This is a genomic window from Bartonella sp. AP280QHHD, from assembly GCF_042196125.1.
In the GTDB taxonomy this organism is placed as follows: Bacteria; Pseudomonadota; Alphaproteobacteria; order Rhizobiales; family Rhizobiaceae; genus Bartonella.
On the sequence record NZ_JBHIPQ010000034.1, the window covers coordinates 1 to 57,671 of the forward strand.

At 37.8% G+C, this 57,671-nt stretch carries 46 protein-coding genes and 1 tRNA gene (1 of these 47 running past the window's edge); 35 read left to right on the plus strand and 12 right to left on the minus strand.

Going from position 1 to position 57,671, the window contains the following annotated elements; translation table 11 throughout:
* The 13 genes from ACFIMK_RS04335 to ACFIMK_RS04395 form a co-directional block, all read left to right on the plus strand.
* The coding region (locus ACFIMK_RS04335) for an EF-Tu/IF-2/RF-3 family GTPase (RefSeq protein WP_375693521.1) at window positions 1-562 on the plus strand (562 nt) is incomplete at its 5' end.
* Window positions 563-609: 47 nt separating this feature from the next.
* A tRNA-Trp gene (locus ACFIMK_RS04340) sits at window positions 610-685 on the plus strand.
* Window positions 686-884: 199 nt separating this feature from the next.
* Window positions 885-1,097 carry a preprotein translocase subunit SecE gene (gene secE / locus ACFIMK_RS04345; RefSeq protein WP_273790652.1) on the plus strand — a complete coding sequence of 71 codons (213 nt, stop codon included), beginning with the start codon at window positions 885-887 and terminating at the stop codon, window positions 1,095-1,097.
* 20 nt (window positions 1,098-1,117) lie between these two features.
* Window positions 1,118-1,648, plus strand: coding sequence for a transcription termination/antitermination protein NusG (gene nusG / locus ACFIMK_RS04350; protein WP_273790740.1), 531 nt, complete (start codon window positions 1,118-1,120; stop codon window positions 1,646-1,648).
* A gap of 150 nt (window positions 1,649-1,798) precedes the next feature.
* Window positions 1,799-2,227, plus strand: coding sequence for a 50S ribosomal protein L11 (gene rplK, locus ACFIMK_RS04355; RefSeq protein WP_273723157.1), 429 nt, complete (start codon window positions 1,799-1,801; stop codon window positions 2,225-2,227).
* A 4-nt stretch (window positions 2,228-2,231) separates the two neighbouring features.
* On the plus strand, window positions 2,232-2,936 hold the full coding sequence (gene rplA, locus ACFIMK_RS04360; protein ID WP_375638421.1) for a 50S ribosomal protein L1: 705 nt from the start codon (window positions 2,232-2,234) through the stop codon (window positions 2,934-2,936).
* A 354-nt stretch (window positions 2,937-3,290) separates the two neighbouring features.
* Window positions 3,291-3,809, plus strand: coding sequence for a 50S ribosomal protein L10 (gene rplJ, locus ACFIMK_RS04365; RefSeq protein ID WP_012755027.1), 519 nt, complete (start codon window positions 3,291-3,293; stop codon window positions 3,807-3,809).
* Between the two features lie 101 nt (window positions 3,810-3,910).
* Window positions 3,911-4,282, plus strand: coding sequence for a 50S ribosomal protein L7/L12 (rplL, locus tag ACFIMK_RS04370; RefSeq protein WP_273790654.1), 372 nt, complete (start codon window positions 3,911-3,913; stop codon window positions 4,280-4,282).
* Between the two features lie 289 nt (window positions 4,283-4,571).
* Window positions 4,572-8,720: a DNA-directed RNA polymerase subunit beta gene (rpoB, locus tag ACFIMK_RS04375; RefSeq protein ID WP_375612113.1), complete on the plus strand. Its 4,149-nt coding sequence runs from the start codon at window positions 4,572-4,574 to the stop codon at window positions 8,718-8,720.
* Window positions 8,721-8,892: 172 nt separating this feature from the next.
* Window positions 8,893-13,104 carry a DNA-directed RNA polymerase subunit beta' gene (rpoC, locus tag ACFIMK_RS04380; RefSeq protein ID WP_375638422.1) on the plus strand — a complete coding sequence of 1,404 codons (4,212 nt, stop codon included), beginning with the start codon at window positions 8,893-8,895 and terminating at the stop codon, window positions 13,102-13,104.
* Between the two features lie 714 nt (window positions 13,105-13,818).
* Window positions 13,819-14,022 (plus strand): hypothetical protein, encoded by a 204-nt coding sequence (locus tag ACFIMK_RS04385; protein WP_375638423.1) that lies wholly within the window; start codon window positions 13,819-13,821, stop codon window positions 14,020-14,022.
* Between the two features lie 205 nt (window positions 14,023-14,227).
* A complete protein-coding gene (locus tag ACFIMK_RS04390) occupies window positions 14,228-14,917 on the plus strand; it encodes a nitroreductase (RefSeq protein WP_375612167.1) in 690 nt (229 codons plus the stop codon).
* Between the two features lie 340 nt (window positions 14,918-15,257).
* Window positions 15,258-16,649: an L-serine ammonia-lyase gene (locus ACFIMK_RS04395; RefSeq protein ID WP_375620780.1), complete on the plus strand. Its 1,392-nt coding sequence runs from the start codon at window positions 15,258-15,260 to the stop codon at window positions 16,647-16,649.
* Window positions 16,650-18,480: 1,831 nt separating this feature from the next.
* Here the strand turns inward: ACFIMK_RS04395 and ACFIMK_RS04400 are convergent.
* Both ACFIMK_RS04400 and ACFIMK_RS04405 read right to left on the minus strand, forming a co-directional pair.
* Entirely contained in the window at window positions 18,481-18,759 is a 279-nt protein-coding gene (locus ACFIMK_RS04400) for a hypothetical protein (protein ID WP_375629616.1), read from the minus strand.
* 32 nt (window positions 18,760-18,791) lie between these two features.
* Window positions 18,792-20,141 (minus strand): D-alanyl-D-alanine carboxypeptidase, encoded by a 1,350-nt coding sequence (locus tag ACFIMK_RS04405; RefSeq protein WP_375629618.1) that lies wholly within the window; start codon window positions 20,139-20,141, stop codon window positions 18,792-18,794.
* A gap of 234 nt (window positions 20,142-20,375) precedes the next feature.
* Between ACFIMK_RS04405 and clpS the strand changes: the two genes are divergently transcribed.
* Together clpS and clpA are read left to right on the plus strand one after the other, a co-directional pair.
* Window positions 20,376-20,747, plus strand: coding sequence for an ATP-dependent Clp protease adapter ClpS (gene clpS, locus ACFIMK_RS04410; protein WP_375612119.1), 372 nt, complete (start codon window positions 20,376-20,378; stop codon window positions 20,745-20,747).
* 6 nt (window positions 20,748-20,753) lie between these two features.
* Window positions 20,754-23,105, plus strand: a complete 2,352-nt coding sequence (gene clpA / locus ACFIMK_RS04415; protein WP_375613468.1) for an ATP-dependent Clp protease ATP-binding subunit ClpA — start codon at window positions 20,754-20,756, stop codon at window positions 23,103-23,105.
* A 7-nt stretch (window positions 23,106-23,112) separates the two neighbouring features.
* Here clpA and ACFIMK_RS04420 read toward each other — a convergent pair whose 3' ends face one another.
* The gene (locus ACFIMK_RS04420; RefSeq protein WP_375607220.1) at window positions 23,113-23,535 is read right to left on the minus strand and encodes an HIT family protein; all 423 of its coding nucleotides are present in this window, start codon (window positions 23,533-23,535) and stop codon (window positions 23,113-23,115) included.
* Window positions 23,536-23,669: 134 nt separating this feature from the next.
* Window positions 23,670-24,131 carry a RidA family protein gene (locus tag ACFIMK_RS04425; protein WP_375607219.1) on the minus strand — a complete coding sequence of 154 codons (462 nt, stop codon included), beginning with the start codon at window positions 24,129-24,131 and terminating at the stop codon, window positions 23,670-23,672.
* Between the two features lie 145 nt (window positions 24,132-24,276).
* Between ACFIMK_RS04425 and ACFIMK_RS04430 the strand changes: the two genes are divergently transcribed.
* From ACFIMK_RS04430 to lpxB, 13 genes are all read left to right on the plus strand, one after another.
* Complete coding sequence (locus ACFIMK_RS04430; RefSeq protein ID WP_375612121.1) at window positions 24,277-25,113, plus strand: cell envelope integrity EipB family protein; 837 nt, start codon at window positions 24,277-24,279, stop codon at window positions 25,111-25,113.
* 167 nt (window positions 25,114-25,280) lie between these two features.
* Window positions 25,281-26,060, plus strand: a complete 780-nt coding sequence (gene rpsB / locus ACFIMK_RS04435) for a 30S ribosomal protein S2 (RefSeq protein ID WP_273788135.1) — start codon at window positions 25,281-25,283, stop codon at window positions 26,058-26,060.
* Window positions 26,061-26,162: 102 nt separating this feature from the next.
* On the plus strand, window positions 26,163-27,086 hold the full coding sequence (gene tsf / locus ACFIMK_RS04440) for a translation elongation factor Ts (protein WP_375612122.1): 924 nt from the start codon (window positions 26,163-26,165) through the stop codon (window positions 27,084-27,086).
* Window positions 27,087-27,242: 156 nt separating this feature from the next.
* Window positions 27,243-27,962: a UMP kinase gene (pyrH, locus tag ACFIMK_RS04445; RefSeq protein ID WP_273790666.1), complete on the plus strand. Its 720-nt coding sequence runs from the start codon at window positions 27,243-27,245 to the stop codon at window positions 27,960-27,962.
* 37 nt (window positions 27,963-27,999) lie between these two features.
* On the plus strand, window positions 28,000-28,560 hold the full coding sequence (gene frr, locus ACFIMK_RS04450) for a ribosome recycling factor (RefSeq protein ID WP_273790667.1): 561 nt from the start codon (window positions 28,000-28,002) through the stop codon (window positions 28,558-28,560).
* Window positions 28,561-29,291: 731 nt separating this feature from the next.
* Window positions 29,292-30,107 (plus strand): phosphatidate cytidylyltransferase, encoded by an 816-nt coding sequence (locus ACFIMK_RS04455; protein WP_375613469.1) that lies wholly within the window; start codon window positions 29,292-29,294, stop codon window positions 30,105-30,107.
* Between the two features lie 15 nt (window positions 30,108-30,122).
* Window positions 30,123-31,271, plus strand: coding sequence for an RIP metalloprotease (locus ACFIMK_RS04460; RefSeq protein ID WP_375613470.1), 1,149 nt, complete (start codon window positions 30,123-30,125; stop codon window positions 31,269-31,271).
* Window positions 31,272-31,473: 202 nt separating this feature from the next.
* Window positions 31,474-33,870 (plus strand): outer membrane protein assembly factor BamA, encoded by a 2,397-nt coding sequence (gene bamA, locus ACFIMK_RS04465; protein ID WP_375613471.1) that lies wholly within the window; start codon window positions 31,474-31,476, stop codon window positions 33,868-33,870.
* 65 nt (window positions 33,871-33,935) lie between these two features.
* Window positions 33,936-34,982 carry a UDP-3-O-(3-hydroxymyristoyl)glucosamine N-acyltransferase gene (lpxD, locus tag ACFIMK_RS04470; RefSeq protein ID WP_375612127.1) on the plus strand — a complete coding sequence of 349 codons (1,047 nt, stop codon included), beginning with the start codon at window positions 33,936-33,938 and terminating at the stop codon, window positions 34,980-34,982.
* 1 nt (window position 34,983) lies between these two features.
* A complete protein-coding gene (gene fabZ / locus ACFIMK_RS04475; RefSeq protein WP_375629629.1) occupies window positions 34,984-35,451 on the plus strand; it encodes a 3-hydroxyacyl-ACP dehydratase FabZ in 468 nt (155 codons plus the stop codon).
* 24 nt (window positions 35,452-35,475) lie between these two features.
* Complete coding sequence (lpxA, locus tag ACFIMK_RS04480; RefSeq protein ID WP_375609506.1) at window positions 35,476-36,300, plus strand: acyl-ACP--UDP-N-acetylglucosamine O-acyltransferase; 825 nt, start codon at window positions 35,476-35,478, stop codon at window positions 36,298-36,300.
* A gap of 2 nt (window positions 36,301-36,302) precedes the next feature.
* Window positions 36,303-37,175 (plus strand): LpxI family protein, encoded by an 873-nt coding sequence (locus ACFIMK_RS04485; RefSeq protein WP_375612129.1) that lies wholly within the window; start codon window positions 36,303-36,305, stop codon window positions 37,173-37,175.
* Complete coding sequence (lpxB, locus tag ACFIMK_RS04490) at window positions 37,168-38,364, plus strand: lipid-A-disaccharide synthase (RefSeq protein WP_375612130.1); 1,197 nt, start codon at window positions 37,168-37,170, stop codon at window positions 38,362-38,364. The genes ACFIMK_RS04485 and lpxB overlap by 8 nt, the downstream gene beginning before the upstream one ends.
* Window positions 38,365-38,384: 20 nt before the next feature.
* Here lpxB and ACFIMK_RS04495 read toward each other — a convergent pair whose 3' ends face one another.
* The 7 genes from ACFIMK_RS04495 to gltX (ACFIMK_RS04525) all read right to left on the minus strand — a co-directional run bounded on the left by ACFIMK_RS04495 (window position 38,385) and on the right by gltX (ACFIMK_RS04525) (window position 46,408).
* On the minus strand, window positions 38,385-39,158 hold the full coding sequence (locus tag ACFIMK_RS04495) for an amino acid ABC transporter ATP-binding protein (RefSeq protein WP_375612131.1): 774 nt from the start codon (window positions 39,156-39,158) through the stop codon (window positions 38,385-38,387).
* A 79-nt stretch (window positions 39,159-39,237) separates the two neighbouring features.
* On the minus strand, window positions 39,238-39,945 hold the full coding sequence (locus tag ACFIMK_RS04500) for an ABC transporter permease (RefSeq protein ID WP_375612132.1): 708 nt from the start codon (window positions 39,943-39,945) through the stop codon (window positions 39,238-39,240).
* The gene (locus tag ACFIMK_RS04505) at window positions 39,942-40,664 is read right to left on the minus strand and encodes an ABC transporter permease (RefSeq protein ID WP_375612133.1); all 723 of its coding nucleotides are present in this window, start codon (window positions 40,662-40,664) and stop codon (window positions 39,942-39,944) included. Before ACFIMK_RS04505 ends, ACFIMK_RS04500 begins: the two co-directional genes overlap by 4 nt.
* Before the next feature lie 79 nt (window positions 40,665-40,743).
* Complete coding sequence (locus ACFIMK_RS04510; protein WP_375612134.1) at window positions 40,744-41,496, minus strand: transporter substrate-binding domain-containing protein; 753 nt, start codon at window positions 41,494-41,496, stop codon at window positions 40,744-40,746.
* Between the two features lie 464 nt (window positions 41,497-41,960).
* Window positions 41,961-42,713 (minus strand): transporter substrate-binding domain-containing protein, encoded by a 753-nt coding sequence (locus tag ACFIMK_RS04515; protein WP_375612135.1) that lies wholly within the window; start codon window positions 42,711-42,713, stop codon window positions 41,961-41,963.
* Window positions 42,714-43,420: 707 nt separating this feature from the next.
* On the minus strand, window positions 43,421-44,716 hold the full coding sequence (gene gltA / locus ACFIMK_RS04520; RefSeq protein ID WP_375612136.1) for a citrate synthase: 1,296 nt from the start codon (window positions 44,714-44,716) through the stop codon (window positions 43,421-43,423).
* A gap of 261 nt (window positions 44,717-44,977) precedes the next feature.
* Entirely contained in the window at window positions 44,978-46,408 is a 1,431-nt protein-coding gene (gene gltX / locus ACFIMK_RS04525; protein ID WP_375613476.1) for a glutamate--tRNA ligase, read from the minus strand.
* 111 nt (window positions 46,409-46,519) lie between these two features.
* Between gltX (ACFIMK_RS04525) and ACFIMK_RS04530 the strand changes: the two genes are divergently transcribed.
* From ACFIMK_RS04530 to gltX (ACFIMK_RS04560), 7 genes are all read left to right on the plus strand, one after another.
* The gene (locus ACFIMK_RS04530; protein WP_375683106.1) at window positions 46,520-48,778 is read left to right on the plus strand and encodes a ComEC/Rec2 family competence protein; all 2,259 of its coding nucleotides are present in this window, start codon (window positions 46,520-46,522) and stop codon (window positions 48,776-48,778) included.
* A gap of 482 nt (window positions 48,779-49,260) precedes the next feature.
* Window positions 49,261-49,965, plus strand: coding sequence for a ribose-5-phosphate isomerase RpiA (gene rpiA / locus ACFIMK_RS04535; RefSeq protein WP_375613478.1), 705 nt, complete (start codon window positions 49,261-49,263; stop codon window positions 49,963-49,965).
* Window positions 49,966-50,071: 106 nt separating this feature from the next.
* Entirely contained in the window at window positions 50,072-50,641 is a 570-nt protein-coding gene (locus tag ACFIMK_RS04540) for a DUF2059 domain-containing protein (protein WP_375612140.1), read from the plus strand.
* Window positions 50,642-50,844: 203 nt separating this feature from the next.
* Window positions 50,845-52,236, plus strand: a complete 1,392-nt coding sequence (gene gor, locus ACFIMK_RS04545; RefSeq protein WP_375620794.1) for a glutathione-disulfide reductase — start codon at window positions 50,845-50,847, stop codon at window positions 52,234-52,236.
* A gap of 68 nt (window positions 52,237-52,304) precedes the next feature.
* Window positions 52,305-53,684 (plus strand): class II 3-deoxy-7-phosphoheptulonate synthase, encoded by a 1,380-nt coding sequence (locus ACFIMK_RS04550; RefSeq protein ID WP_375683107.1) that lies wholly within the window; start codon window positions 52,305-52,307, stop codon window positions 53,682-53,684.
* A 119-nt stretch (window positions 53,685-53,803) separates the two neighbouring features.
* Window positions 53,804-55,465, plus strand: coding sequence for an NAD+ synthase (locus ACFIMK_RS04555; RefSeq protein WP_375629641.1), 1,662 nt, complete (start codon window positions 53,804-53,806; stop codon window positions 55,463-55,465).
* 10 nt (window positions 55,466-55,475) lie between these two features.
* Window positions 55,476-56,849, plus strand: a complete 1,374-nt coding sequence (gene gltX, locus ACFIMK_RS04560; protein WP_273790689.1) for a glutamate--tRNA ligase — start codon at window positions 55,476-55,478, stop codon at window positions 56,847-56,849.
* Between the two features lie 59 nt (window positions 56,850-56,908).
* On the opposite strand, the gene ACFIMK_RS04565 is transcribed toward gltX (ACFIMK_RS04560), so the two are convergent.
* Window positions 56,909-57,671, minus strand: the 3' portion of a protein-coding gene (locus ACFIMK_RS04565) for a DEAD/DEAH box helicase (protein ID WP_273790690.1). The gene runs 641 nt beyond the window's last position; only the last 763 of its 1,404 coding nucleotides appear in the window; its start codon lies beyond the right edge, outside the window; it ends in the stop codon at window positions 56,909-56,911.

The following is a 57,671-nucleotide window of genomic DNA, read 5'->3' on the forward strand; positions in this document are numbered from 1 at the left end:
TGGAGAGGAAATCGAGATTATCGGTATTCGTCCAACGTCTAAGACGACGGTTACAGGCGTTGAAATGTTCCGCAAGCTTTTAGATCAGGGGCAAGCGGGTGATAATATAGGAGCTCTGCTTCGTGGTGTTGACCGTGAAGGGATTGAGCGTGGTCAAGTGTTGGCGAAGCCAGGATCCGTTACACCTCATACACGTTTTAAAGCAGAAGCTTACATTTTGACAAAAGATGAAGGTGGACGTCATACACCATTTTTCACGAATTATCGTCCTCAGTTTTACTTCCGTACGACGGATGTTACAGGTATTGTTACGCTTCCAGAAGGAACGGAAATGGTTATGCCAGGTGACAATGTTGCGATGGATGTTTCGTTGATCGTTCCGATAGCGATGGAAGAGAAACTTCGTTTTGCTATTCGTGAAGGTGGTCGTACTGTTGNTGACAATGTTGCGATGGATGTTTCGTTGATCGTTCCGATAGCGATGGAAGAGAAACTTCGTTTTGCTATTCGTGAAGGTGGTCGTACTGTTGGTGCCGGTATCGTCTCTAAGATCATTGAATAAATAATGCTTGTTAAAGGGGTGTTAAAAGTGTTTTAGTTTTGAGAGTTAGGGGTATAGCTCAGTTGGTAGAGCGGCGGTCTCCAAAACCGCAGGTCGCGGGTTCAAGTCCTGCTGCCCCTGCCAAAGGGGGGTTTTACATATAAGGGAGTGGATTTTGCTGCCTTTTTCGCTTTTTTTGATATGGGGCTTGTTTTTTTGTGTGTGAAACGGTATTGAATAGAAAGTAAGGAAATTGCATAAGTCTGAAAGTTGGCTTTTGCGTTTTTTCCTGTTTATTTTGTTCTATAAAACACAATAGGACTAGAGAGAGTATAGTGTGACGATGGCATCTAAAACCAATCCGATTACCTTTTTGAAGCAGGTTTATGCAGAAACAATTAAAGTGAAATGGCCTACACGTCGTGAGACGGTTATTTCTACTATTATGGTTTTGTTGGTAACTGCATTGGCTTCAGCTTTCTTTTTTATTGTGGATCAGGTTATGCATTTTGGTGTTTGGCGGGTTATTGATCTTCTGAAATATCTTTTTAGTTGAGAATGTAAGGAAGTGTGACTGTGGCAGCTCGTTGGTATATTGTTCAGGCATATTCAAATTTTGAAAAGAAAGTAGCGGAAGCTATTGATAAGGAGGCAAAGCAAAAGGGACTTGATCATCTTTTTGAAAAGATTTTTGTTCCAACAGAGCGTGTTGTAGAGGTTCGTCGTGGACGCAAAGTTGATACTGAGCGAAAATTTTTTCCTGGTTATGTTCTTGTTCGTGCTGAGTTAACAGATGAAGTTTATCATCTTATTAAGAATACGCCTAAAGTGACAGGTTTTTTAGGGTCGGATGCGCGTCCTGTTCCTATTTCTGATCGAGAGGTTGAGCAAATTCTCAAACAAGTTCAGGAAAGGGTTGAGTCTCCAAAGTCCTCTGTATTGTTTGAGGTTGGAGAGCAAGTTCGCGTTGCTGATGGTCCTTTTGTTTCGTTTAATGGAATTGTTCAAGAGGTTGAAGAAGAGCGCTCTCGTCTTAAGGTTGAAGTGCTTATTTTTGGGCGTCCTACGCCTGTTGATTTGGAATTTGGTCAGGTTGAAAAACTCTGATTAAACTTAGAGTAGTTTTAATTACTTTAAGGAAGGAGTGGGAGGTGATTTATAGCTTTTGTCGGCTTAATGATCCGAACCACGTGACTGCAAGCGGGTAACGGGCAAGATGAATTGTCAGTATACCAGTGAAATTAAAGGCAGATTGTTATGGCAAAAAAAAGTATAGGTCAGCTTAAGTTGCAGGTTCCTGCAGGAGCTGCTACTCCATCTCCACCAATTGGTCCAGCTCTTGGGCAGCGTGGTATTAATATCATGGAATTTTGTAAGGCGTTTAATGCAGCGACACAAGAAATGGAAAAGGGGGCACCGATTCCAGTTGTTATTACGTATTACCAAGATAAGTCTTTCACCTTTTCTCTCAAGACGCCTCCTGTATCATTCTTTTTAAAGAAGGAAGCAAACCTGAAATCTGGCTCAAAAGAGCCTGGTAAAGTGTCTGTAGGAAGCATTTCTCGCGATAAAATTCGTTCGATTGCGGAATCAAAGATGAAAGATCTTAATGCGAATGACATTGAGGCAGCAATGCGTATGGTTGAAGGTTCTGCTCGCTCGATGGGCTTGGAAGTGGTGGGCTAATATTATGGCAAAAGTAGCAAAAAGAATAAAAAATATCCGAAAAGATATTGATTTTAATGAACTCTACGCTTTAAAAGATGCCGTTTCAATGGTTAAGGAGCGTGCCGTTGCTAAGTTTGATGAAACAATCGAAATTTCAATGAACTTGGGTGTTGATCCTCGTCATGCTGATCAAATGGTTCGAGGCGTTGCTTATTTGCCTAATGGAACAGGGAGAAATATTCGTGTTGCCGTTTTTGCTCGTGGGGATAAGGCTGAGGAAGCTAAGGCGGCAGGAGCTGATATTGTGGGTGCCGAAGATTTATTTGAAAGCGTTAATAGAGGGACTATAGATTTTGATCGTTGTATTGCAACGCCAGACATGATGCCTCTTGTTGGTCGTCTTGGTAAGATTCTTGGTCCACGGAGTTTGATGCCGAATCCGAAAGTTGGTACTGTAACACTTGATGTCGTCGGTGCTGTCAAAGCTTCTAAAGGTGGTGCTGTTGAGTTTCGTGTGGAAAAAGCTGGTATTGTGCATGCTGGTATTGGTAAGGCTTCTTTTGGTGTTGAAAAAATCGTAGAAAATATAAAAGCCTTTGCAAGTGCAGTTATTAAAGCCAAACCGCAAGGTGCAAAAGGTGAGTATATTAAGCGCGTTGCTGTTTCGTCGACTATGGGAATTGGTGTTAAAGTTGATCCAGCAACGGTTCGTTCAGAGCTAGTATAAGCTGATTTATAATTTTGTTTTGGGGTATGGGAATATCAAAATTGTATTTAAAATGCTGATTTTGATCAGCTCGCTATCTAAGCTTTATAGGGCTTAGGTTGTACCGGGAGAAATTCCGGAATATCCTGTCCGAGATTGTAGGTGATGCTTTTAAGTATCTTAATCAAAAAAACCTGCATGAGACTGGGGTAAAAACTGAGAGTTAAAAGACTTAAAGGGTTTGAGCCAAGGTTGCCTTTGAACGCTGTGCGTGAAAAAGGGGACAGGATCCTCATCGGTGACATGAAGTATTTTATGTTATCAAAGGTAACCAACAGGTTTGTTTTAAGCAAATCTGTTAAATGGAGAGAGACAGTGAATAGAGCGGAAAAACGCGAATTTGTTACATGGCTTAACGAGGCTTTTCGGAAGTCTGGTTCTGTTGTTGTTGCACATTATTCCGGTCTGACAGTTTCACAGATGAATGATCTGCGTTCGAAAATGGGTGAAGCTGGCGGTGCCGTTAAGGTCGCCAAAAACCGTCTTGCTAAAATCGCTCTTCAGGGCACGGAATCTGAATCGATAGTGGGTTTGTTTACTGGACAAACACTTATTGCTTATTCAGAAGATCCAATCACAGCACCGAAAGTTGCTGTTGATTTTGCGAAAAGCAATGACAAATTTGTCATACTTGGCGGTTCAATGGGTGCAACAAGTTTAACTGTAGATGCTGTGAAGTCATTGGCTTCATTGCCTTCATTAAACGAGTTGCGTGCAAAACTTGTGGGTATGATTTCTACCCCTGCGACCCGTATTGCACAGGTTGTTAATGCCCCTGCTGGTCAGGTTGCACGTGTCATTGGAGCATATGCTCAGGAGGATAAGGCGGCTTAAGGCTGTTTGTATTCACGTTTATGGAAGAGCTTTAATGCTTTTCTGTTTTTTTGAATAAGATTTAATAATGGTTCAAATCTTTTAATTGAAGGAATTTAAAAATGGCTGATCTAGAGAAGATCGTAGAAGACCTTTCTAATCTAACCCTTTTGGAAGCCGCTGAGCTTTCTAAGTTACTTGAAGAAAAGTGGGGAGTTTCGGCTGCTGCTCCTGTAGCTGTCGCTGCTGTTGCTGGTGCTGCTGCTCCAGCTGCTGAAGAAAAAACAGAATTTGATGTTATTCTTGTTGAAGGTGGCGCACAAAAAATTAATGTTATTAAGGAAGTTCGTGCTCTTACTGGACTTGGTCTTAAAGAAGCTAAAGATCTGGTTGAAGGTGCACCTAAGCCTATTAAAGAGGCTGCTTCTAAAGAAGAAGCAGAAAAAATTAAATCTCAACTTGAAGCTGCCGGTGCTAAGGTGGAACTTAAGTAAATTTAATTTTATCGGCGGGCATTTATGTTCGCCGATTTTCTTTCTCTTAATACAAAGAGGGAAAATAATGAGTAAAAAACTTTTCCCAATGGTTTCGTAACAGGAATGGGATAGGTTTGGATTACTTACCCCTTCATCATAGAGTCAAAGAGATAAATGGCTTATGTTGGTAGGGAAAGTTAATGATGCTCATTATTGAGTGTCAAGTGAACTGGTCTGCATATGCAGGTTAATGGTATAAGGCTTTCAAGGTTGGTCTACCTTGAAGAGTAAAGATCAAGGAGCGACGATGGCTCAGACTCACGCAATGATGTCTCAATTCAATGGTCGTAAGCGCGTACGGAAATTTTTTGGTAAGATTCCTGAAGTAGCAGAAATGCCGAATCTTATTGAGGTTCAAAAAGCCTCATACGATCAATTTCTCATGGTTGAGGAACCGAAAGGTGGGCGACCAGATGAAGGTTTGCAAGCTGTTTTTAAATCGGTTTTTCCTATTTCAGATTTTTCCGGTACAGCTATGCTTGAGTTTGTAGGTTATGAATTTGATTTACCAAAATTTGATGTTGAAGAGTGCCGTCAACGTGATTTAACTTATGCTGCCCCATTAAAGGTCATATTGCGTTTGATTGTTTTTGATGTTGATGAGGATACTGGCTCCAAAGATATCAAAGACATTAAAGAGCAAGGCGTTTATATGGGCGATATGCCTTTAATGACGACGAATGGTACCTTTATTGTTAATGGTACGGAGCGTGTTATTGTTTCTCAGATGCATCGTTCTCCTGGTGTCTTTTTTGACCATGATAAAGGAAAGTCCCATTCATCAGGAAAGCTTCTTTTTGCTGCTCGTGTTATTCCGTATCGTGGTTCTTGGCTTGATATTGAGTTTGATGCTAAGGACATCATTTATGCGCGTATTGATCGACGGCGCAAGATTCCTGTTACTAGTCTTTTGATGGCATTAGGTATGGATGCGTCGGATATTTTATCGACGTTTTATGATAAAGTGACTTATGAGCGTGATGGAGAAGGATGGCGAGTTCCTTATTCTGTGGATCGCTTTAAAGGAATGAAGCTCATTTCTGACCTTATAGATGCAGATAGTGGTGAAGTCGTTGCGGAGGCTGGTAAAAAATTAACAGTTCGTACTGCGAAGTCTTTGGTAGAAAAAGGACTTAAAGCGGTTAAAGTTAGTGAAGATGATTTATTAGGTTGTTATCTAGCCGAAGATATCGTCAATTACGAAACAGGTGAAATCTACCTTGAAGCTGGTGATGAAATTGACGAAAAAGTATTAAAAGTTCTGCTCGATGTTAGTGCTGATCAAGTCAATATTCTTGATATTGATCACATGAATATTGGCGCTTACATCCGCAATACTTTGAAGGTGGATAAAAATGAAAGTCGGCAGGATGCGTTATTTGATATTTACCGGGTGATGCGTCCAGGTGAACCTCCAACAATCGATACAGCAGAAGCAATGTTCCATTCATTGTTTTTTGATCCAGAGCGTTATGATCTTTCAGCTGTCGGGCGTGTTAAGATGAATTTACGTATGGATCTTGATTGTCCAGACACAGTTCGCATTTTACGCCAAGAGGATATTCTTGCTGTTGTTAAGATGTTGGTTGAATTGCGTGATGGACGTGGTGAAATTGATGATATTGATAATCTTGGCAACCGTCGCGTTCGTTCCGTCGGGGAGTTGATGGAAAATCAATATCGCATTGGTCTTCTTCGTATGGAACGTGCGATAAAAGAGCGTATGTCATCGGTTGAAATTGATACAGTTATGCCACAGGATTTGATCAATGCAAAGCCTGCGGCAGCAGCAGTCCGTGAATTTTTTGGGTCTTCACAATTGTCGCAGTTTATGGATCAAACCAATCCATTGTCAGAAATTACCCATAAGCGCCGTCTTTCTGCTCTTGGTCCAGGTGGTTTGACTCGTGAACGTGCGGGTTTTGAAGTCCGTGACGTACATCCTACGCATTATGGTCGTATTTGTCCGATTGAAACACCAGAAGGCCCCAATATTGGTCTGATTAACTCCTTAGCAACATTTGCGCGAGTTAACAAATATGGCTTTATTGAAAGCCCATATCGAAAAATTATTGATGGAAAAGTCACAAAAGAAGTTATTTATCTTTCAGCGATGGAAGAAGCAAAGCATTATGTCGCTCAGGCTAATTCTTCATTAGATAACGAAGGTCGTTTTATAGAAGAGTTTGTTGTTTGCCGTCATGCTGGTGAAGTTTTAATGGCGCCGCGTGATCATGTTGATTTGATGGATGTTTCACCAAAACAGTTGGTTTCAGTTGCAGCAGCGCTTATTCCTTTTTTGGAAAATGATGATGCGAATCGTGCGCTTATGGGATCGAACATGCAGCGTCAAGCAGTTCCTCTTGTACGCGCTGAAGCGCCATTTGTTGGGACGGGAATGGAATCTATTGTTGCGCGCGATTCAGGAGCTGCTGTGAGTGCAAAACGTAGTGGTGTTGTTGATCAAGTCGATGCTACCCGTATTGTTATCCGTGCAACAGAAGATTTAGATCCTTCAAAATCAGGCGTTGATATTTACCGCTTACAGAAATTTCAGCGTTCTAATCAGTCCACTTGTATTAATCAGCGTCCTCTTGTACATGTCGGTGATAGGGTAGAGAAAGGTGATATCATTGCAGATGGTCCATCCACGGATCTTGGTGATTTGGCTCTTGGGCGGAATGTTCTCGTAGCCTTTATGCCTTGGAATGGATACAATTATGAAGATTCTATTTTGTTATCCGAGCGCATTGTTGCTGATGATGTGTTTACTTCAATTCATATCGAGGAATTTGAAGTTGCGGCACGCGATACAAAACTTGGACCTGAGGAAATTACGCGCGACATTCCTAATGTTGCGGAAGAAGCGTTAAGAAATCTTGATGAAGCTGGCATTATTTATATTGGTGCTGAAGTTCAACCAGGTGATATTTTAGTTGGAAAGATTACCCCGAAAGGTGAAAGTCCCATGACGCCGGAAGAAAAGCTTCTGCGTGCAATTTTTGGGGAAAAGGCATCCGATGTTCGTGATACTTCTATGCGTATGCCTCCTGGGACTTTTGGTACTGTTGTTGAAGTTCGCGTTTTTAATCGCCATGGCGTGGAAAAAGATGAACGTGCGATGGCAATTGAGCGTGAAGAAATTGAGCGTTTAGCAAAAGACCGTGATGATGAACAGTCTATTCTTGATCGCAATGTTTATGCGCGCCTCACCGATATGTTGACAGGTAAAGTTGCTGTAGAAGGTCCGAAAGGCTTTTCGGGTAGTAAAAAGCTTGATAGTACAGTAATGGGGCATTATCCGCGATCCCAGTGGTGGCAATTTGCTGTTGAGGATGAAAAGCTTCAAAATGAAATTGAAGCTTTGCGCAAGCAATATGATGAATCAAAAGAAGCATTACAACGTCGCTTTATGGATAAGGTTGAAAAGGTCCAAAGAGGTGATGAAATGCCTCCTGGTGTCATGAAAATGGTGAAAGTTTTTGTGGCTGTGAAGCGCAAAATCCAACCAGGTGACAAGATGGCGGGACGTCACGGGAATAAGGGTGTTGTTTCACGTATTCTTCCCGTAGAGGATATGCCATTTCTTGAAGATGGGACCCATGCTGATATCGTCTTGAATCCGCTGGGTGTGCCTAGTCGTATGAATGTTGGACAAATTCTTGAAACGCATCTTGGTTGGGCATGTGCGGGGATGGGCAAGAAGATTGGTGCTTTGTTAGAGTTATATCAAGAGACTGGGGATATATTGCCGTTGCGTCAGCGTATTGAAAATCTTATGCCTGATGATAATCATAATGAACCAGTTCGTCAGTATGATAATGAAAGCCTTTACAAATTGGCATTGCAGATGAAGAAAGGGGTTTCAATTGCAACGCCTGTTTTTGATGGAGCACATGAGTCTGATATTAACATGATGCTGGAAGACGCAGGCTTAGATAGTTCAGGGCAGGTTACGCTTTATGATGGTCGTACTGGGGAGCCTTTTGATCGTCCAGTAACGGTGGGATATATTTACATGTTGAAATTGCATCACCTTGTTGATGATAAGATTCATGCGCGTTCTATTGGTCCCTATTCACTTGTTACGCAGCAGCCATTAGGAGGTAAGGCACAATTTGGTGGTCAGCGTTTTGGTGAAATGGAGGTATGGGCGCTTGAAGCTTATGGTGCTGCATACACTTTGCAGGAGATGCTAACAGTAAAATCAGATGATGTGGCTGGTCGAACAAAAGTCTATGAGGCAATTGTGCGTGGTGATGATACATTTGAGGCAGGTATACCCGAAAGCTTTAATGTGTTGGTAAAAGAAATGCGCTCACTTGCTCTTAATGTGGAGCTTGATGATGCGCGTGAACTTATTGCACAGCGGGCATTGTCTGATACGGCAGAATAATAATTCAAGGAGCGCACTAGAAAAGGGCTGCGCTCTTATTACTTTAAGAGGCTCAATAACCTTATTAAGGCTATACAGGTCATTTTTAAAAGTAAATGTATTTTAAAGAAGATCTGTTATAAAATAAATGAGATATTACAACAGGTTCTAAGAATCTTTGAAGGAGAACAGCATGAACCACGAGGTCATGAATCTTTTCAATCCTCAAGCGCCAGCGCAGACATTTGACTCTATTCGTATTTCTATTGCGAGTCCTGAGAAAATTTTGTCCTGGTCGTATGGTGAGATTAAGAAGCCTGAGACTATTAATTATCGGACTTTTAAACCAGAACGTGATGGTCTTTTTTGTGCACGTATATTTGGCCCTATTAAGGACTATGAATGTCTATGTGGCAAATATAAACGCATGAAGTATAAGGGCATTATTTGTGAAAAATGTGGTGTAGAGGTTACTCTTTCGCGCGTACGTCGTGAGCGTATGGGGCATATTGAACTTGCGGCACCCGTTGCGCATATATGGTTTCTTAAATCATTACCAGGCCGTATTTCTACACTTTTAGATTTAACTTTAAAAGATATTGAACGGGTTCTTTATTTTGAGAATTATATTGTAACCGAACCAGGGTTAACATCTCTTAAGCTCCATCAGCTTCTTTCTGAAGAAGAATATATGCTTGCTATTGATGAATTTGGAGAAGATCAGTTTACAGCTATGATTGGCGCTGAAGCTATTTACGAGCTTTTAGCTAGTATGGAGTTAGATAAAATCGCTAATGATTTGCGTCTTGAATTAGCTGAAACAACTTCAGAGTTAAAGCAGAAAAAATTGATTAAACGACTTAAAATCGTTGAAAATTTTCTTGAATCTGGAAATAAGCCAGAGTGGATGATTATGAAAACAATTCCGGTTATTCCACCGGATTTGCGTCCATTGGTTCCGCTTGATGGTGGGCGTTTTGCGACATCAGATCTGAATGATCTTTATCGGCGTGTTATCAATCGTAATAACCGCTTGAAGCGGCTGATTGAATTGCGAGCTCCTGGAATTATCGTACGCAATGAAAAGCGTATGGTACAAGAAGCTGTTGATGCATTGTTTGATAATGGACGGCGTGGGCGTGTGATTACTGGAGCCAATAAACGTCCTCTTAAGTCTTTATCAGATATGTTGAAGGGCAAGCAAGGGCGTTTTCGTCAGAACTTACTTGGGAAGCGTGTTGATTACTCGGGGCGTTCTGTTATCGTGACGGGTCCTGAATTAAAATTACATCAATGTGGTCTTCCCAAAAAAATGGCTCTTGAATTATTTAAGCCTTTTATTTATGCGCGGCTTGATGCAAAAGGCTATTCATCAACGGTAAAGCAGGCAAAGAAGCTTGTTGAAAAAGAACATCCAGAAGTTTGGGATATCTTGGATGAGGTTATTCGTGAACACCCTGTTTTGCTCAATCGTGCACCAACATTGCACCGTTTGGGAATTCAAGCTTTTGAGCCTATCTTGATTGAGGGAAAAGCTATACAGCTACATCCATTGGTGTGTACTGCTTTTAATGCGGATTTTGATGGTGATCAGATGGCGGTTCATGTTCCGCTTTCTCTTGAAGCACAACTTGAAGCCCGTGTTTTGATGATGTCCACCAATAATATTCTTCATCCGGCCAATGGTGCTCCCATTATTGTTCCCTCACAGGATATGGTTCTTGGTCTTTATTATCTTTCAATTGTTTCTGAAAAAGAACCAGGTGAAGGAATGGCCTTTTCTGATATAGGTGAGCTTCATTATGCCTTGGAAAATAAGGTTATAACGCTTCATACGAAGATTAAAGGCCGTGTTAAGAATATGGGGAAGGATGGAAAAGAAGTCTCTAAACTTTATGATACGACACCTGGTCGTTTGATTATCGGTGAGCTTTTGCCAAAAAGTGCGGATATCTCATTTGATATTGTCAATCAAGAGATGACGAAAAAGAACATTTCTAAAATGATTGATCATGTTTATCGGCACTGTGGACAAAAAGAGACGGTTATTTTTTGTGACCGTATTATGCAGCTTGGCTTTTCTTATGCTTGTCGTGCAGGAATTTCATTCGGTAAGGACGATATGGTTATTCCTGATAGTAAGTCGCGTTTAGTCGCAGAAACAGAAGCTTTGGCTAAGGAGTACGAACAGCAATATAATGATGGTTTGATTACACAAGGTGAAAAATACAATAAGGTTGTAGATGCTTGGGGTAAATGTACAGATCGCGTCGCAGATGAAATGATGAAACGTATTCAAGCTGTGGATTTTGATCCTAAAACAGGTCGTCAACGGCCGATGAATTCTATCTATATGATGTCGCACTCTGGTGCTCGTGGTTCTGCTAACCAGATGAGACAATTGGCCGGTATGCGTGGATTAATGGCAAAACCATCGGGTGAAATTATTGAAACACCCATTATTTCAAATTTTAAAGAAGGTCTAACTGTTAATGAATACTTCAATTCCACGCATGGTGCACGTAAAGGACTTGCTGATACTGCGTTAAAGACGGCGAACTCTGGTTATTTAACACGGCGTCTTGTTGATGTTGCACAGGATGCTATTATTTCAGCAGTTGATTGTGGTACCGCAAAAGGGCTTACCATGCAGCCGATTGTTGATGCAGGACAAATTGTTGCCTCCCTTGGGCAAAGAATTCTTGGTCGTACAGCGCTTGTTGATATTCTACATCCTGTCTCTGGAGAGGTTATCCTTGAAGGTGGAGCAATGATTGAGGAAGCTGATGTCGCGAAGATTGAAGCAGCTGGGATTCAATCTGTTCAAATTCGTTCTGCATTAACATGTGAAACACGTCTTGGTGTTTGTGCAAAATGCTATGGTCGTGATTTGGCGCGTGGAACACCTGTTAATCAGGGAGAAGCGGTTGGTGTTATTGCTGCTCAATCCATTGGTGAGCCGGGAACACAGCTTACTATGCGTACTTTTCACTTAGGAGGAACTGCGCAGGTTGTTGATTCATCGTATTTAGAGGCATCTTATGAAGGTAAGGTGGAGATTCGTAATCGTAATGTAGTTCGTAACTCTGAAGGCCATTTGGTTGTTATGGGGCGTAATATGGCTATCCTTATCAAGGATGAGTTAGGAAAAGAGCGCGTTGTACATCGTGTTAGCTATGGTGCTCATATTTTTGTTGATGATGGTGATGTGGTTAAACGTGGCCAACGTATAGCAGAATGGGATCCTTATACACGTCCAATTTTAACGGAAGTTGAAGGCTATGTGGGTTTTGAAGATATGATTGATGGTTTATCTGTCACTGAAACAGCTGATGAATCTACGGGTATTACGAAGCGTTTGGTGATTGATTGGCGCGCTAATCCACGTGGTGCGGATCTTAAACCAGCTATTATTATTCACACGGATAAAGAAGGTGAATCCATTGCTAAATTGTATAAGGGAGGTGAAGCCCGTTATATGATGTCAGTGGAAACTATTCTTTCTGTTGAGCTTGGTGCTCATGTTAAGGCTGGTGATGTTATTGCTCGTTTGCCAATGGAAAGTGCCAAGACGAAAGATATTACGGGTGGTCTTCCTCGTGTGGCTGAGCTTTTTGAAGCGCGTCGTCCAAAGGATCATGCGATTATTGCTGAAGTTAGTGGTACAATTCGATTTGGCCGTGGTTATAAGAATAAACGTCGTATCATTATTGAACCAAATGATAAAACTCTTGAGGCAGTAGAATACTTGATTCCAAAAGGTAAGTTGTTCCACTTCCAAGAAGGCGATCAAATTGAAAAGGGAGATTATATCCTTGATGGTAATCCAGCACCTCATGACATCTTGGCGATTAAGGGGGTTGAAGCTTTGGCATCTTATCTTGTTAATGAGATTCAGGAGGTTTATCGTCTGCAGGGAGTTCTTATTAATGATAAGCACATTGAAGTGATTGTTCGTCAAATGTTGCAAAAAGTTGAAATTACTGAATCTGGAGATTCTGGTTATATTCCAGGTGATAATGTTGATCGTATTGAACTTGATGAAATCAATGATAATTTGATTGCAGAAGGGAAGAAACCTGCATCTGGTAATCCCATTCTTCTTGGAATTACAAAAGCTTCTCTTCAAACACCTTCTTTCATTTCGGCGGCATCGTTTCAGGAAACAACACGTGTTCTTACTGAAGCAGCAGTTTCTGGTAAAATTGATACTTTGCAAGGACTTAAAGAGAACGTTATTGTCGGTCGTCTTATTCCAGCAGGTACGGGTGGTACAATTTCTCAAATCCGTCGTATTGCTGCAGTTCGTGATGATTTGATTGTAGATGAGCAGCGTAAGTCTAGTAATAACGAAGTGGCTAAGGCTATGTTGACAAATATGACAACTGGGGCCGTTACTGAATAATTTAAATACAACACCACATAATATAAAAACGTCTGAATAGAAAGTTCAGACGTTTTTTATTTCGAAATGCAGAAGTTGTATATTTTCTTGAAAAATATCAAAAATTATAAGGCGATAGTTATTTTAAACATCTTTAGTAGCTTATTATTTTGTAATGATGCTTATCTTTTTTGTTACTTTATTTTAAAGTTTCTTAATTTCTAAAAGCAGTATAGAATTTTTCCAAAATATGTGAAACTCAAAAATCATATTCAAGGAAAAGAGTTGATTATCTACAAATCAAATAAGATTGATTTTGAACTTTAGGAAAATTTTTGATTGATATCTTCTATAAAAATTTAAAAGGACTTATGATGAAAGATCAAGAGTCTTTTCTATAATCTAAAAAATAATTGATTCTCTACTATACAATGTTTGTGAATGTATTTTCTTCTAAATTAGAATGCAGAAAAGTAGAGATTAAGGTGCTCACTAAGTTTTATAAAAAATAGACATATTTCTTATAACAATGTGATCTATGCAGACAGAATAATAAAATGTACGAATATTATTCAATTGGAAAATTAACACGTGAGTTTTCAATAATAGCTCGAACTTTGCTATGAAGAAGAGGGACTTCTTATCCCTTTTCGGTGTGGAAGTACACGGCTTTATACATAAACGGATCGTCATAAGTTAAAACAAATCCTGTATGCTAACAGAGTAAAATTTTCGTTGTCTGAAATATCTGATATGTTGACAATGGTTGGAAAACCACCTGATGATGAGAAAAAGCTTAAGAAATTAATTGCAGGAATTCATAAAAAACAAACTGATTTAAAGCAGATGCAGCATGATGTTGATGATCTTCTACAGGATTTAGAACGAATTGAAGAGAGTTTTTTTGAGAGCTTAGCGGAGTTGGGGGGTAGTCATTGATTATAAATTTATTTTGTCTTCTTTTAGACTAATTTCTTTCTCTTAAAAGAGATAGATTATACCGTCTCTAAGGGGAATATTTACCACTGCGTGAAATGTGTAAGTCATTTAAAGAAATAGAGTGTTTGAAAAAGCTGCAAAGGTATTTTCGCAGTATATTATTCTTGATAAGAAAAAACTATTTTTCATAAAGAAAGTAAAAACAATGACAGTTTCTCCTATGAGTGTTTTTCAATCTATATTGTCACGAAAGTCAATTCGCGCTTTTACTGATCAGCCAGTTAGTTTGGAAACAATCAAAGAAATCTTAAAACTTGCAGCACGTGCACCATCTGGAACAAATATTCAGCCATGGCAAGTAATTGTGCTTACAGGAAGTGTATTACAGAAAGTAGGGCAAGAGCTTTCACAACTTGTGCTTTCAGGTGTAAAAGGAGAGCGTGAATATAGTTATTATCCACGTCAGTGGCGTGAGCCCTATATTTCAAGGCGTCGAAAAGTTGGTTTGGATCTTTATCAGAGTCTTGGAATTCAAAAAGGTGATGAAGAAAAAATACTTCATCAAAAGGCGCGAAATTTTTTATTTTTTGATGCACCTGTAGGACTCTTATTTACAATGGATCACGACATGGAAATGGGGAGTTGGCTTGATTTGGGTATGTTTATGCAGACCATTATGTTAGCTGCACGTGGATTTGGATTAGATACCTGTCCTCAAGCTGCTTTTGCTGATTATCATAAACAGATTCGTACGCTTTTATCTATTCCTTCTGATCGCCATATTATCTGTGGTATGGCACTTGGTTATCGCGATATGAGTGCTCCAGAAAACAATTTTGAGACAGAACGAGAATCGTTAGAAAAATTTGTACGTTTCATTGAAACATACCCATAAAATATTTTATACAATTAAGCATATGTTTTGAAGAACTTAGTGCATTATGAAAAATATTTCCGATAAGATTTCTCATCCTTATTGAATTTTAATATTGCATATTAACACTTATTTTACTACGTTTGGAACATTGGGAGTGGTGACTCTAGGGGCATTGTCCGTTTTAAAGGTTGGCTAATGGAAAACACTATAGAAAGAAAGTGTTGGGTGGTAGCAAGACGAGCGACATTCGTGTTTATTGTTGTCATTTTTTTAGTTTATCTCGCAATTTGATTTTAAACGGAAGAAACGTTATGAAAAAGCATATATGCTCAAGCTGTACTATAGTTTAAGGTGATACGTGTTTCTATCTGTTTTTGAACTTTTTAAAATTGGGATTGGTCCTTCTAGCTCACATACGATGGGACCAATGACTGCTGCTAATATGTTTTTGCAAAAGATAGGAGATTTTTCTCAGTCGTCTGATGTTCAAGTTTCTCGTATACGTGTTTATCTTTATGGTTCTTTAGCTTTCACGGGTATTGGTCATGCAACAGATAGAGCTATCATATTAGGACTTTTAGGAGAAAAAGCTTCTACTGTTGATCCTGATAGCATGGGGTTTTTGTTAGAAAAAGTTATACGTGAAAAAAAAGTGCAACCAGAAGGTCATCCCGCTTATCAGTTTGATGTGCAACGTGATCTTATTTTTGAACGAAAGCAAATCCTCCCTGGACATACAAATGGACTAGCCTTTGAAGGACTTGATACTGATGGGAATGTTCTGTTGCGGCAGATTTATTATTCTATCGGTGGTGGCTTTGTTGTGACTGAGGATGAATTAAGCCATATGAATGATAATATACAACCAGAAGCATTTGAGGTACCATATCCATTCGATTCTGCTTGTACAATGTTATCAATGGCAGAAAAATCAGGGCTTTCAATTGCTGAAATGAAGCGCTTAAATGAAGAAACAAAGATAGAGCGTTCTTCTCTTGATGTAGGGCTTGATGAAATTTTTTCAGCGATGACAAATTGCATTGATAGAGGTCTTTCACAAGAAGGTGAGTTGCCTGGTGGATTGCGTGTTTTAAGGCGCGCTAAAAAGCTGCATGAAACGCTTTTGGAAAAACAAAAGAAAAATTACAATTATCCACTTTGGGCAAATGATTGGCTTTCGGTATATGCTATAGCAGTCAATGAGGAAAATGCAGCAGGTGGTCGTGTTGTTACAGCACCAACAAATGGAGCAGCCGGTGTCGTCCCAGCCGTTTTGCGTTATTATCTTCAGTTTAATGATGATTCAGATCGAGAGGGAATACATAATTTTCTATTAACGGCAGCAGCTATAGGTGGTGTTATTAAACATAATGCCTCTATTTCTGGTGCAGAAGTTGGGTGTCAAGGTGAAGTTGGAACGGCATCTTCAATGGCCGCAGCAGGGTTGACCGCAGCGTTAGGTGGAACACCAGCTCAAATTGAAAATGCGGCAGAAATTGCGCTTGAACATCACTTGGGAATGACATGTGATCCTGTTGCAGGTCTTGTACAAGTGCCTTGTATTGAGCGTAATGCAATGGGAGCTGTTAAGGCGGTAACGGCTTCTTCTCTTGCATTATATGGTAATGGAGATCATTTTGTTTCTCTTGATGCTTGTATAGAAACAATGCGCCAGACTGGTCATGATATGAGTGAACGCTATAAAGAGACAAGTAAAGGTGGTCTTGCAGTCAATGCGATATCTTGTTAAGAGCTGGAACATTTTTCAATCCATAACTGGACTTTTTGGAGAGAGATCGTATTTCCTAATAAAGCTTATGTTTTTTGTTCCTTATAAATCAAAATTCCGCTTTAATGCAGCAGTAGTTTGAAATAAATCTGAGATGATTCAGTGTTTTCTTAACGAATAATAGCTTTTTCATGCAAGCTTGGAGGCGAGAGTGTTCTACATCTGTTTGATTTGTCTCTAAAATAGGAAAAAAGTGTAATTTGGAAAAAATAAGAAAGCGTAAAGTAAAATTAGTGATCAATCTGCCATTATTTTTAGCTGGGTTTTATGGCTTTAAAAAGTTTCCATAGCCATATATCTTTTAAGTAATGGAAGATTATGCCTGAGTATCCAAGGAAAATTTGTTTTAAGTCTGAATAATTATGATGAAGAAAGTAGAATTTTAAAGGTTTTAATTTTTTAAAAGTGAAGTTTTTTTTCTACCTAGTATGGTAAAAAATGCCTTGAAAAAAAACACTAATTTACAATAATTAAGAGATATATTGGAAATATCTTTTTTATTTATAAATTTTGTACCGACAAAAAAATTAAAATAAATAATAACGTATACATTAAGAAATATTTATAAAAATTCTCATGAGAATAGAATGCACACGATAGAACATTATCGTGTTACGCGTTCGTGAGTTCGTTTTAAAAAAATATCTCTCAGGTGCCCCCAAGCTCATTTCGCGATGGCACCTGTGAATGATATAACGGTAAATCCATTGAGCTGTCTCCATCTTTATGCTTAATAAAAAGAAGTACGCTGGCATGGTTACACACTTTGCCAGAACCCCCCTCTGTACAGGGGGACTAAAGCACTTGGCATTTGAAACGGTTCATTATAGGCATTTTTAGTCTTTTTGGTACAGTTTCACGCTACACACTAATCTCGCTCATAACATGCAAGAGACGGTTTTGATTGATTCAACATAAACAGATTTTAAATGAGAGAATCTTACGATATTCGAGATTCTCATCTAACATACAAAATAATTAATTATCTTTATAAATCAGTATCTTGCATATGAATAATATAATGTAAGTTTTCCATGAATGGTATAAAATCTATAGAGTATTAGCATCTTTATTTATAAAGGGAGAAAACCAGCAATATCATCCTTTTTTTCAACGTTCAATATTACAAAAGATCCTAGTACTTGAAATGATTCATAAGGGATACTTTGATTCCTTTTGTAAATGGTTTATATGTCAATTTTGTTCGTGATGAGCAAGCGAGCGATTTTGACTGATTCAATATAAGAAGTAAAATAAGAGTATTTTACGAAAATCTCTTGTTCAATATGCAAAAAATAAATTATAATTATAAATTAAAATCTTATGGGAATCGTTATCATAATATTTAATCTGATAATTTATTTACGTTTTTTCATCGATAGTATTTGTATTTTCCAATTTTCTGTGCCTGTTGACATAAATACAAGTAAGAGAAGTGAGATTGTTTTTTTTTACAGCGTTTATGTTGTATAGGGAGCGTTATTAAGAGGGATTTTCTTTATTGAACTTTTACAATAATCCCACCAAATGATAAGCTTTCATCTAATGAAGCTATTCATTTTTTCCAGAAAGATATCAAGGATAATTTTTTATATTAAATCCAAAAGTGGAAAAATATTGGGTATTTTTATGTCCTTAACAATGTTTTATTGAAAGCTTGGAGATATTGGATAGTTGGAAAAGCTGTCAGAAAATTCAACAATTTAAGAAAAAAGTATGTTTATCAAAAGGTTTTCTAAGGTTGTAGATAATGGTTAATAATAAAATAATTTTTTAGAGAGGGTCTGTAGAATTAAATATTTGTTGCTCCTAAACGGATTTTAATAGGCACATTACCAGTTTGGCTCGCAACGCGTAAATGAATGCGTACAGGAGGCATTATGAGACGACGGTTGCGCATTGTTTGGCAAATGAGAAGGTTAACAAGAGACTGTGTATCTAATGCAGTAGAATTATATTTTAAACCAGTAAGTTTTGCGGCAGCATCGTGAAGAGGACGCAATGAAAGGAGGGATGATTGCTTCAATAAAATTTCTTTTTTATGGAATGAAGCAAAAGCATTATCTGTCATAATACTATCCTTAACGCAGAATTCAAAAATTTTTAGTAGGCTACAGTATAGCAGTTAAAATTTGCTTTCTTTAATGTAGAGCAAGCGTCAAATGCAGCTTTTTTTGATTGAAACCCTGTAAAGCGCGCTCGGTAATAACGCCGCCCATTTTTTTCAAACAGTTGCATGTGTGAAGATGCGTGCTTTAAAGTAGAAAAAGCTATATTTTTTGCTTTTAAAAGTAGAGTTTTTGCTTGTTCTTCACTAGGAAGAGAACCAATTTGGATAGCCCATCCGGCATTTTCGGACAAAGAGACTGTTACAATTTTATGAGTCTCAGCCGGTATAGTTTTTTGAGGATTCGGTATTGGTATAATTACCTTATTGACAGCCGTTATTGCGATATTGGAGTTTTTAGGTTGTTCTGCAAATGCTGTCAACATAGTCGAAATTTCATCGTCAAAATTACTTGAATCAGCTTTAATGGTCGGTATAGGAGTATTGGCCCCAGTGGGTAAGTGATAGCGTACAGAAGCTATTAAACGTTCACCACTTTTCATTTGGCTTGCTTTGGGCAAATATTGATTCAATAAGCTAGCCATATGCTCGTCACGTGCAGTAGATGATTTACCTCCCATAACAACAGCGACAATAGAGCGCCCCTCAAGACGCATCGAAGTTGCTAAATTAGAACCTGACATTTGTGTGTAGCCTGTTTTAATTCCATCGACACCTTTCATTATTTTAACAAGTTTATTGTGGCTGTTAATTTTATGTCCACGGAAATTAAAACTTTTTGTTTTGAACAATTTATATTGTTTGGGAAAATGTTTACGTAAAGCTAATGACAAAGTCGCTATATCTCGTGCTGTAGAATAATTGTGCACATCCGGAAGTCCTGAAGCATTTGCAAAATGTGTATGTTTCATGCCAAGTTTACGAGCTTTTACTGTCATCATTTGAGCGAATTTTTTTTCACTACCTCCAAGATATTCTGCAATGGCAGCAGCAACATCATTTGCGGATCTTGTAATGAGTGCTTTAGCTGCTGATTCTGCAGAAATTGTTTGGCCTGCTTTAAATCCAATTTTTGTCGGTGGACGCATTGCTGCATAATGTGAAACAGGAATTGGTGTATTTGGTGTCACACGACGCATCTGCATAGCTTCAAAGAGTAAGTACAATGTCATCATTTTTGTTAAAGAAGCAGGATAACGTTTCAGTGTTGCATTGGCTTGAAATAAAGTTTTTCCCGTAGTAGCATCTATAACAATAGCCGCATACTTATCAGGATAGGCGCCTTGAGGTGTGGCGGATGCCCAACAGTAAGAAAAAGCTAACATAACAAAAGAAATTGCTATTGTTTTACAGTAGCGCATAATTTTTTGATAATTAATATACACTTGCAGTATCCTATTTCTCCATTTATCCTAAAAAACTTCTATAAAGCTTCCTTTTCTGTAATTTATTGATGCAGTTTAGACGAATGGTATTACTAATTTGTTTACAGAAGTTATTTTATGAGTGAGTGATTGAAGTCTAACCATAGAGGGAAATTTTTTTCTAATACAAACAGGTATTGCAATAGTTATGAAAGAATTTAAAATTAATAAAAATGTGCTGCATGGAAAACGATAATGGGACAGATGCTCATAATAAACTCTATAGCTCATATTATGCATAATGAAAAGGGCAAGAATTGGGATGAAGGTAGGCATGGTGCGGTTATAATGCCTAAGGCTAGAGAAAAACTCGAAAAACCTAAATTATGTCGAGTTTTTTTGCTTAATGATGATTACACACCTATGGATTTTGTTGTTTTCGTTTTGAAGAACTTTTTTAAAAAAAGTTTCGAAGAGGCAACGCGGATAATGTTAAATGTTCATCACAATGGGATAGGAGAATGTGGGACTTACACTTATGAAGTCGCTGAAATGAAAATATTACAAGTGAGGGAATGTGCGCGTCAAAATGAACATCCGTTACAATGTGTAATGGAATGGAAGTGAGGAGCTATGCCATCTTTTACACCTAGTCTTGAAGAGGTTTTGCATCGTGCATTAACAATTGCTACTCAAGCACGGCATGAATATGCAACACTAGAGCATCTTCTACTTGCGCTGTTAGATGATGCCGATGCAAATTCCGTTATTCAGGCTTGCCAAGTAGATGTGGAGGAATTGCGAGAGCGCTTAACCAATTATCTTCGCTCAGAGTTAGATGAACAGATTAGAGCTGATGAGGATACAAAGCCTACAGCTTTTTTCCAGCGTGTTATCCAACGTGCGGTGATTCATGCACAATCAGCTGGAAAAGATGAAGTATCGGGGGCAAATGTTCTTGTTGCAATTTTTTCTGAACGTGAAAGCCATGCAGCATATTTTCTTCAAGAGATGGGAATGACACGCTACGATGCTGTACGTTTTATTTCACAGGGTGTCACGCGTGATGATGGGTTATCCATGTTACTTGAAGGACTTGAAGAGCAATTAGATCAGCAGATTTCGGATAATGGTGAAAGAGGAACAAGTGCTTTAACGAATTATTGTGTTGATCTCAATTGTAAAGCACGTAATGGAAAAATTGATTTATTAATTGGCCGTGAAATAGAAATTTCACGCATGATACAGATTTTATGTCGAAGGTCAAAAAACAATCCGCTTTTGGTTGGTGATCCTGGAGTAGGGAAAACAGCTATAATTGAGGGGTTGGCAAAGCGTATTGTTGATGGGCAAGTGCCTGAAGTTTTATCAAATGCAACAATATTTTCTCTTGATATGGGGGGACTTGTTGCAGGTACACGTTATCGCGGTGATTTTGAAGAACGCTTAAAACAAGTTATTAAAGAGTTTGAGCTGTATCCAGATGCTATTTTATTTATTGATGAAATTCATACCTTAATTGGAGCAGGAGCGACATTAGGGGGAAATATGGATGCAGCAAATCTTTTGAAACCTGTGTTATCTTCTGGAACTATGCGATGTATTGGTTCGACGACTTACAGAGAATATCGCAAATTCTTTGAACAAGATCGTGCTTTAGAGCGTCGTTTTCAGAAGATTGATATTAATGAACCTTCTGTTACAGATGCGATTAAGATTTTGCAGGGGATGAAGCCTTACTTTGAAGATTTTCATCAGATTAAATACACAGATCAGGCGATGAAGGCATCTGTAGAATTATCTTCACGTTATATAATTGACCGTAGGTTACCTGACAAAGCAATTGATATTATTGATGAAAGTGGCGCAGCGCAAAAGCTTTTGCCACAAAAACAACGCAAGAAGAGTATAGGTGTTAAAGAAATTGAAGCGACTGTTGCTACAATTGCAAGAATTCCATCAAAAACAGTTTCCCGGAATGATCAGAAGATACTGAGTAAGCTTGAAAGAGAACTCAAACATGTTGTTTATGGTCAAGATCAGGCAATTTCCGTCTTAGTTTCATCCATAAAATTGGCGCGAGCAGGTTTACGCGAACCGGATAAACCAATAGGAAGTTATTTATTTTCAGGACCAACAGGTGTAGGAAAAACTGAAGTTGCAAAACAGCTTGCATCATCTTTAGGCATTGAATTATTGCGTTTTGATATGTCAGAATATATGGAACGGCATACGGTAGCACGTTTAATCGGAGCACCTCCAGGTTATATAGGGTTTGATCAAGGAGGTCTCCTTACAGATGCCGTTGATCAGAAACCTCACGCAGTTCTATTGCTAGATGAGATTGAGAAAGCGCATCCAGAGTTATTTAATATTTTATTGCAGGTAATGGATTATGGTAGATTAACAGACCATAATGGTAAGAAAATTGATTTCCGCAATGTTATTTTGATTATGACAACCAATGCTGGTGCTTCAGATATGGCAAAATCAGCTATTGGATTTGGGAAAGTACATCGTGATGGTGAGGATATAGAAGCAATCAATCGGTTATTTACACCAGAATTTCGTAATCGGTTAGATGCAATTATTCCGTTTGCACCTTTATCTCATTTAATCATCAATCAGATAGTGCAAAAATTTATTTTTCAGCTTGAAGCACAATTAGCTGATCGGGGAATTTGTTTTGAATTAAGCCCTTCTGCAACTTTATGGCTTTCTAATAAAGGATATGATTCTCAGATGGGAGCACGCCCATTAGGGCGTGTTATACAAGAATATATTAAAAAGCCATTAGCTGATGAAATTTTATTTGGAAAGTTACGCAATGGTGGTACCGTTCGCGTATTGACACAAAAATCAAATGGTAAAAAAGAAAGCTTACAGTTAGAAATTTCATCTTCCGATATATCTGTAAGTTCAAAGAAAAGTAAAATGGAAAACTTTACAAAAAAACGTGTAGGAAAAAAAAGCACAACAACTTAAGAGTGTGTTATAAAGCTGCACGAATTTTTTTTGCATTCTCTTCAAGTATTTCTGGAGGCGTTACCATATCATTATGAGGGGTAAGCTCTATTCCCTCCATACGTGGTATAATATGAAAATGAAGGTGATAGACGGTTTGTTGACTAGCTGCTTCATTAAATTGCATGACAGTTATGCCATCTGCTTGAAAGGCTTTTTTGACAGCATTTGCAATTTTTTGAACAGCTTTAATAACAGGAAATAATGTTTCAGGATCTGCATCAAGTAAGTTTCTAGAGCCTTTTTTAGGAATGACCAGCGTATGACCTGGTGCCTGTGGCATGATATCCATAAATCCAATAACATCATCATCTTCGTAGACCCGAACAGAAGGGATTTCATTGCGAATCAATTTAGCAAAAATATTGTTATTGTCATAAGCTTGTTTCATACAAATATTTCCTTTTATCGTAAGTTTAAGATTCTAATTTAAAAACGAAAAAATGCAAGGTTTATCAGAGTGTAAGACAAAGAAGTATTTTGACTTCAGTTATATTTAGGATAATGCACTGTCTTAATGAAGGTTTAGATTTCTATGATGGCTTCAACTTCTACAGGAACATCCATAGGAAGAGAGGCAACACCAATAGCAGAACGGGCGTGTTTTCCAATTTCACCAAGGATATTGACGAATAAATTAGAAGCTCCATTGGCAACAAAAGGAATATCGGTAAAATGAGAATCTACAGCCACAAAAACAGTAATTTTGACCACACGTTTTATTTTATTTAAGTCACCCAGAGTTGCCTTGAGTTGCGCGAGAATATTGAGAGCGCAAGCTTCAGATGCTTTTTGGGCTTGTTCGGTATTCACAGTTGCACCAACTTTACCGATGGCTATTGGTTTTCCATTAATAAGAGGGAGTTGTCCAGAAATAAAGAGTTGATTGCCACTTTGTGAAGTGGTGATGTAATTGGCAAGGGGGGAGATTACTTCAGGAAGAGTGATTCCGAATTTTTCTAAGTTTTTTTCAATCATATTGGTCATAATTTTAACTCCATAGCTGCTCTATAATATATTCATTGCATAATCTATTTTTTGATTTAAGAAAATGTGTGGTTAATTGAGAAATTAACCTTTTTTGCCTTATTGTATGATGTTATGCAACGGGGATAAAGTTCGGAAGTTGGGAATGATTAGATCATTATTTATAATAATTTTATATATTGTTTTTTTATGTACTGCGAGAGCTGAAGAGCGCATTTTTATTGTGCCTCATCGAGCAATTTATGATTTTCATCTCGATAGTGTTTCTCATGAAATGACAATTTCTGCGATGTCAGGACGAATGGTTTACGAGCTTACTGGTTCGGCATGCCAAGGCTATAGCACACGTTTTCGTTTCATTAGCCGTGTTCACATTGAAGATATGCCAGTACGTTTGACGGATCAACAGACGACGAGTTATGAAACAGGAGACAGCCGTACATTTCGTTTTAATATTACAGATCAAGAGGGAGAAGAGGTTGTGCATCGTGCCGAGGGGGTTGCGGAGCGTACGCAAGATGGTATCACAGTTACCTTAAAAAAGCCAAAGGAAAAAGAGTATAAGCTTGCAATGGCTGAATTTCCAATGATGCAACTAAAAAATATTATCCGCCATGCAAAAGCAGGAGATCATTTTTACAATGTTACTGTATTTGATGGGACAAATAAAGCAGATAAAGTTATAAAAGAAAGTATCGTCATAGGGGAAAAGAAGACGCTTTTATCTGATAGCGAAACGGAAAAAGTAAGAAAATTGGATGAAGAAGAATATTGGCCTGTTACAATTTCTTATTTTGATGATGGAGAAAATAAAGATGGTTTGCCGGTTTATCGTAGCAGTTTTCTCTTACATGAGAATGGTGTCATGCGTGATCTTCATATAGATTATGGAACTTTTTCAGTGCGTGCAAAATTGAACAGTCTCGAATTCTTGGAACTTGGAAAAGATCTTAATCAATGCGAAAATGCAAATATTAAATGATTAAAGAAAATAACTTGAAAAAGAATCAAATATTAGTATGTTTGCGCTATTCCACACGCGGAGTCTGGGTGTTTGCAAATGATCTGTGAGAAACTTCTAGCAAGCATCCGCCGGTAGCAGGTCTTCCTGCTTTTTCCGCGGAGGTTGAACCGGAAAGGATAAGATTTATGGCACTACCCGATTTTACTATGCACCAGCTTTTAGAAGCCGGTGTGCATTTTGGTCACCAGACTCATCGCTGGAATCCCAAAATGACTCCCTATATTTATGGCCAGCGTAATAATATCCATATTATTGACCTTGCTCAGACCGTTCCACTTTTACACCAAGCACTTAAACTTGTTTCAGATACTGTAGCGCGTGGTGGTCGTATTCTCTTTGTTGGTACGAAACGGCAAGCATCTGACATTATCGCAGATGCGGCGAATCGTTCCGCTCAGTATTACGTTAATGCACGTTGGCTTGGCGGCATGCTCACAAACTGGAAAACGATTTCCAATTCGATCCATCGTTTGCGGAAGCTTGACAAAATTCTTGCTGCTGAAGCGCAAGGCTTTACTAAAAAGGAACGTTTAAATCTTGAACGTGATCGTGAAAAGCTTAATCGTGCGCTTGGTGGTATTAAAGATATGGGTTCTGTTCCAGATCTTATCTTTGTTATCGATACGAATAAAGAAAATATTGCACTCCAAGAAGCAAAGCGTTTAGGTATTCCAGTGATTGCTATTATTGATACCAATTGTGATCCCGATGACGTAACACATCCAATACCAGGTAATGACGATGCTTCACGTGCAATTTCTCTTTATTGCGATCTTTTTGCCCGTGCTGCTCTTGATGGTATTGCACGCCAGCAAGGAGCAATGGGTATCGATTTAGGAGCTCAAGTTGATGCACCTGTGGAGCCTATTTTGGAAGAAAATGCAGTTTCAGAAGTTTCTGAATAATATAAAATGCCTAATTAAGGTACTTTTATTGTCTAAAGAAGAAGTTATAGGCGTGCAGAGGGATTTTGCACGCTTTCACTGTTATAAAATAAAGAGGCAAATATGAGCATTACTGCTGCACAAGTAAAAGAACTTCGAGAACTATCTGGCGCTGGTATGATGGACTGTAAAGCCGCCCTAGCAGAGACCAATGGTGATATGGAAGCTGCTGTTGATTGGCTTCGTAAAAAAGGAATAGCTAAAGCAGATAAAAAGGCTGGTCGTACAGCAGCTGAGGGATTAATCGGAGTCGTATCAAAAGATTCACATGCAGTTTTGGTTGAGATTAATTCTGAAACAGATTTTGTTGCGCGCAATGATGGATTCCAAGACATCGTGCGTAAAGTAGCAACTGCTGCCTTAGATACGCTAGGGGATGTTGAATCTGTTTCTGTTTCTCTTTATCCAGGTTCTGAGAAGACTGTAGAGCTTACGATTAAAGATGCAATTGGTACAATTGGCGAAAATATGACATTTCGTCGTTCCGCTAAATTGTCTGTTGAGAATGGTGTTGTTGCGACTTATATACACAATAGTGTGGCTGATGGGCTTGGAAAACTTGGTGTTTTGGTTGCGATTGAAACAACAGGAAATAAAGAGGCTGCTCTTGCTTTTGGTCGGCAGGTCGCGATGCATATTGCGGCAACCAATCCATTAGCACTTACAGCACAAGATGTTGATGCTGCTGCTGTTGAGCGAGAAAAAGAAATTTTTTCAGATCAAGCACGTCAGTCTGGAAAACCTGAAAATATCATTGAAAAAATGGTAGAAGGACGTATGCGTAAGTTTTTTGAAGAGGTTGTTTTGCTTTCTCAAGCTTTTGTTATGAATCCTGATATAACTGTTGAGGCCGCTTTAAAGGATGCTGAGAAATCAATTGGTGCTCCAGCAAAAATTACAGGCTTTATTCGTTTTGCATTAGGTGAAGGTGTGGAAAAAGAGGAGTCTGATTTTGCTGCAGAGGTTGCTGCTGCTGTAAAAGGCTAGTTATTGCAAACTCTTGAACAGAGATTTAAAGTCATATCGTTGGTTGTAGAATCTCTGAGGGGAACAATGTAATTGTTGAGAGGGCGTCACGTGAAAAAAGTGGTGCCCTTCGTGGTGTCAAAAGCGAAAATAAATGTGCTTTTGGGGAGATTATGAATGGCATTAGCACTTCCGTATAAACGTATTCTTTTAAAGGCTTCTGGTGAAGCTCTTATGGGAGGGCAGAATTTTGGCATTGATGTTTCTGTTGTAGACCGTATTGCCGCTGATATTGCAGAAGTGCGCACAATGGGGATAGAAGTTGCGGTTGTTATCGGTGGGGGAAATATTTTTCGTGGCGTTGCTGTTGCTTCGCATGGTGGGGACCGAGTGACAGGTGATCATATGGGAATGCTTGCAACTGCTATTAACTCTTTAGCATTGCGAACATCTTTGACAAAATTAGGGGTTGAAACTGTTGTACTCTCTGCGATTGCTATGCCACAAATTTGTGAAAGCTTCTCGCAACGTAAAGCAATAGCTTATATGAATCAGGGAAAAGTTGTTATTTTTGCAGGTGGTACAGGAAATCCATTTTTTACCACTGATTCTGCTGCTACTTTACGTGCAGCAGAAATTGGTGCGGATGTCCTTCTTAAAGGAACACAAGTTGATGGTATTTATTCAGCAGATCCAAAAATAGACCCTACGGCTAAGCGTTTTGACCAATTAACACATGTTGAAGTTTTGCAATGGGGATTATCTGTTATGGATTCAACGGCGGTCACTTTAGCACGTGAGAACAATGTACCGATTATTGTGTATTCCATTCATGAAAAAGGCGGTTTGGCTAAGGTTTTGAATGGAACAGGACGCTTTACAATAGTATCGGAATAAGGGTAAGCTTCAAAGGACAATTGAAGGAGACAGAAATATGAATGTTACATCAATTATGGATGATCTGAAACGTCGCATGGATGGTGCCATTACGGCTTTTAAACATGAATTAGGTGGTTTGCGGACTGGACGTGCATCGGCCAGTTTATTAGAACCGTTGACCGTTGAATCTTATGGTTCTGTTGTGCATATAAATCAGGTTGCTAATATTTCTGTTCCCGAACCTCGGATGCTTTCTGTTTCTGTATGGGATAAAACGATGGTCGGAGCTGTAGAGCGCGCTATTCGCGATTCTGGTCTTGGTTTAAATCCCATAACTGATGGTACGAATCTACGTATTCCTTTGCCTGAATTGAATGAAGAGCGCCGTAAAGAACTTGTAAAAATTGCGCATCACTATGCAGAGCAAGCGCGTGTTGCTACACGTCATGTTCGTCGGGATGGTCTGGACAATTTGAAAAAGTTAGAAAAAGATGGTGAAATTGGACAAGATGAAGCCCATAGTTTGTCTGAAAAAGTTCAAAAACTCACGGATGAAACTATTGCTGATATTGATAAAATTTTAGCCGTAAAAGAATCTGAAATTATGCACGTTTAAGACGATTTTGTCACTAGAAAAAGGATATTTACTCCCAGCCTGTAAATTGTTTCTAGGGATAATTGTGGGGAGTGGTGTGCTCTGTGGTAGCAAGGTGTGATGCAGGAAGGTGTTCTATCATTTTGATATGGGAGAGACTGATTTGAAAGGGCAGATGTTTTAATTTTTTAGTCTGCGTGATAAATCATGCCCTTTGCTGGGAGACACTATTTAACAGCATGGTGCGGGTTTTTAGTTGAGCACGTCTTTGTTAAAATGCATAATGAAAGCATTATTAGAAATTATTCAAATATTCTAAGATGAAGGTTGAGGAAAGAATATAATGCAAAAAAACAAGTCTAACCTTTCTCTTATTTCTCATTATAAAACATGTGAGTATAATTGATCAAGCAGATGTTATGTGGCGTAATTCATTTTTTAATGACGAATAGTTGATAGAAAAGTGTTTTTATACGAAACCTATATTAGTTAATTTGTATGGGGCAGAGGTAACTGCTTTTTCATTTTATATTGAGAAAATATTAAAAAAATATTTTATAATTTTGACGGAGATTTTTGAAGCTGTTTTCATTGATTATTAGTTTCATAAGCGCTATCTTAGTAGACTGAATTATTTATGATAAATTATAAGAGAAATTATACAGGTATGAGATAAAAATACTGCGTAGGGGAGTTTTTCTTGCGTTAATTTTAGAGCTTGTATTTTCTATTTTTATTGTTTGGATGTTGTTTTGTCTAATTTGGTTTATCGTATTCTGACAGCTTTTGTTTTTGGCATTATTGCGTTGTATCTAACATGGTTGGGAGGAAACTTCTTTTTTTTATTTGTATGGTGTATTGGCGGTTTTGTTCTTTATGAGTGGATGAGTATTACTAAAGAGAAATGGTGTATTTTACAAAAAATATTAGCAAGTATCTTTTATTTAATCTTTGGCTTTTTTTTAGTATTGAGTGTATCTGCTTCATTGATTTTTTGTGTTTTAATCGTTTTAGCTACAGTGTTAGCTATTATATCTATAAAAAAGAGTGGTTGGGTTTTTTGTGGTTTTTTATATGCATCTTTTCCTGTTGTTGCTTTATGCTTTCTACGGGATCATGAAATGTTGGGGTTCCAAGTTGTTATTTTCTTATTTACGATAGTGTGGGGAACAGATATCGGTGGTTATTTTATCGGACGTGCATTAGGGGGCCCTAAATTAGCACCACAATTTTCTCCTAATAAAACATGGTCAGGAGCACTTGGTGGTACATTTGTCGGAGTTTTCGGTGGTATATGGGTTGCTTTTGGATTTTTTGATATAAATTTAGCCAGTTTTTTTGTGCCACTCCTTACACTTGTTTTGTCAATTGTTTCACAATTGAGTGATTTAGGGCAATCATGGCTCAAAAGACGGTTTTCTGTTAAAGATTCTAGTTCTTTATTGCCTGGACATGGTGGTTTTATGGATCGTATAGATGGATTGGTAGGGGCAGCTTTTCTTCTTTATTTAATTGGTTCATTTATGTCTGATATGGATGCGCCTTTTAATCTTTTTAGTATGATCTAATTGGGAGAAGATAGTTTGGAACTTTTAAATCATATCGTCACTATGGGTGATTTTCTTTTAAGAAGTTTGAGTATTCTTTTCATCATTATGATTATCATTTTTGTGCACGAATTTGGGCACTATCTCATTGGTCGGTGGTGTGGTATTAAGGCGTTAATTTTTTCGCTTGGATTTGGACCAGAAATAGCGAGTTATACAGATAAGCATGGCACGAAGTGGCGTTTAGCACTTATCCCCTTAGGAGGTTATGTAAAATTTGTTGGGGATGAGGAAAAAATCGATACGGAATCATCCCAATCATCTCTGATTGTCGATGGTTCATTTGCTAGTGCGCATGCTTGGAAAAAAGCAGCAACTGTTTTTGCCGGTCCTTTCTTCAATGCCCTTTTTACTGTTGTTATTCTAACATTTTTTTTCTTTATCTATGGTCGTGTAGCCATTGAGCCCGTTGTTGGTTCTTTGGTAAAAGATAGCCCTGCTCTTCAATCCGGTTTGGAATTAGGTGATCGTTTTGTTGAAATGGATGGACGACGGGTTGAAAGCTTTGAAGATTTGATGAATTATGTAGCTTTTCACGGAAGAGAACCCATAGAGTTTAAAATAGAACGCATGGGGCGAGTCTTTACAACGATGATTACCCCGAAAGTCGTTGAGCGAGATGATGGATTTGGTAATCGAACACGAAGTGCTATGATAGGTGTAGGTGTTCCTGTTGATTTAAATAATCCTGCACGTTTAGATCCAACTTATATAAAACATATTCGCTATGGTTTTGTAACAGCTGTAAGAAAAGCGTCAGACCGTACTGTGTTTATCGCCACTCAAACCGTTCTTTTTATGAGTCGTTTAATAGGAGGCAAAGAGGATCGTTGTCGGCTAAGTGGACCTTCTAAAACCGTTAAAATTGCTTGGAAAGTGAGCGAGACAGGTTTTATCTCTTTGTTGAATTTGGCAGCTTTTCTTTCAATAAGTGTTGGGCTTATTAACCTTTTTCCGATTCTACCGCTTGACGGTGGGCATCTTTTATTGCATGTCATTGAGGTCATTACTGGGAGGAAAATATCTGCTAAAATTCAGGGAATCGTTTTTCGTTTAGGTTTTTCCATTCTTCTCCTTTTTATGATCTTTGTCTTTTTTAATGATTATTTTTGTTGGTTTAGCTAATTAAATTATGGAAAACGCTTTATAAATTAAGTAATAATAGCAAAAACAAATTGAAGGTTGTTTACCATGTCTACAAAATGTTGTGGCGTTGTACATTATAATGAGTAATTAAGGAATGAAAAGTCTCGCTGTAAAAAGGTTGTTATGGCAGTTAGCTTTTAAGGCATCATGTCCAAGGAACGAGAGTAAGGTAAAAAAGCCAATGACTACGAATTCAAAGTTTTTAAATGCAGCATCTGTATTGGTGTTAAAGATGGGGATGTTTGCCCCAGCAACGGTTTTTATGTCAATTGCTGCGGTCGGAGAAATACAAGCGTCTGTAGTCCGCTCTATTGAGGTTCGTGGGAATAAGTTTGTAAGTTCTCAGGCGATTCGAGACAATATGGGGATTAAGGTTGGGCAAGGTGTTTCCAGTGGTGATGTTGATAGTGCTGTGAAGAACCTTTTCGAATTGGGTTTATTTTATGATGTTAAAATAAATCCGGTGGGTGATAAATTGGTTGTATTCGTAAAAGAATATGAGGTTGTCAATCAAATATTGTTTCAAGGAAATAAATCTTTTAAAGACCCAGATCTTAAGCGGTTTATTTCTTTAAAACCGAATGAGCCTTTTAATTCTGCTAAGCTTTCTGCTGATATAAATACAATTCGTGAGGCTTATAAAACTCTTGGTCGTAATAATATCACTGTTAACGTTCAAACGATTAACCTTGGAAAAGGGCGGGTTAATGTGGTATTTAATGTCGTTGAAGGGAAAAAAACAAAGATTGGTGATATCACTTTTAAGGGAAATAATGTCTTTGGAAGTCGTCGTTTGCGTGATGTGATTTCAACAAAAACTTCAGGAATTTTTTCGAAGTTGTTGGGAGGTGATGTTTACAGTGAAGAGCGCCTCGCTGTTGATGAAGAAGCTTTACGTCGCTTTTATTATAACCGTGGTTATGCAGATTTTCGTGTAGTCTCTTCTAAAGCAACTTTTGATGCAGCAAGCAATACGTATAAAATTTCTTTCGTTCTTGATGAGGGTGCGCTCTATAAAATTAGCGATATTCAGGTTGAAAGTGATGTTGATGGAATTGACGTTCAATCTGTGAAAAGGATGCTTAAAACCCAGCCAGGTAATGTTTATAGTGCAGAAGATATTGAACAGTCTGTTGCAACTATTAATAACAAAGTTGCTGATTCGGGATATGCTTTTGCTAAAGTTGAACCGCGGGGAAATCGTAATTTAGCAAATCATACAATTTCAATTTTATATAATATTGAACGGGGTACACGTGCTTATATTCAACGTATTGATATACGTGGCAATGAGAAAACGCGTGATTACGTCATTCGCCGTGAGATTGATTTAAACGAAGGAGATGCTTACAATCAAACTTTATTACAGCGGGCAAAACGTCGTCTAGAAAGTTTAGGTTTCTTCAAAGCCGTTAATATTTCAATGGTTCCTACAGATCAATCTGACCAAGTTGTTTTGGTAATAGATGTCGTTGAAGCTTCAACAGGAGATCTTTCTCTTTCTGGAGGGTATACAACAGGGGGAACAAGTCCTGGTATGTCACTTGAAGTTTCTGTTACTGAACGTAATCTTGGGGGACGTGGTCAATATGTTCGTTTAGGATTAGGTGCGGGGCAAGAAAAATCTCGTAATTATAATTTATCATTTGTTGATCCTTATTTCTTAGGGTATCGTTTATCTGCTGGTGTTGATGTTTTTCGTAGTACTTATCGTGCTGATAAAGCCTATGATGTACGGCAGACAGGTGGATCGCTGCGGTTTTCGTTACCTATTAATAATCAATTATCTGCTAATGTAGCTTATTCTTATGTGCAGGAAGAATATGATTTTGGCGGAGAGTATGATTTTGACAAAGAGAGTGACATAATAGAATTATATGGGAAATATTCTGGTGCGATTGTTCAAGCTGCAAAACACAGCCCTTGGAAACGTTCATCAATTAGTTATGGTTTCACCTATAATACGATTGATGATATGAGATCCCCCCATGATGGGTGGTACGTGCATCTGCTTCAGGAATATGCAGGGCTTGGTGGGAGTGCAAAGTTCTTGAAGACCACGGGTAAGGCGATGATGTACAAGACTCTTTCTGACCAGAAGGATATCGTTGGTTTGCTTTCCTTTGGGGGTGGTTATATCCACGGAATGGGCCGAGATGGTGTTCGTATTTTCGATATGTTTAAAGTAAATTCTGATATGATTCGAGGGTTCAAATATAATGGAATAGGTCCGCGTCAGGTTTCCAGTAAGGGTGAGGTTTATTTCTTGGGGGGAACGACATATATGAATGCGACTGCTGAAGTACAGTTCCCTATCCCTGTCGTGCCTGAAGGATTTGGGTTGCGCGGTGCTTTATTTGCGGATATTGCCACGCTTTATGGCAATAATTATAAAGCCGTTTTTAAGGGTGAACCGTCTGTTACCAATACCAAAAGTGCTTGGCGTTCATCTGCAGGTGTGAGTTTGATGTGGGATTCTCCGTTTGGTCCTTTGCGTTTTGATTATGCTTGGCCAATAACGAAGCAGGAAGGTGATCGTTTGCAACAATTGAACTTTGGTATTTCTACGAAGTTCTGATTTGAGCGATTTTAAGAAGGAAAAACTTGAAGAGAATAGCTTAAGCTGGGAGAGAAAGTGTTTTGATGGCGGATACATTTTTTTTTACGCCGTCCCGACGATTGACAGTTGCAAATGCTGCTGAGTTGACGGGTGCAAAGCTTCTTAATCCAGAGTTTTCTCATAAAGTTATCAATACTCTTTCTTCACTTGAGAGTGCTGTGGAAGGTTCGCTTGTTTTTGTAGAGCATCGGAAGTTTTCTGATGCTTTACTGGACAGTTCTGCTGTTGCTGTTTTGTGTACGAATGAGATTGTTTTTAAAGTTCCCGAAACTATGGCAATTTTGGTGACATCCACACCACAGCGTGACTTTGCTCAGATTGGTCGTATTTTGTTTCCAGATTCTGTCAAGCCAATGCCTTGGTTGGGGCAGAAGGGGATTTCATCGCATGCGCATATTCATCCAACGGCTAAGTTGGCACATGATGTGTGTATTGAAGCGGGAGCTGTTATTGGTAAAAATGTTGAGATTGGTGCAGGAACTCTTATTTCATCCACAGCTGTTATCGGTGAAAATTGCCGTATTGGATGTGACTGCTATATTGCTCCTAAGGTAACAGTTCAGTGTTCTATAATAGGTGATAAGGTTCAGCTTTATCCTGGTGTTTGCATTGGGCAAGATGGTTTTGGTTATGTTGGGGGCGTTTCTGGAATCGAGAAAATTCCACAGCTTGGTCGCGTTATTATTGAGGATGGTGTAGAAGTTGGTGCGAACACGACAATTGATCGTGGAACATTTCAAGATACTGTTATTGGTGAAGGAAGCAAGATTGATAATCTTGTACAAATTGCCCACAATGTCAAAATTGGACGCTATTGTCTTATTGCCGCTCAATGTGGCATTGCGGGAAGTACATCTATAGGGGATATGTCTCAGCTTGGCGGAAGTGTGGGAGTAGCGGATCACATCATAATAGGTAAATCTGTTCAGATTGCTGCTCGTAGTGGTGTTATGAATGACATTCCGGATGGCGAAAAATGGGGAGGTAGTCCAGCGCGACCATTTAAACAATGGTTTCGTGAAGTAGCGGCATTGCGCAGTATGGGAAAAGTTAAAAAGGAGAAACGCTGATATGATCAGCAGTGAAAAAACTAAAAACTTAGAGGCTGTCGATATTGAAAAACTATTATCAATATTACCGCACCGTTATCCATTTTTATTAATTGATCGTATCGTTGATATTGATGGTGAACAAGAAGCGATTGGTATTAAAAATATAACGATTAACGAGCCACATTTTATGGGACATTTTCCCTCAAAGCCTGTTATGCCTGGAGTTTTGATTTTAGAAGCTATGGCACAAACGGCAGGAGCAATAGCACTTTTAAATTTAGGCAATAAGCAAACAAATTTAGTTTACCTTATGACGGTTGATAATGCGAAATTTCGTAAGCCGGTTATGCCTGGTGATCAGCTCAAGATTCATGTTCAGCTTTTGAAAAAAAGATCTGGTATGAGACGTTTTTCATGTGTTGCAAAAGTAGAAGATGTCCGCGTCGCTGAAGCAGAAATTGCTGCGATGATTGTTGAAAAAGAATAAACGATATTTGATGGGGATTTAAAAATGTCCGGTACGAAAATCCATCCAACTGCTCTTGTGGAGAAGGGAGCGCAGCTTGGTGAGAATGTACGCGTTGGACCATTTTGCCATATTAGTTCAGAGGCTGTTATTGGTGATGAATGTAGTTTGACAAGTCATGTTGTAATAATGGGAAAGACAACGTTAGGAGCCAAGAGTAAAGTATTTTCTCATGCCGTTTTGGGGGCAGATCCGCAAAATAATAAACATAAAGGAGGGGCTACAACTCTTTTTATTGGTAAGAATTGTACGATTCGTGAAGGTGTAACAATGCATAGGGGGTCCGATTCGAGTGTAGGAATGACAGTTGTTGGTGATAATTGCCAATTTTTTTGTTATGCGCATATCGCTCACGATTGTTATGTAGGCAATCATGTAACATTTGCCAATAACGCAATGATTGCTGGTCATGTTACTATTGGTGATTATGTGATTATTGGTGGTGGTGCTGCTGTTCATCAATTTGTTCGTGTTGGACATCATGCATTTATCGGCGGCGTATCTGCACTGGTTGGTGATCTGATACCTTATGGAACAGCTGTTGGTGTGCAGGCAAAACTTGCTGGACTCAATATTATTGGCATGAAGCGTGCAGGACTTGAGCGTCAAGATATTCATGCACTCCGTCATGCGGTTGCTATGCTTTTTGATCATAGCAAACCATTTAAAGAGCGTGTCAGTGATGTTGCTTCTTTCTATTCTTCTTCTCAGTCTGTTTCTGAAGTTGTTAATTTTATTAAAGAAGAAGGAAAGCGTTTTTATTGCACACCAAAATTTGAAGGTGTTAGAATAAAAGAACATAAGGATTAAAAATGCCTATTTGGGGAGCCAGAAGTTTTCTTTCCGGCCGTACTGCTATTATAGCAGGAAATGGTGTTCTACCGATTACTGTTGCGCAGACTCTTGAGAAGAATGGAGAAAATCCTTTTCTTGTGCTTTTGCATGGTGAGGCAGATTCTGTTCTTTATCGCTATGAGCATTGCGAGCTATCAATTGTAGAGTTAGCACGACTCGTTAAAATTTTAAAAGAGGCTGGTGTATATAATGTTGTTTTGGCAGGTGGTGTGAAAAAGCGTCCACTTCTTAAACAATTGCGACTGGACTGGACAACATTTTTAGCTCTTCCTAAGTTAATCGGAGCTTTGAAGAGGGGAGATGATGCGTTATTAAAAGCTTTTATACGGGTTATTGAAGCACACGGTTTTTGTGTTATTGGTGCTCACGAAATAGTCCCAGATCTTTTAGCTCCCATAGAATTTAATTTAACAGTACGGCGCGCTACTCCAAAAGAGAAAAAAGATATTTTTTTAGCAGTAGAAGCAGCAAAGCTTTTAGGTCAATTAGATATCGGGCAAGCCGTTGTCGTTGTCCAAGGAAGGGTGGTTGCTCTAGAGGGCGCTGAGGGAACTGATAATATGTTGTGGCGTATTTGTGAAATGCGAGAAAGAGGGCAAATTCCCCTTAAAGGTGGCATTCTTGTAAAATGCGCAAAACCACAACAGGATAATCGCGTTGATTTGCCATCAATTGGGCCCGCGACAATAATGAATATTGCAAAGAGTGGTTTATCTGGTGTTGCGGTGGAGGCAAATAGAAGTCTAATATTATCAGTGAAAACAACAATAGAAAAAGCCAACAAATATTCTTTATTTATAGAGACATTTGAAAAGTTTGGTCATGAATAATTGTTTCTTAAAGATTGCAGTGGTTTCAGGTGAGGAATCTGGTGATTTACTTGGGGCCGATCTAATTTCTTGTTTATCACAACAGATAGGATGCAATATTCATTTGATTGGTGTTGGGGGGAGCCATTTAAAGGCATTAGGCTTAAAAAGCTTTTTTGATTCCCATGATATTGCTTTAATAGGTTTAAAGGAGGTGTTGAAAAAACTACCATTGTTGTTGCTACATATTCGCAATTTATCCAAATTTATTGCACAAGAACAACCTGATTGTTTAATTATTATTGATAGTCCTGATTTCACGCATCGTATTGCAAAAAAGGTACGTGCTTTAGCGCCTTCTATTCCTATCATTAAATATATTGCACCAACCGTTTGGGCATGGAGGCCAGAGCGTGCAAAAGCTATGTGTGGATTTGTTGATCATGTTTTAGCGGTTTTTCCTTTTGAAGAAAAGATTATGCAAGATTTGGGAGGCCCTGCCACGACTTATGTTGGACATCGTCTTTTGACATATCCTCCCCTTTTGAGAGTTCAGTCAGAAAAAAAAAGCCAATTAGAACAAAGAAATTTGATCGATACACAAACATTATCGCCTACATTAGTTATTTTGCCAGGATCACGCAATTCAGAAATTCGTTCCTTAATGCCTATTTTTCGAGAAACAGTAGAGATTCTTGTACAACGTATTCCTCATTTACGTATTATTTTACCAACCTTACCTCATTTGGTAGATAGAATCCGGGACTTTGTGCAGGGCTGGAAAAGCAAGATAGAAATTGTAGTTGGTGAAGATGAAAAATGGCGTGCTTTTGCACAAGCAAATGTTGCTCTTGCTGCACATGGAACTGTTTCACTTGAATTAGCCTTAGCAAAAGTTCCTATGGTTCTTTGCTATAAACTTGATTTCTTTTCTAAATTATTTATTTTTCCTAAAATGATGTTATGGAGTGCTGCTCTTCCAAATATTATTGCTGATAAGCCTATTGTTTCGGAATATTTGAATGAATTAATCCGTCCTGGCATGTTAGCAAGACAGGTAGAACAACTTTTGGCTAATCCTTTATTGCGACAGGCACAACTTGATTCCTTTGAGATGGTAGAACAGAAAATGAAAACTGAAGTACCATCGGGGGTTGTTGGCGCACAAACAATTATCACTCTTTTAAAAAGCAGGAATAAAATTGTATAAATAAAGCAATATTTTAATGATTAATATTTAATTTTAGCAAGAAAATTACAAGCACGTTGGCTTTTAGGATTGGTAAAAAATTCTTCAGAGGCTGCATCTTCAACAATTTTTCCATTTTCTAGAAAGAGTATTCTTTCTGAGACTTTACGTGCGAAGCCCATTTCATGGGTAACACAAAGCATTGTGATCCCTGTATCGGCTAATCGAGCCATCACTTCCAAAACTTCTCCCACACTTTCTGGATCAAGAGCAGAGGTTGGTTCATCAAAAAGCATGACTTCGGGTTCCATACAAAGTGCACGGGCAATCGCAACACGTTGTTGTTGCCCACCAGAAAGTTGTAAAGGATATTTTTCACAGTGTTTTTCAATACCAACATGCGTTAAGTAACGAATTGCCCGTTCTTGTGCTTGTTGTTTGGAAAGCCCTTGAACGGTCATAGGTGCTAAAATACAATTTTGTATAACGCTCATGTGGGGAAATAAATTAAAGTTCTGAAAGACCATTCCTATCTTACGAAGAACATTTTTTTGCTGTTGTATAGGTGCAGTATGGATATCAACGTTATGGATACAGATTGAACCTTTTTGTGCTTGTTCTAATTGATTAATACAACGAATTAACGTTGATTTTCCTGATCCGGATGGTCCACAAATAACGATATGTTCACCAGCTTGAACATTAAAGTTGATATCATGTAGGACCTGAAAGTTTCCATACCATTTATTTAGATTTTGGATAGAGATCACAGGGTTTTTACTGGGAGAGATCGATTTATTATTTTTCAAATTCATCTTATTTTATTCTTTCATTGATGAAGAACTTGATTAATTCAACATTTTGATTTGATACTGTTTTTTATGATCATTTTATTTACCGTAAATATCGAGTGAGGCGCTGCTCGATAAAAACAATAAAACGATGAATGAGTTCAACGATAAAGAGATAGATAAGAGCAGCCCAAACGTAAACTTGAAAATCGAAAGTCCGTGAATAAGCGAGTTTAGCAACCCCCATTAAATCATAAACAGTAATAAGTGAGGCAACAGCACTGGATTTAATCATTAAAATCAACTCATTTCCTAAGGGGCGTAATGCTACAATCATTGCTTGTGGAAGAATAACTCTAAAAAATGTGACAGAGTTGCTTAAACCTAAAGCTTTTGATGCTTCGCGTTGTCCAGTTGTTACGGATAGAAAACTTCCTTTAAAGATCTCAGATTGATAGGCAGCAGAATTGAGTGTAAAAATAAAAAGACAACAATACCACGCGTTTTGAAAAAACCACCATAGCCCCACTTGTTGCCAAAAACTGTTCATTGAACCAAGCCCATAATAAAAAAGAAAGAGTTGAGCTAATAAAGGAGAGCCACGGAAAAAATAGACATAAGCATTTGCAAAATATTGTAAAAATGTATTCTCTGATAGACGTGCAAAAGCGATAATCATACCAAGAAAAAGGCCTAGAGAACAAGAAATAGAAACAAGTTCAACAGTAACAATAAAGCCATTAATAAATTTGGGTCCATAATGACTTAAAAGATCAGGATTAAAAAGAAAATAAAGCCACTCAGGAATCATTGACTTAGCACCTTTTTATAGCCTATTTGAGTGTATGTTTCCAAATGGCGTAAGATTGCAGTAAAAACCGCTGAAAATAACAAATAGAGTAAGCATGCTACAAAATAAAATAGCATGGGTTTATTGGTAGCAGCGACAGCTAGATTCGTTTGTCGCATGAGGTCAACAAGCGCGATGGTAGAAACAAGGGATGTATCTTTCAGTAAAGTAAGCCAATTATTAGAAAGTCCTGGCAAGGCATTTCGGATGAGCTGAGGGAAGACAATACGAAAAAATGTGGTTGACCGTGAAAGTCCTAAAGCTTTAGCTGCTTCATATTGACCTTTATCAAAAATATTAAATGCTCCAAGCCAAACTTCACAAGAAAAAGCTGCAAGAACCATACTAAGGGCAAGAACACCAGCAACAAAAGCATTGATACTGAACATGATTTCAAAACTAAAATAGTCAAATAAATTTTGAATAAGGCTTTGTAATCCGTAGTAAACTAAAAACAAAGTTAAAAGCTCTGGTAGCCCACGAAATATCGTTGAAAAGAGGCGTGCCATAGCTTTGGCCATCTTAATATTGGATCGAATCATCACTGCATTGAGAAGCCCTAGAGGAAATCCTAGAAGTCCACAACATAATGCCAATGACAAAGTCATTCCTGCACTGGAAAGTATAACTGCTCCCCATCCACCATTGCTAAATGATAGCAATGCTAAATTTTCAATCATTCTTGTATTCCTCATGAAAGAGTTAGATAATATTTTTTAGCAATAACCAACGGGTTTCATTAAAATATCATATTGATATTTAATAAACATCACTTGTAAAATATTTTCTCATAATTTTTTCATAAGTTCCATCCAAACGGATTTCTTTTATAGCTTCATTGAACTTATTTTTAAGATCATTATTATTTTGACGGACTGCAATTGCAACAGGAAATCTTGTTTCTTCTAGAGTTCCCAAGAGGAGACAACAATCTTTTCCTTCATTTTTAAGCCAATTTAATGCTTGTAATTTATCAACAATGATCACATCAAGTCGATGATTTAAAAGATCACGATTCACTTCTATTGTGGAAGGATAGAGTTTTATTTTCACCTCTTCAGAGGCAAAATGATCTTCTGCATAGAAAGCTTGTGTTGTATTTGATTGCACACCAAGATTTTTACCTCTAAAGTCTTTTGTCGAGATTTCTTTAATTCCCGAAGCTTTGGTAACAATAACAGCCAGTGCTGTATCGTAGTAAGGATCTGTAAAGTCAATTTTTTGTAAACGCTCTTGTGTGAGAGAGAGGGAAGCAATGATAGCATCATATTTTTTTGCAATAAGTCCAGGGATCATTCCCTCGAAGTCTTGTGTAACAATAGTACACTCAACATTCATTTTTTTACAAAGTGCATAAGATATATCAATATCAAGTCCCTGCAATTTATTATTTGAGTCAATATAACTGAAGGGAGGATAGGTGCCTTCACTCGCAATTTTTAATGTTTTCGCATCAGCCAATTGGGTGAATAGTGCGGCGCTTATTATAAGAGCTCCTGCTAATAGTTTCATGATGTTCTCCTATTGGATAAGCGGGCAATATGAAATCATTATGTTTTTATAATCTGTAAGCTTTTTGGGAGCAATTCAAAAATTTATTGATGTTTATTTTAGATCATTATGTTGGGCATTATTGATAAAAAAAGAATAAATATCTTATTGCTTGTATGATAGCTTAATTTTCACGAAATGATTGATTTGAATCATTTCATGAGTAAAAACTGAGGATTTTTCTTGAAAATAAGGCTATTAAATTTGAACATAAAAAAATTAGATTTTGATACGGTAAAAATACAACCTTATTGTTGTCATTAGATTCTACAAAATATTTAGATCTCAAGGAGCAATTAAAAGTTATTTTGATAAATGTAAATTTTCTTATAAAAATGCCGAATTTCCAATTATACCTGCATGTTCAATAAAGAGTTAAAGATACCCCTTAAATATACAGATTGAGTTTTAATTCATAGTACTATCTAATTGATATCGAAAGTAAAATATTTTCTCATAATTTTCTCATAGGTTCCATCGGCGCGGATTTCTTCTATTGCTTTATTAAAACTGTTTTTAAGATCATTATTATTTTGACGGAGTGCAATTGCAATAGGAAAATTTGTTTCTTCTAGAGTTCCCAAGAGGAGACAGCAGTCTTTTCCTTCATTTTCAAGCCAATTTAATGCTTTTAATTTATCAAAGATGATGATATCAAGCCGATGGCTTAAAAGATCACGATTAACTTCTGTTGCTGTAGGATAAAGTTTGATATTAACTCCTTCAGAGGCATAATGATCTTCCGCATATGCAGCTTGTGTTGTATTTGATTGTACACCAAGGTTTTTACCTCTAAAGGCTTGTGTTGAGATTTCTTTAATTTCCGAATTTTTGGTAACGATAACAGCGAGTGCTGTGTTGTAGTAAGGATCTGTAAAATCAATTTTTTGTAAGCGCTCTTTTGTAGGAGAAAGGGAAGAAACGATAGCATCATATTTTTTGGCAAGAAGACCGGGAATCATCCCCTCAAAGTCTTGTGTGACAATAGTACATTCAACATTCATTTTTTTACAAAGCGCATAAGATATATCAATATCAAACCCTTGCAGTTTGTTATTTGAGTCAATATAACTAAATGGCGGATAAGAAGCATCGCTTGCAATTTTCAGCGTTTGAGAATTGGCCGATAGGGTAAACAGTGTCGCGCTTATTATAAGAGCTCCTGCTAATAATTTCATTATGTTCTCCTATTAGATAAGCTGGCAAATATGAAACCATCATGAATTTTTATAATCTGTAAGCTCTTTTGGAGCAATGTAAAAAATTTATCTATGTTCATTTTGCTATCATTATGCTGAATATCATTATCAAAAAAATAATTTCTTTTTATCAAGTATGGGAATAAAAAATATAGGAAAGAAAGTCACCTCTTATTGGTTATAGGGTGATTTTTAATAATTTTATTTAAAAATCAATAATTTATCTTTAAAAGAAAAACTATCAACTTAAATACAAAGAAAATTTCAGCTTTTAACAGGACAAAATGTAAAAGTGTTTTTATTCTAATTAGAGAAGCACTTAATGTAAGCTTTTTGCAATTTTATCTGAAGAAGATAGAAAGAAAAATTCTGACATTGCTAGATTTTAATATGTAATAAGGCTTTTAAACATGGGGGAATGATAGGGAATACATTTCCATTAAAGATAATGAGGATTATAAGGTAAAATTTTCAATTTCTTTTTGCTAAATGTTTGGCTAATTTGCAGAAGAGTATTCTCAATTTCTTTACAGAGCTAAAACTTAGAATTTTTTAGTAAATTTTTATGATGATGTTATCTCTGTAGAAAGAGTTTTAAAATCACGTTTTATAAAAATTTTTAAAGGATGTTTTTTGATTACTCTCAATAAAGCTTCAGTAAATTGAAGCTTTATTGATTTCTTTTTTTAATTTGCACGTTCATCTATAGGAACATAGTCACGCATAGCATAGCCTGTGTAGAGTTGTCGAGGACGACCAATTTTTTGTGCAGGGTCTTCAATCATTTCTTTCCATTGTGCCACCCACCCGACACTGCGCGCCAATGCAAAAAGGACAGTAAACATTTCAGTTGGAAAACCTAGAGCTTTTAATGTAATGCCGGAATAGAAATCAACATTGGGATAAAGCTTTTTCTCAATAAAATATTCATCACTTAAGGCAATTCTTTCAAGCTCTATTGCAATATCAAGAAGAGGGTCATCTTGAATGTTGAGTTCTTTTAAAACTTTATGACAGGTTTTTTGCATGATTTTTGCACGTGGATCATAATTTTTATAGACACGGTGCCCAAAGCCCATAAGGCGGAAAGGATCATTTTTATCTTTTGCACGTGCAATAAATTCAGGAATTCTTTTAATAGAACCTATTTCTTGTAGCATTTTTAGGCATGCTTCATTGGCACCACCATGTGCTGGTCCCCAAAGGCATGCAACACCTGCTGCAATACAGGCAAACGGATTAGCACCTGAGGATCCAGCAAGACGTACCGTAGATGTAGAAGCATTTTGTTCATGATCTGCATGAAGGGTAAATATTTGATCCATCGCCCGAGCAAGCACAGGGTTTGTTTTATATTCTTCACAAGGAACAGCAAAACACATATGGAGGAAATTTGCAGCATAACTAAGATCATTACGTGGATAAACAAATGCTTGTCCAATACTGTATTTATAGGCCATAGCAGCAAGCGTTGGAACTTTTGAGATAAGACGAACAGAAGCAATCATTCTCTGGTGAGGATCTGTAATATCAATAGAGTCGTGATAGAACGCAGACATAGCGCCAAGGCAGGCAACCATGACGGCCATAGGATGAGAATCACGACGGAAGCCATGGAAGAAGCGTGCAAATTGTTCGTGGACCATGGTATGCTGCATAATACATCGATCAAATTCATTTTTTTCTTGCTGTGTTGGGAGTTCACCATAAAGTAAAAGATAACAACTTTCGAGAAAGTCTCCTTTTTCAGCCAATTGATCAATAGGATAACCACGATAAAGCAATATGCCTTTATCACCATCGATATAAGTAATTTTTGATTCACAAGAAGCTGTTGAAGTAAAACCAGGATCATAAGTAAAAATATCGGTTTTTTTATAGAGAGAAGCAATTTCAATGACTTCAGGTCCACTCGTGCCTTTACGCAAGGGAAGCTCTACTTTTTTATCATTCACAATAATATATGCGTTATTCTCAGACATTCGGTATTCCTTTCAGATCCTTCACTTCTAAAAATTAAGACTCTGCTTCATCAGAGTGGGGGATGTATAACTGAAGCTTTTCTTACTTATTTAAGGGTAGATTGCCTCTAAAAGTGAGTACATGCAATCTAAAAATATTTCCTTATTGATCATTATTACTCAATAAGAAATGTATTTCAATGATATAACATAAAAAACTCTTTTAGGGCGCGTTGAGATATCTGTATAGATCCTTATTTGAGGAAATATACTCAGTGCACATCATGGGCATATTGTTGTGATAAGTTGGTCCTTGATGCGATGAAGGGATTCATTGCGTCCTAATAAAATAAGAATATCCAAAACACCTGGTGATGTTGCACATCCTGTAAGAGCTGCGCGAAGTGGTTGGGCGATAGATCCAAATTTGAGATTCTGTGTTTGGACAAAAGAGCGAAGTGTTTCATCTAGAGTTTTTGTATCCCAAGAGGGGCACGCTTTCAGAGCAAGATAAAGATCGTTTAAAATGGTTCGTCCATTTTTATCTAAGAGCATTTGAGCTTTTTCATCAAGTTGTAAAGGTCGTTGCGTAAAAATGAAGGAGGCATTGTCAATCAGTTCGCACAGTGTTTTTGAACGTTCTTTCAAATGCGGGATTGCTTTTAAAAATTGAACACGGCGTTTTTCATCAAGTCTTTCAATAATTTGTGCTCCCCTATCGGTTTCTGGTAGAATATTAAGAGCGGCATCAAAAAGTTCTTGATCATTACTCATACGCATATAGTGTCCGTTGATGGAATCGAGCTTTTTGAGATCAAAACGAGCAGCACCTTTGTTAATATCCTCAATATCAAACCAAGAAATCATATCTTTAAGTGACATCAGTTCGTCATCACCATGACTCCAACCTAAACGGACAAGGTAATTGCGCAAAGCAGCAGGAAGATATCCCATTGTTCGGTAGGCATCAACACCGAGCGCACCATGTCGCTTTGATAATTTTGCACCGTTTTCACCATGGATAAGAGGAATATGGGCCATAACAGGAATGTCCCATCCCATTGCTTTAAAGATAATCGTTTGTCGGGCTGCGTTGGTAAGATGATCGTCACCACGTATAATATGTGTGATGCCCATATCATGATCATCAACGACAACAGCATGCATATAGGTAGGCGAACCATCAGAACGCAAAATAATGAAGTCATCGAGATCTTTATTAGGAAAACGGACATCACCTTGAACACGATCATGTACAATCGTTTCTCCATCTTGAGGGGCTTTGATGCGAATAACAGGCTTAACACCTTTAGGAGCTTCAGAACTATCACGGTCACGCCAACGTCCATCATAACGTGGTGGGCGCCCTTCTGAACGGGCTTTTTCACGCATTTCAGCTAACTCCTCAGGTGAAGCATAACAATAATATGCTTTGCCATTCTTGACCAACTGTTCAGCGATTTGGCGGTGACGTTCTGCTCGTTCGAATTGCGAAATAGGGGCGCCATCATAACTAAGACCCATCCAGTGCAAGCCATCTATAATGGCTTTTACAGCTGCTTCGGTTGAACGCTCTCGGTCTGTATCTTCAATTCGTAAAAGCATTTTTCCACCGGTATGTTTTGCATAAAGCCAATTAAAAAGAGCAGTACGAGCACCACCAATGTGAAGGAAGCCAGTGGGTGAAGGGGCAAAACGAGTAATAACAGACACGAATATTTTCCTTTAAACTAAGATATTACTTATGGAATTTTATAGAAAAGTCATGTTAGCATAAGTGATGGGGCATGCAATAGCCGTATTGCGAGTTAAAGTGGGGGACTGATGTTTTATAAAAGTAAAGAGGGTTTATCCGAAAAATCTGTTACAGAAAGAAAAAAGCCATGTCAGATAGGGCAGAGTGTTTTTTCTAGGTATGATGATGCAAAGAACAGTAGCTATAATCAACAAAAACTTTTTTTATTGACACTCTTAAAAGAAGTAATCATTTTTTTTCGCAAATGGTTAGAAGATTGTATTAATAAAGAAGTTTCTTTTGGTATCCTTTTTTCGCTGATTTTAGTCTTTTTTGCCCTAGGAATCATTTTCTATTTTCATTTAGAGTGGGAACCAAGTTGGGGACAATTGGGGGCGTTGGTCAGTATTTTTCTGGGAATATTCTATGTAGCACGTTTTTATCGAAAAATATCGATTCCCGTGGGGTTTCTGTTTTGTATTATATTGGGTGCTTTAGCGGCAAAAATAGAAACGTGGCGTATTGCAACACCCATGCTAAGCAGTGACATTGTCACTACATTGACGGGAAGAATTGTTTCTATTGAGTCAGGTGCCAAAGGAGGATTTCGTTTAGTTTTGGATATTTTGAATACAGAAAATCCCGTATTACGCCATAGTCTTCATCGTGTTCGTTTATCGGCAAGATATTTGCCATCTGGCTTAGCGATTGGTGATGGATTGCATGGAAAAGTTAAGATTCGTGCATTCTCTGGGCCGGTGCGTCCAGGAGGCTACGATTTTAGTTTTCATAATTATTTTAAAAGAATTGGAGCACAAGGCGTTTATTTAGAAAAACCAAGAAAAATATCCGTTTCGCAGCCTGATGGAATATTCGCTATCATTCTACAGAAAATTGAAAATTTACGCACGAAGATGACACAAAGAATCCGTATAGCCCTTGAAGGAGAAAAGGGGAGTGTTGCAGCTGCCCTCATAACAGGGCAGCGTGCTGGTATTTCAAATGAGACAAATGAAGCATTACGTACAGCTGGATTAGCTCATATTTTATCAATATCAGGTTTACATATGGCGTTGTTAAGCGGCATAGTTCTTTTGAGTATCCGTAGTTTTTTAGCATTTTTTCCAGTTTTTTCTTCCTATTATTCCAGTAAAAAATTTGCTGCTATCGTTGCTTTTATGATAACAGCTTTTTATTTGTTATTGTCGGGCTTAGCAATATCAGCGCAAAGAAGTTTTGTGATGATTGCTGTTATGTTGGTTGCTATATTGTGTAATCGCTCTGCTATAACAATGCGTAATTTTTCCATTGCAGGGTTGATAACTCTGGCGATGACACCCCATGAAATATTAGGTCCTAGCTTTCAAATGTCCTTTTCTGCGACTGCTGCTTTGATCGCTTTTTTTGATTGGTGGAGTGGGAGATCATTTTTTCGTAAAAGAAAAACAACTCCCTCTTATGTTGGAGGGGGAGTGATAAATTTTGTTTTCTTATCGATGCTTTCAACATGTGCTTCTTCCTTTGTTGCAGGGAGTGCAAGTGGAATTTATGCTGCTTATCATTTTTCTAATATGGCATCTTTGAGCATTATCAGTAATGCCTTTGCTTTGCCTGTCATCTCAATTTTTGTCATTCCCTTTGGATTAATCGCAGTTCTTGCAATGTTAGGAGGATTCGAATGGCTTCCTCTTCAAATTATGGGTTTTGGAGTTGATCTTGTAATAAAGATTGCACATGCTATCAAGGCTATTTCTCCTGATTTGAATCCTGGTTTTATGCCGTTATCAGCGTTAGTTTTATTGAGCATAGGCTTGGTTGGACTGACTTTTTGCAAAACACCCATCCGGCTCTTTTTTAGTTTGTTTATTTTGGCAGGTGTTTCTATTTGTGTATTGCATTCACCTGTACAACTGATTATAGCAGATAATATGCGCCTCGTGGGCGTTATTCATGATAAAAAATTATATATTGATCGTTACCATATTTCTAAGTTCACGACATCCATATGGAAAAAGTCATTTCGTGTGAATGAAACGATTAAACCAACAAAATATGGTCCTTCGTTACACGGACAATTTATTTGTGATTATCATGTATGTACATCTTTATTGGATAATGGATTAAAAGTGATCGTTTTACAGAGAGAAACAGATCAATGTGTAGAGGCAGATATTCTCATTCAGACATTTGTGATGCATAATCCAACTTGTTACAAGAAGGCAAAAATAGTATTTATACCTCAACAATTGTTATCACGAGGAAGCGTTATGATGACCAAAGGTGGAGATATTATTTGGTCTTCGCTAGGGTTTCATAGACCATGGAATATGCACAGACAGCATTCATAAAAACATATAATCAGTCATATTTTGCTTCACATTTGGATAATGACAAAACAAAAAATAACAGAAGACTTTTCTCATAATATTTTACGGTATTTAAATTGGTAAGTTTATCAACGTTATTGAAATGAGATAATAATCTACAGTTTTCTAGAAATAGATGATTTTTTATATCTGATCATTTTAATTTTTTCAAAAAAATTGATATGTGCATCTTTGTGCATCCTATTGATAGCACAAAATAAATCAAAAATTCTTATTGAATGAGAAAAATGCTAACAAATATTCTCAAAGAAATAAAAAAGATAATTGTTGATTATTCTATTTTATTCTTATCATATATTTCTATAACGAGTAACATCTCTTCAAGCAAGAGATGATGGTCAATTTAAATAGATTGCGTCAAGAGGTTATCTTTTATTATCATTATTATCGGTGGTAATAGGGGTGATAAATGCTGCTTATACGGATAGAAGGCAAAGTCATTCATGAATGTTCAGCAGTTAAAAAAAATGGCAGCTATTAAAGCGCTTGAGTTTGTTGAAGATGGTATGCGGCTTGGTATCGGATCTGGTTCGACAGTCAATGAATTTATTCATCTTCTAGGTGAGCGTGTTGCGGATGGTTTGCGGGTGACTGGTGTTGCTACTTCAAAATATTCTGAACAACTCTGTCATAAGTTTGGAGTGCCTGTTAGCACTTTAGAACAAATACCTGAGCTGGATCTTGATATTGACGGAGCAGATGAAATTGGTCCTGAGATGATGCTCATTAAAGGGGGAGGGGGAGCATTGTTGTATGAAAAAATTGTAGCGTCGGCATCTCGTGCAATGCTTGTCATTGCGGATGAAACAAAGGTGGTAAAAAGACTTGGTGCTTTTGCACTACCAATTGAAGTTAATCCATTTGGTATCCACACAACATGCAGAGCCATTGAAAAAGTCGCTGATGATTTAGGGCTTTCTGGAAAAATTGCATTGCGAATGAATGGAAAAAATCCTTTTGAAACAGATGGTGGCCATTTTATTCTTGATGCATTTTGGGGCTGCATTTTGCAACCAAAACCATTATCGGATGCACTTCTTGCTATTCCTGGTGTTGTTGAGCATGGCCTTTTTTTGGGGTTGGCTTCACGTGCAATTGTCGCTATGGCTGATGGTCAAATAAAAGTTTTAGAACCGTTTGATTTTTAGAAAAGGCATTTACATGATGATATGTTAGCACAGTAAAAAAGGGTCTTAAAGATTTTAGGTAGAATAACGAATTAAAATTATAATTAGCGATCGGGGTAATCATTAAATGAAAATAATATTTTCTTTTCAGCGTTTTGTCGTATATTTTAGTGCAATTGCTATTTTTGTTGTGAATGTTGGCATGGCTTATGCACAAGGTGTGAGTGATCAACATTTAGATTCAGCGCGAAAGGCAATCAGAGCTATTCATGCAACGGATCAATTTGATAGCTTTTTACCAAATGCGGTCCATGATTTCAAAAATGAACTGATTAGCGATGATCCGAATTTGGCAACAGCTATTTCTGATATTGTTGATAAGCAGGCGCTTGCTTTAATTAAAAGGCGCTCTGATCTAGAAAAAGAGATTGCTCACGTATATGCAAAATATTTTACTCAAAAAGAGCTTGATGCGATAACAACATTTTATAATTCTGATACCGGTAAAAAGTTTTTGACAGAAGTCCCCAATATTGCACGTGATTCTTATTCAGCATTTGATATATGGCGTACTGCTCTTATGCGGGATCTTGTAGAAAATGTGAAAAAAGAGATGTCTGAAACACTTAATTTGAATAATTCTACTATGCCTACAAATATGCCTATAAAATCAGAATCTTCAGAAAATAAAAAATAGCTTGATCGATATCATGACAACAATGGGCAATTTCTGATTTTTTTAATAGCGGCGGTTTTCCCGCCGTTTTAAATATTTTAATGAGAATAAGTCTTTTTAGAATACTGCTTTATAAAAAAGGCTTCTTCAAAAGAAAAAAAGACTTTCATTTGATAATAAAAGATCTTAGCCTACTCTTGCAGATGTATAAGAAGGAATAATTCGTGGGCTCTTTTGACTTTGATTTATTTGTTATTGGAAGTGGTTCTGGTGGAGTGCGTGCAGCACGGCTTGCTGGAGGTCTTGGCAAGCGGGTCGCTATAGCAGAGGAATATCGTATAGGGGGCACTTGTGTTATTCGTGGTTGCGTTCCCAAAAAACTTTATGTTTATGCATCACAATATGTAAAAGAATTTAAGAAAAGTGTTGGTTTTGGGTGGGAATATGCGGATCCAATTTTTAGCTGGGAAAAGTTGGTTGCAGCTAAAAATAAAGAAATATCAAGGTTAGAAGGGTTGTATCGTAAGGGATTAGAAAATAACAATGTGCATATTTATGAAAGTCGTGCTACTTTTATAGATGATCACACATTAGAGCTTTCTGCCACGGGTGAGCGGGTAAGTGCAGAAAAAATTTTGATTGCAACAGGGGCAAAACTTGCACCAAATACGTCCATAGAAGGCGGTGAATTTTGCCTTACTTCTAATGAGATTTTTGACCTTAATCAACTCCCAAAATCAATAGTGATTGTTGGTGGAGGGTATATTGGTGTTGAATTTGCTAATATTTTTCATGAATTAGGTGTAAAAACAACACTCCTTCATCGTGGTGATTTAATCCTTCGTAATTTTGATCATGATTTGCGGCAATTGCTCAGCGATGCAATGATTGAAAAAGGGATTTCTATTCTTTATGGCATAACAATTTCTAAAGTGCAGGCTGCAGAAAATTGTTATGAAGTTGTTTTATCAAATGGGAAAATAATCAGAGCCGATCAGATTATGTTGGCTACGGGGCGTGTACCAAATACAACGGGTTTAAGACTTGAGCGGGCAGGTGTTAAGGTGAATGAATTTGGTGCAGTTGTTGTTGATGAGAAAATGACAACAAATATCCCCCATATTTGGGCTGTTGGTGATGTAACAGGTCATATTCAATTAACACCCGTTGCGATTCATGATGCAATGTGTTTTGTTAAGACAGCATTTGAAAATATTCCAACAACACCTGATTATGATTTAATTACAACAGCAGTTTTTTCACAGCCAGAGATTGGAACGGTTGGTCTTTCAGAAGAGGAGGCGGTAAAGCGTTATAAGCGTCTTGAAATTTATCGTACAGTTTTTCGTCCTATGCGTAATGTTCTTTCTGGTAGTTCAGAGAAAATGCTTATGAAACTCATTGTTGATGGTGAAAGCCGTATTGTTGTGGGCGCTCATATTTTAGGGGAAAATGCTGGTGAGATGGCTCAGCTTATAGGGATATCTCTCAAGGGTAAGCTGACGAAGGATATCTTTGATGAGACGATGGCAGTGCATCCAACGATGGCAGAAGAATTGGTAACGATGTATAAACCAAGTTATATATATGAAAATGGGAAGAAAATAGAAAGTTAAACAGCATATATTGCGGTAAAAAGCTTTTGATATGCTAATCTGTAAGATTAATCTTTAGAGAGAGTGTAATGATAAAAGAATGGGCGCCTGACACTTGGAGAACAAGGCCAATTAAACAAGTTCCGACTTATCCGGATAAGTCTATGTTAGAAGATGTTGAGCGAAAACTGAGAAGGTATCCTCCTTTAGTTTTTGCCGGTGAAGCACGTGATTTAAAAAATGAATTAGCAGCCGTTGCGAAAGGCCAAGCTTTTTTATTGCAAGGTGGTGATTGTGCCGAAAGCTTTGCAGAACATGAAGCTGATAATATTCGTGATTTTTTTCGTGTATTTTTGCAAATGGCGATTGTTTTGACCTTTGGTAGTTCTAAACCGGTTGTTAAAATTGGTCGTATTGCTGGTCAATTTGCAAAGCCTCGCTCTTCTGATATTGAAAGAAAAGAGGGAGTTGAATTTCCTGCTTATCGTGGGGATATTATTAATGGCATTGAATTTGAAGCCGGTTCTCGTATTCCAGATCCGCAACGGATGTCTATGGCTTATCGCCAATCTGCGGCAACACTTAATCTATTGCGTGCTTTTTCACAAGGTGGCTATGCTAATTTAGAAAATGTTCACACATGGATGTTGAGTTTTGTTTCTAACAGTCCGCAGGGAGAACGTTATGAATTATTGGCAGAGCGTATTTCTGAAGCAATTGATTTTATGCGTTCTATAGGGATTACATCCAAAACACATTCTTCATTGCGTGAAACATCTTTTTATACCAGTCATGAAGCACTGTTGCTTGGTTATGAAGAGGCTTTGACTCGGATTGATTCAACTTCAGGAAATTGGTATGCAACATCTGGTCATATGTTATGGATTGGTGACCGTACGCGTCAGATTAACCATGCTCACGTTGAATATTGTCGCGGCATTAAGAATCCTATAGGATTAAAATGTGGTCCTTCCATTGAGCCTGATGAGCTTTTAAAATTAATTGATATTTTAAATCCTGAAAACGAGTTGGGGCGGCTTACTCTCATTACGCGCTTTGGTTATGATAAAGTTGAAAGTTATCTGCCTAAACTCATCCGTGCTGTTGAACGCGAGAAGCGTGCGGTTATATGGTCATGTGATCCAATGCATGGCAATACAATTACTGCCAATGGTTATAAGACGCGTCCTTTTGATTATGTTTTAAAAGAAGTAGAGAATTTTTTTGCAGTGCATCGTGGAGAGGGAACTTATCCAGGAGGCATTCATATTGAGATGACAGGTCGTGATGTTACTGAATGTACAGGAGGGGCGCACGCCATTTCTGTGGACGATTTATCTGATCGTTATCATACGCAATGTGATCCACGGTTAAATGCAGATCAAGCGTTAGAATTGGCTTTTCTTGTTGCTGAACTCCTTAAAAAAAATCGCGTGACTGAATCGTTAGCAATTGCTGCTGGGGGGTAGGCAAAAATTTGCCTAATATTTTTAGGTCATTATGGCAGAAAAGAATTTTAAAAAATGATGTTTCCGATGATGAAGAATAAAGTTGTGGTTGCTAAACTGATGAAATGATACAAAGGCTTATGAAAAATGATTTTCGGGTATCAATTGCCCAATTAAATCCTATTGTCGGTGATATTGAGGGGAATTTTTCTTTAGCTGTCATGGCGCATCAAAAGGCCAAAGAAGAGGGGGCTGATCTTGTTTTATTCACGGAACTTTTTATAAGTGCTTATCCGCCGGAAGATCTTGTTCTAAAACCTGCTTTTACAAAAACATGTGAAGAGACTGTTGAGAAATTAGCAAAGATAACCGTAGGCGGACCAGGAATTGTCATTGGTCTTCCATTAAGGCGCAATGGTAATATTTACAACGCTGTCATGGTTCTTGATGAAGGGAGAGTCATTGCCGAATGTTTGAAGTTTGATTTACCTAATTATGCTGAATTTGATGAAAAGCGTTTATTTTCTTCAGGTCCACGTCCTCAGCCTATTGTCTATCATGGAATTAAATTAGGAATAGTCATTTGTGAGGATCTTTGGAATGATTCCTCTCTTAGTACAGAGCTTAAAGATAAAGGAGCGGAAATTATTCTTGTCCTTAACGGATCTCCTTATTATCGTAATAAAACATTAAAACGTATAGACGTTGTTCATACACAGGCTCTACAATCTGGAGTGCCAATTATCTACGCTAATCAAGTAGGTGGTCAAGATGAGCTCGTTTTTGATGGTGGGTCTTTTGCCTTGAATGGACAAGGCAAAAAGATATTTCAAATGAAACACTTTGATAGCCATATTGCTTTAAGCCATTGGCAAAAAACAACGACGGGATGGCACTGTATTTCAGGTCCTAATGAAAGACTTCTCAATGGATTAGCGGCTGATTATCAAGCTTGTGTTTTGGGGTTGAAAGATTACGTTAATAAAAACGGCTTTAAGGATGTTATTCTTGGTCTTTCAGGAGGAATTGATTCAGCCCTGTGTACGGCAATGGCGGTGGATGCTCTTGGTGCTGAGAGGGTTCGCACCATTATGATGCCCTATCATTATACTTCGCAAGAATCATTAAAAGATGCCAAAGAATGTGCTGATCTTTTGGGATGTCGTTATGAAATCATACCGATTGCACAACCTGTTGAGGCTTTTTTAAAGACAATGGCACCTGTTTTTTCAGGGTTACCCTCTGACGTCACAGAGGAAAATCTTCAAAGTCGTATACGCGGTACACTTTTAATGGCGCTTTCAAATAAATTCGGCTCAATGGTGGTAACGACAGGCAATAAGTCAGAAATGGCTGTGGGATATGCAACACTGTATGGGGATATGAATGGCGGGTTTAATCCTCTTAAAGATATTTATAAAATGCAGGTTTATGCATTAGCGGAGTGGCGCAATAAAAATCACTTGCACAATTTGAGAGGACCAGAAGGAATGATCATTCCATCCAATATTATAGAAAAAGCACCCTCTGCAGAGCTGCGGGAAAATCAAAAAGATGAAGATTCTCTTCCGCCTTATCCTATTTTAGATGATATATTACAATATCTTGTAGAAAATGACATGAGTATTTGTGATATTGTTAAACGTGGACATTCACGAGAAACTGTTGCGAAAGTTGAACAGCTTCTTTATGGTGCCGAATATAAAAGGCGTCAATCTGCGCCTGGTGTAAAAATCAGTTACAAAAATTTCGGACGCGATCGTCGCTATCCTATAGTCAATCATTTTCGCGATAAAAATTGAGTATTATTTTATGGTTAAAGTTCGTTTTGCTCCCTCTCCAACAGGTTATATTCATATTGGCAATATCCGTATTGCGCTTTTCAACTGGCTTTATGCGCAAGCGTATAAGGGAGAATTTATTTTACGCTATGATGATACAGATATTGAACGTTCTAAACAAGAATATATCGATGCTATTGCTGTTGACCTTGAATGGCTTGGTATTCAACCAGATGCAATTTATTACCAATCCAAGCGATTTAATCGATATGATGAAGTGGCAGAAATTCTCAAACAACGTGGCCTTCTTTATCCTTGTTATGAGACAACAGAGGAATTAGAGCGGCGTCGTAAAATCCAGCTTTCACGCAAATTGCCTCCTGTTTATGACCGTGCAGCATTGAAGTTGACAACAGAAGAGAGAAAAAACTTTGAATCACAAGGTCGTAAACCCCATTGGCGTTTTCTTCTTCCTAATTTTGAAAGTGATCCTTTACACACAAAGCGAACAGAAGTTTGCTGGAATGATGCAATAAAGGGAAAGCAGACGATTGATTTAGCTTCTCTTTCAGATCCTGTTCTTATTCGTGAAGATGGAACCTATCTTTATACATTGCCGTCTATTGTTGATGATGTAGATATGGCTATTACGCATATTATTCGTGGGGATGATCATATTACAAATACAGGCGCTCAAATTGCTCTTTTTAAAGCTCTTAATGCAGAATTACCGGTTTTTGCTCATACCAATTTATTGGCGACAGTTTTAGGAAAAGGATTTTCAAAACGTAATAATGATCTTTCTATTCGTTCTCTACGGGAAGAAGGATTTGAATCTATAGCTGTTCAATGCCTTGCCGTTTTGATTGGGACATCGCAAAATGTGCATCCCTATCCCAATCAAGCTGCGCTTTTAGAGCATTTTAATCTCCAAGATACGTCAAGATCCGTTGCAAAATTTGATATTGCTGATCTTCTTGCTTTGAATAGTCATCTTGTCCATGAGTTAACCTATGAGGAAGTAAAAATGCGCCTTAAAAAACTTTCTATTGAGGGAGATAAGGCGGAATATTTCTGGAACGCGATAAGAAGCAATATTAATAAAGTCAATGATGCTGTTTTTTGGTGGAAAATCATTCATGATGAACAGAATTTTGATACAGTAGCACTAGAGGATCGTGCTTTTGTGCACCAATCACTCGATTTCTTACCTGAAGGTGCTTTGAATGAGGAAAGTTGGAAAATTTGGACAACAGCATTAAAAGAAAAAACAGGTCGAAAAGGAAAAGCTTTATTTATGCCATTACGTCAGGCACTTACGGGCATGGATCATGGACCTGAAATGGGAAAAATTTTGCAGCTTTTAGGGCGTGAAAAGGTAACGGAAAGGCTCTCTAGGAAATAAGAGCGGATTTTTTAAAAGTATTTCGTTCATTTCACTCTAAAAGAGAGTAGAGAACGGGTTTATTTACACGTTTTTATAAGCATGAAAGCAGGAATATCATCACCAAATCCAATAGGTGTGTAATTCTTATTTTTTCGTGAGCGTTGTTGCTCAGATGGCTTCTCCTTATTATTTGCATTTTTGATATATTCTGTTTTATTCTCTTCTACAGATTTTTTAGTGTGAACAACAGGCTCTTTTGGAGCAGTTTTCTTTGATGGTTTTGAAGATTTTTTCTTTACAACAATATCTTCTGTTTGATCATCGGCTATTAAAGTTGAGAGATCTCCATTGAGCCATTCAATTTTTTCATTACTCATTTCCTCGATGGCATTGATATATTTTTGATCAGCTTTTGTAACGATTGTAAAGGCTTTTCCGCTACGATTTGCACGCCCTGTACGACCAATTCGATGGATATAGTCTTCAGCATGTGTAGGAACATCATAGTTAAATACATGACTTACAGCTGGAATATCGAGTCCACGGGCAGCAACATCAGAAGCAACAAGAAGTGTAAGTTTATTATTTTTAAAATCAGCTAGGGTGTTCATGCGCGAATATTGGTCCATATCTCCATGAAGTGCCCCTACATTAAAGTTATGTTTGATAAGCGATCTAAAAAGTTCAGAGATATCTCTCTTTCGATTACAGAAAATGATTGCATTTTGAAGCTCTGCACCTTCATTTTGGATAAGCTCTCGTAAAACCGCTCTTTTATCCCATGATTTATTTCCAGATTTGACAAGCCGTTGTGTAATTGTGGTAGCTGTTGAGGAAGCT

What these genes read in the sequence shown, in the direction of transcription:
- lpxD (WP_375612127.1), top strand. Translation starts at nt 33,936, where the DNA reads ATGGCGGATACATTTTTTTTTACGCCGTCCCGACGATTGACAGTTGCA.
- lpxB (WP_375612130.1), top strand. Translation starts at nt 37,168, where the DNA reads ATGAATAATTGTTTCTTAAAGATTGCAGTGGTTTCAGGTGAGGAATCT.
- ACFIMK_RS04430 (WP_375612121.1), top strand. Translation starts at nt 24,277, where the DNA reads ATGATTAGATCATTATTTATAATAATTTTATATATTGTTTTTTTATGT.
- pyrH (WP_273790666.1), top strand. Translation starts at nt 27,243, where the DNA reads ATGGCATTAGCACTTCCGTATAAACGTATTCTTTTAAAGGCTTCTGGT.
- ACFIMK_RS04505 (WP_375612133.1), bottom strand. Translation starts at nt 40,664, where the DNA reads ATGATTGAAAATTTAGCATTGCTATCATTTAGCAATGGTGGATGGGGA.
- ACFIMK_RS04540 (WP_375612140.1), top strand. Translation starts at nt 50,072, where the DNA reads ATGAAAATAATATTTTCTTTTCAGCGTTTTGTCGTATATTTTAGTGCA.
- ACFIMK_RS04500 (WP_375612132.1), bottom strand. Translation starts at nt 39,945, where the DNA reads ATGATTCCTGAGTGGCTTTATTTTCTTTTTAATCCTGATCTTTTAAGT.
- bamA (WP_375613471.1), top strand. Translation starts at nt 31,474, where the DNA reads ATGACTACGAATTCAAAGTTTTTAAATGCAGCATCTGTATTGGTGTTA.
- ACFIMK_RS04550 (WP_375683107.1), top strand. Translation starts at nt 52,305, where the DNA reads ATGATAAAAGAATGGGCGCCTGACACTTGGAGAACAAGGCCAATTAAA.
- gltX (WP_273790689.1), top strand. Translation starts at nt 55,476, where the DNA reads ATGGTTAAAGTTCGTTTTGCTCCCTCTCCAACAGGTTATATTCATATT.
- frr (WP_273790667.1), top strand. Translation starts at nt 28,000, where the DNA reads ATGAATGTTACATCAATTATGGATGATCTGAAACGTCGCATGGATGGT.
- ACFIMK_RS04390 (WP_375612167.1), top strand. Translation starts at nt 14,228, where the DNA reads ATGACAGTTTCTCCTATGAGTGTTTTTCAATCTATATTGTCACGAAAG.
- rplL (WP_273790654.1), top strand. Translation starts at nt 3,911, where the DNA reads ATGGCTGATCTAGAGAAGATCGTAGAAGACCTTTCTAATCTAACCCTT.
- fabZ (WP_375629629.1), top strand. Translation starts at nt 34,984, where the DNA reads ATGATCAGCAGTGAAAAAACTAAAAACTTAGAGGCTGTCGATATTGAA.
- gltA (WP_375612136.1), bottom strand. Translation starts at nt 44,716, where the DNA reads ATGTCTGAGAATAACGCATATATTATTGTGAATGATAAAAAAGTAGAG.
- ACFIMK_RS04400 (WP_375629616.1), bottom strand. Translation starts at nt 18,759, where the DNA reads ATGACAGATAATGCTTTTGCTTCATTCCATAAAAAAGAAATTTTATTG.
- ACFIMK_RS04555 (WP_375629641.1), top strand. Translation starts at nt 53,804, where the DNA reads ATGAAAAATGATTTTCGGGTATCAATTGCCCAATTAAATCCTATTGTC.
- clpS (WP_375612119.1), top strand. Translation starts at nt 20,376, where the DNA reads ATGGGACAGATGCTCATAATAAACTCTATAGCTCATATTATGCATAAT.
- rplK (WP_273723157.1), top strand. Translation starts at nt 1,799, where the DNA reads ATGGCAAAAAAAAGTATAGGTCAGCTTAAGTTGCAGGTTCCTGCAGGA.
- rpoC (WP_375638422.1), top strand. Translation starts at nt 8,893, where the DNA reads ATGAACCACGAGGTCATGAATCTTTTCAATCCTCAAGCGCCAGCGCAG.
- ACFIMK_RS04420 (WP_375607220.1), bottom strand. Translation starts at nt 23,535, where the DNA reads ATGAAACAAGCTTATGACAATAACAATATTTTTGCTAAATTGATTCGC.
- ACFIMK_RS04485 (WP_375612129.1), top strand. Translation starts at nt 36,303, where the DNA reads ATGCCTATTTGGGGAGCCAGAAGTTTTCTTTCCGGCCGTACTGCTATT.
- ACFIMK_RS04425 (WP_375607219.1), bottom strand. Translation starts at nt 24,131, where the DNA reads ATGACCAATATGATTGAAAAAAACTTAGAAAAATTCGGAATCACTCTT.
- ACFIMK_RS04515 (WP_375612135.1), bottom strand. Translation starts at nt 42,713, where the DNA reads ATGAAATTATTAGCAGGAGCTCTTATAATAAGCGCGACACTGTTTACC.
- rpiA (WP_375613478.1), top strand. Translation starts at nt 49,261, where the DNA reads ATGAATGTTCAGCAGTTAAAAAAAATGGCAGCTATTAAAGCGCTTGAG.
- tsf (WP_375612122.1), top strand. Translation starts at nt 26,163, where the DNA reads ATGAGCATTACTGCTGCACAAGTAAAAGAACTTCGAGAACTATCTGGC.
- ACFIMK_RS04495 (WP_375612131.1), bottom strand. Translation starts at nt 39,158, where the DNA reads ATGAATTTGAAAAATAATAAATCGATCTCTCCCAGTAAAAACCCTGTG.
- clpA (WP_375613468.1), top strand. Translation starts at nt 20,754, where the DNA reads ATGCCATCTTTTACACCTAGTCTTGAAGAGGTTTTGCATCGTGCATTA.
- ACFIMK_RS04530 (WP_375683106.1), top strand. Translation starts at nt 46,520, where the DNA reads ATGTTTTATAAAAGTAAAGAGGGTTTATCCGAAAAATCTGTTACAGAA.
- rplA (WP_375638421.1), top strand. Translation starts at nt 2,232, where the DNA reads ATGGCAAAAGTAGCAAAAAGAATAAAAAATATCCGAAAAGATATTGAT.
- rpoB (WP_375612113.1), top strand. Translation starts at nt 4,572, where the DNA reads ATGGCTCAGACTCACGCAATGATGTCTCAATTCAATGGTCGTAAGCGC.
- secE (WP_273790652.1), top strand. Translation starts at nt 885, where the DNA reads ATGGCATCTAAAACCAATCCGATTACCTTTTTGAAGCAGGTTTATGCA.
- rpsB (WP_273788135.1), top strand. Translation starts at nt 25,281, where the DNA reads ATGGCACTACCCGATTTTACTATGCACCAGCTTTTAGAAGCCGGTGTG.
- lpxA (WP_375609506.1), top strand. Translation starts at nt 35,476, where the DNA reads ATGTCCGGTACGAAAATCCATCCAACTGCTCTTGTGGAGAAGGGAGCG.
- ACFIMK_RS04510 (WP_375612134.1), bottom strand. Translation starts at nt 41,496, where the DNA reads ATGAAACTATTAGCAGGAGCTCTTATAATAAGCGCCGCACTATTCACC.